Raw genomic sequence first — 55990 nt, forward strand, 5'->3', positions numbered from 1 at the left:
GTCTCCCTCCAGCAGCGCCTGCGGGCCGAACATCCGCGCTCGGCGGTGGTCGCCTGGCTCGGGTACGACACTCCCGGCACGGTGAGCACCACCGTCCTGAGCGCCGACCGGGCCGACGATGCCGCCGCCGAACTGGCCCCCTTCCTGGACCGGTTGCGCGACATATCGGGGCCCGGTGCCCGGATCTCCCTGCTGTGCCACTCCTACGGGTCCGTGGTCTGCGCCCGGACCGCCACCGGGTCCGAGGTCGCTGACGTGGTGTTGTTCGGCAGCCCGGGCACGGGGGCCGGATCGGCCCGGGAGCTGCCGACCGCGGCCAGGGTCTGGGCCGGCCGGGGCAGCGCGGACTGGATCGGCGGCGTCCCGCACGTCCGGCTCGGCGGCATCGGTTTCGGCACCGACCCGGTCGACCCCGCCTTCGGGGCCCGGACCTTCGATGCCGGCGACGCCGGACACAGCGACTACCTCAAGCCCGGCACCGAATCCCTCGCCGGCCTGGCCGCGATCGTCCTGGGCGGCACCCTCGCATCGGAGGCCGACCATGGTTGAGTTCCGCGCCCGCTGGTCCACCCTCGCGGCGGGCATCGACGCGGCCACCCCGGCCGACCGTGACCGCGCGGTGGACGCGCTGCGGGCCTTCGCGATCCTCGGCGTGGTCCTCGGCCACTGGCTGGTCACCGCACTCACCGCACGCGACGGCGGCCTGAGCACCACCAGCCCGTTGGCGCACATGCCGTGGCTGGCCCCGGTGTCCTGGGTGTTCCAGACGCTGTCCGTCTTCTTCCTGGTCGGCGGCCATGTCGCGGCCCGCGGGTACGCGTCGGCGCGCGAACGTGGCCTCTCGTACGGCGCCTGGGCCGGGCGGCGGCTGGGCCGGCTGTTCCGTCCGGTCGCGGCGGTCCTGCTCCTCTGGGCGGTCGTGGCGGGCGGGATGCTGATCGGCGGGGCGGAGCTCGACACCGTCCGCTCGCTGGTCACGCTGGTGCTGTCGCCGCTGTGGTTCCTGCTCGTGTTCGCCGCGCTCACCGCAGCGACCCCGCTCGTGGCCCGGATCGGCCCGCTGTGGCCGCTGGTCGTCGTCGCCGCCGTCGACGTGTGGCGGTTCGGGCTGGAGGGCCCCGAGTGGATCGGCTGGATCAATGTGGCGGCGGGCTGGCTGGTCCCCTTCACCCTCGGCACCGCCTGGTCCCGCGGGGCCTTCGCCCGGCGTGGCCAGGCACTGCTCCTGCTCGGCGCGGGCGTCGTGGCCACGGCCGCGTCGATCCTCTGGGGCGGGTACCCGGCGTCGATGGTGGGTGTCCCCGGGGCCCCCATATCGAACCTGAACCCGCCGACACTGGCCGCGGTGACGTTCGGACTGGCCCAGTGCGGGCTCGCCCTGCTGGTGCGCGCGCCGCTGGCCCGGGCCATGGATCGGCCGAGGGCCTGGGCGAAGGTGGCTCTGGTGAACCTCTCCGCGATGACCGTCTTCCTGTGGCACCAGACCGCCATGATGGCCGTGACCGCGCTGGGGCTGCTGGTCTCGGCCGACCTGCCCGGGCTGCACACGGTGCCCGACTCGGTGGGCTGGGCAGCGGCGCGGCTGCTGTGGCTGCCGGTGTTCGCCGCCGCGCTGTCGCTCTGCTGGGCCGCGTTCCGTGTCCACGAGCAGGCCTCCCCCCGTCCGAAGCCGCCCCGTGCCATCCGTACCGGAGCGGTTCCCCGCCCCAGGGTGGACCCCACCAGGGAGATCACCCATGTCTAGGGCCCGCCTTAGCCTGGACGGCGTGAACCAGCAGACCGAGCCACCCGCCGAGGACGTCCGCATCCGCCTGCCGCGCGGCCTGGCACGGGAGTTGTTCACCGTGAAGTGGGATCCGCTGCCGAGGATGTCACGGCCGCGCTGGCTGGCCTGGCTGCCGCATGTGGTCCTCTGCTACGTGGCCATTCCCTGCGGCGTCCTCACGGGGATGCAGCTGAACGACCATTACAAGGTTTTCGGTTCGGCCGTGCTGGGGCTGTCGCTGCTGACCTCGGCGTCCGTCGTACTCAGCATGTTCCGGCCGATGGCCGCCTGGTGGCTCGCGCTCGTCACCGCCGGCCTGGTCGCCTGGGCCATCCACGACCACGTCGGACAAGGTCAGTCCTGGCCGTGGACGCCCGCCGGGCCGTTCACGCTCGCGCCCGTGCTCCTGATGGTCGCCCTGCGGGTGCCGGCCCGGGTGACCGTCTCGGTCATCGGTATCACGCTCACCCTCAACGGGCTGGCCGACATCGTCCTCAGGCCGCCGCAGAGCCAGACGATCATCGGCGGCGCGGCCCTCCTCTTCGCGTTCGTGGGGATCCTCGGATACGCGCTTCGGGCCACCCGCCTCGCCCGCGGCAAGCTCGTGGAGCAGGAGACCCTCACCGAGGAGGAGCGGGCCCGGCGCACCTTGCTGGAGGAGCGCAGCCGCATCGCCCGCGAGCTGCACGACGTCGTCGCCCACCACATGTCGGTGATCTCCATCCAGGCGCAGGTCGCCCCGCACCTGGTGGAGAACCCGTCGGAGGAGCTCAAGGAGAATCTGGCCGGCATCCGGGAGAACGCGCTGGAGGCGTTGACGGAGCTGCGGCGGGTGCTGGGCGTGCTGCGGTCGGAGCAGCCCGACGATCCCGCGAACCCCCATCATCCGCAGCCCACCCTCGACGAACTGGACAACCTCGTGGACAACGTGCGGGGCGCCGGGCTGGACGTCACGACCGAGATCGCGGGGATACGGCGGCCGCTGACCCCGGGCGTGGAGCTCACCGCCTACCGGATCGTGCAGGAGGCGCTGAGCAACGCGCTGCGCCACGCGCCCGGTTCGCGGGTGGAGGTCGGTATCGCGTACGGGCCGCGTGATCTGCACCTGTGCGTCGCGAACAGCGCCCCGACCCGGTCCGCGCCGCCCTCGCCCGGAGCGGGGCACGGGCTGCTGGGCATGCGGGAGCGGGCAGGCATGCTGGGGGGCGAACTGGCCGCCGGCCCGCGCCCCGACGGGGGGTACGAGGTGAGCGCCGTACTCCCGATGGATCCGCAGGACCTGCCGGCGGTCCCCGCCCCCGAGACGAAGAAGGCCCCATGAGCACCCCGATCAAGGTGATGATCGCCGACGACCAGATGATGGTCCGGCAGGGCTTCACCGTGCTTCTCAACGCGCAGCCCGACATAGAGGTCGTGGGGCAGGCGGTGGACGGGGCGGACGCGGTGGCGAAGGTCGCCGAGCTGGCTCCGGACGTGGTGCTGATGGACATCCGCATGCCGGGGATGGGCGGGATCGAGGCCACGTCGATCATCACGGCGGTTCCGGACGCCGCGGTGAAGGTGCTGGTGCTGACCACCTTCGATCTCGACGAGTACGTGTACGAGGCGCTGCGCGCGGGGGCCTCGGGGTTCCTGCTCAAGGACGCCTCGGCGGACCAGCTCGCCGAGGCGGTGCGGGTGGTGGCGGCCGGGGAGGCGCTGCTCTCGCCGAACATCACGAAGCGGCTGATCACGGAGTTCTCCCGGCTGGGGGCGCCGCGTGCGCCGTCGCGGTCCCGGATCGAGGCGCTGACCGAACGGGAGACGGAGGTGCTGTCGCTGATCGCCCAGGGCCTGTCGAACGCCGAGATCTCGGAGCACCTGGTGCTGGCCGAGCAGACGGTGAAGACGCATGTGAGCCGGATCCTGGTGAAGCTGGGGCTGCGGGACCGTACCCAGGCCGCGGTGTTCGCGTACGAGACGGGTCTGATCCGTCCGACGGGCTACTGAACGCACCCGGGTAGTACTTGAGAGGGACCTCCGGAAATCCCCTTCAGCGGCGACGCGGACGAGGGTGGGACGGACCTACGGTGGTGTGCATGACCGAGACGACCACCGGGGGGACATCCCGGGCACCTGAGTTCCGACTGGCATCTGAGGTGATCGCGACCCTGCGCCGGGATCTCGTCACCGATGCCTTCGCCTACCGGCCGCTGCCGCCGGCGGACACCTCCGGGCGCTTCGTGCGCCGTCTTCCCGGGGTGCTGCGCCGGTACGCACCGTGGCGGCGGCACGCGGCGGTGGGGTTCCTGGCCTTCCTGGTCGGGACCATATCGCTCAACACGCAGTCGTCCGCGTGGGGTGATCTGGGGCCGATAGCGATGACGTTGCTGACGGTGACGCCGGTCCTGATGACGCTGGTGCGGCCGGTCGGCGCGTGGTGGGCGGCCATCGCGATGACGGTGGTGACGGCCGGCATCGGGGACGGCTTCAACTGGCCGTGGACCGATGGCAGCTTCTGCGCGTACATCGTGGTCATGTTCCTCGTCACGCTGCGGACCGGGCCCCGGGTGGCGGCCTGGATGTGGACGCTCACCCTCGTGCTGGGGACGGGGCTCTCCCTCGTGTTCAACGGCCGATGGGGCTCGAACATGCCGGAGATGGCTCTGACCTCGGCCTTCGCCCTGGTGATCGCCGGCAGCATCCAGATACGCCGGGACGCGAAGGCCGAGGTGAGCGCCCAGCAGGAGGTCACGGCCGTCGAGCGGGACAAGCGGACGCTGCTGGAGGAGCGGACCACGATCGCCCGGGAGCTGCACGATGTGGTGGCTCACCACATGTCGGTGGTGGCGATCCAGGCGGAGGCGGCGCCGTACCGCGTGAAGAACCCGCCGCCGGAGCTGGAGGCGGCGTTCGTCACCATCCGGGAGAACGCGGTGGCGGCCCTGACGGAGCTGCGGCGGGTGCTGGGTGTGGTGCGCTCCGCGGACTACGAGGCCCCGGACGCGCCGCAGCCGACGCTGGCCTCGCTGGAGGGGCTGCTGGCCAATGTGCGGGAGGCCGGCCTGAGCGTCGAGAAGACGATCACGGGCTCCGTGCGGGAACTGCCGCAGGGCGTGGAGCTGTCGGCGTACCGGATCATCCAGGAGGCCCTGAGCAACACGCTGCGGCACGCGCCGGGGGCGGCGGCCGAGGTGGAGGTCTCGTACGTGCTGGGTGGCCTGGGCCTACGGATCGTCAACGACCGGGGGACCGGGGACGCGCGGCCCTCGCCGGGGGCCGGGCACGGGATCACCGGCATGCGGGAGCGGGTGGCCATGCTGGAGGGCGAGATGACGGCCGGTCGGACGGCGGCGGGCGGGTACGAGGTGGCGGTGTACATACCGGTGCCCCACCGTGCCGAGCCGGCGCCGGAGTCGAAGGAGGGGACGGCATGACGATCAGAGTGTTGATCGTCGACGACCAGGTGATGGTGCGCGAGGGGTTCTCCGTCCTGCTGAACGCGATGGACGGCATCGAGGTGGTCGGGGAGGCGGTCGACGGCCAGGAGGCCATCGAGCAGGTGACGGCGCTGCGGCCGGACGTGGTGCTGATGGACATCCGGATGCCGCGGATGAACGGGCTGGAAGCCACACGGGAGATCGTGGCCGCCGACACGGACGCGAAGGTGCTGGTCCTGACGACCTTCGACCTCGATGAGTACGTGTACCAGGCGCTGCGGGCCGGGGCCTCCGGGTTCCTGCTCAAGGACGCCTCGGCCCGTCAGTTGGCGGACGGGGTACGGGTGGTGGCGGCCGGCGAGGCCCTGCTGGCGCCGTCGGTGACCAAGCGGCTGATCGTGGAGTTCTCGAAGATCTCCGAGGCCCGCAAGCTCGCCGACCCGACGGGTACGGGGACGTTGACGGAGCGGGAGACGGAGGTGCTGGTGCTGATCGCGCAGGGGCTGTCCAACGGGGAGATAGCCGACCGGCTGGTCGTCGCCGAGTCCACCATCAAGACCCATGTGAGCCGGATCCTGGTGAAGCTGGGCCTGCGGGACCGGACCCAGGCGGCGGTGTACGCGTACGAGACCCGTTTGGTGACACCCGCCTGATCGGGCTCGGCTGCCTTTAGGGTGCGGGGATGGGCTTTGATCCGTGGGATGCCGCGTTCGTCGCCGATCCGTATCCGGCGTACCGGGAGTTGCGGGAGCAGGGGCGGGCCCTGTGGTGGGAAGCCACCGGGCAGTGGCTGGTGCCGCACTACGCCGATGTGAGTGCGCTGCTGCGGGACCGGCGGCTGGGGCGGACCTACCTCCATCGTTTCTCGCACGAGGAGTTCGGCCGCCAGGCGCCGCCACCGGAGCACGAACCCTTCCACGTGCTCAACGGCAACGGCCTGCTGGACCTGGAGGATCCGGCGCACGCGCGGGTGCGCAGGCTGGTGGCCAAGGCCTTCACCCCGCGGACGGTGGAGCGGCTCGTGCCCGCCGTGCGGCGGCTGGCCGGGGAGCTGGTGGGGCGGCTGCGCGCGGACGGGGGCGGGGATCTGCTCACCGTCGTCGCCGAGCCGCTGCCGGTGGCGGTGATCGCGGAGCTGCTGGGTGTGCCCGAGGCGGACCGGGGGCTGCTGCGGCCCTGGTCGGCGGACATCTGCGGGATGTTCGAGCTCCGGCCGGACGAGGAGACGGCGCGGCGCGCGGTGCGGGCGAGCGTCGAGTTCAGCGCGTACCTCCGAGGGCTGATCGCCGAGCGGCGGAGCCGCCCCGGGGAGGATTTGATCTCCGGGCTGATCGCCGCCCACGATGACGAGGGGCGGCTCAGCGAGCAGGAGATGATCTCCACCTGTGTGCTCCTGCTGAACGCCGGGCACGAGGCCACCGTCAACACGACCGTCAACGGGTGGTGGGCGCTGTTCCGCAACCCCGCGCAGCTCGCCGCGCTCCGTGAGAGCCACGATCCCGAAAAGTTGTCCACAGCTGTGGATGAACTCATGCGGTACGACACTCCCCTGCAGATGTTCGAACGCTGGGTGCTCGACGACATCCGGATCGGTGACACCGTCATCCCCCGCGGGGCCGAGGTCGCGCTGCTCTTCGGGTCCGCGAATCGGGATCCCGCGCGCTTCGAGGATCCCGACACGCTCGACCTCGTACGGGCCGACAATCCGCACCTGACCTTCGGGGCCGGGATCCACTACTGCCTCGGAGCGCCCCTGGCGCGACGGGAGTTGGAGGCGTCGTTCGGTGCGTTGCTGGCGGACGGCGTCCCGCCGCTGCGGCTGGTCGAGGAGCCGCGGTGGCGGGACGGGTATGTCATCCGGGGGCTGGAGGAACTGCTGGTGGAGTTCTAGGGCCTGATCCGAATGACAGGCCCTGGATCCCGAAACGGCGCAGGCCGTCCGTCTACGCGATCATGTCGCGGCGGCGCAGGGCGGCGAGGCCCGCCGCCGTCAGGGCCACCGCCAAGGCGGTCAGGGCCAGGAGTGGGGCCGCGTCCGGGTCCTGTGCGCCCGGGAGCCGGGGCAGGTGGGCGAAGGGCGAGAGGTTCAGGACGGCCTGCGGAAGGTCGAGCGCCGGGCCGATCCAGCCCAGGGCGAGCGCGCCCCCGGCCACCACCCATGCGGCCGCCGCGTAGCGCGGGACCGCGCCGTGGAGCAGCGCTGCCAACGCCCCGATCAGCCACACCGCGGGAAGCTGGGCGAGGGTGGCGCCGATGGCCGCGCCCGGATCCCGGCCGTGCCCGATGCCGAGACCGAGGCCCGCGAGCAGCAGGATCAGCGCCGAGCCGCCGAAGGCCACGGCCAGGTGGCCGCCGGCCCAGCGCAGTCGGCCGACCGCGTTCGCGAGCAGCGGCTCCGCGCGCTGCCCCGACTCCTCACCGGCCAGGCGCAGCACCGACGAGACGGCGTACAGGGCGGCGACCATGCCGAACATGCCGGCCATGGTGGCGAGGAAGGCGTCGGTCAGTCCGCCCGATCCGCCCTGAGCACCCTGCCCGCCCATCCGTTCGATGATCTCGCGGGTCCGGTCGTTGTCGCCGACCAGGTCCGCGGCGCCGTCCGCCATCCCGCCGAAGACGACCCCGGCGATCACGAAGCCCGCGCTCCAGCCCAGGACGCTGCCGCGCTGCAGCCGCCAGGCCAGCGCGCCGGCCGTCCCCAGGCGCCCCTCGGCCGGCCCCGGCCGGGACGGCAGGAAGCTCATGCCCAGGTCGCGGCGCCCGGCCAGCGCGTACGCGACGCCCGCCTGCGCGGCGACGGCGGCGGCGAACAGGAGGAGCACCCACCAGCGTTCGGTGGCGAAGGCCCGTACGTTCTCCACCCAGCCGAGGGGCGAGGCCCAGGTCAGGGCCGAGCGCCCGCCGCCCGTACCGGCGTCGCCCGCCGCCTTCAGGACGAAGGCGGCGCCGAGCGCGGCGGCCGCGATGCCCTGGGCGGCGCGGGCGCTCTCGGTCAGCTGGGCGGCGATGGCGGCCGTGCAGGCGAAGAACGTCCCGGTGGCGGCGACGGCCAGCCCCAGGGCGACCGCACCGGGGGCGCCCTGCCCCGCGAGCCCGCCGGCCACGAGCAGGGCGACGCAGGCGTTGGCCACGAGGGCGGCGAGCAGGGCTGCTGTCAGCGGGGCCCTGCGCCCCACCATCGCGGCGGAGAGCAGTTCCTGACGGCCGCTCTCCTCCTCCTCGCGGGTGTGCCGGACGACGATGATCAGGCTCATGGCGGCCGCGAGGACGGCGCCGTGGACACCGGCCCGCCAGGCGGTCAGACCGCCGAGGGAATCTCCGAAGACCGGTCCGTACAGGGCGCGCATCGAGCTGTTGACGTTCATCGAGGCGGCGATCCGGGCGCGTTCGGCGGCGGTGGCGTACACGCTGCCCAGCGAGCCGGGCATGCTCACCAGCATGAGCGTGGCGGCCAGGACCCACACCGGCATCATGACGCGGTCGCGGCGCAGCGCGAGTCGCAGCAGCACCCCGGTGCCGGCCAGTTGGTTCTTCATCGGGACGCCTCTGCGGTGTAGTGGCGCAGGAAGAGCTCTTCGAGGGTGGGCGGGGTCGAGGTCAGCGAGCGCACCCCCGACCCGGTGAGGGAGCGCAGTACGGCGTCCAGCTTGTCGGTGTCGGCCTGGAGTCGGACCGTGTGCCCCTGCACCTGGACGTCGTACACGCCCGGCAGGTGGGCGAGGCCGTTCGGCGGGCCGGCCAGTTCGGCACTGATCGACGTGCGGGTGAGGTGGCGGAGTTCGGCGAGGGTGCCGGTCTCCACGGTGCGGCCCTTGCGGATGATGCTGACCCGGTCGCAGAGGGTCTCGACCTCGCTGAGGATGTGCGAGCTGAGCAGGACGGTGCGGCCGGCGGCGCGCGCCTCGGTGACGCAGCTCTGGAAGACCTCCTCCATCAGCGGGTCGAGGCCGGAGGTGGGTTCGTCGAGGACGAGCAGTTCGACGTCGGAGGCGAAGGCGGCGACGAGGGCGACCTTCTGCCGGTTGCCCTTGGAGTACGCGCGCCCCTTCTTGGTGGGGTCCAGCTCGAACCGTTCGAGGAGTTCGGCGCGCCGGGTCCGGTCGAGGCCGCCGCGCAGGCGCCCGTAGAGGTCTATGACCTCGCCGCCGGAGAGGTTGCGCCACAGGGTGACGTCGCCGGGGACGTAGGCGACACGGCGGTGGAGGGCCACGGCGTCGGCCCAGGGGTCGCCACCGAGGAGCTCGGCGGTGCCGGAGTCGGCGCGCAGCAGGCCCAGCAGGACCCGGATGGTGGTGGACTTGCCGGCGCCGTTGGGGCCGAGGAAGCCGTGGACCTCGCCGGTGGTGACCGAGAGGTCGAGTCCGTCCAGTGCGTGGGTGCGGCCGAACGCCTTGTGGAGGCCGGCAACGCTGATTGCCTTCGTCATGTTTCCGAACGTACGCTAGCTTCACAAGTTTGTGAAGATTGAGAATCTCAAGAATCGCGTAAAGTCAGGAAGGTGGCAGATGACATGGTGAACGTGGACGCCGGGACCGACACCCGGGACGGTGACGCCGTCTCCCGCTTCGTCGAGCGGTTCGCCGCGCAGCTGACCGAGGCCGGGATGCAGCGGATGGCCGCGCGGGTCTTCGCCCAGCTACTGGCCAGCGACGGCGGCGCGATGACCTCGGCGGAGCTGGGCGAGGCCCTGCGGATCAGCCCGGCCGCCGTATCGGGCGCCGTGTCCTACCTGACCCAGGTCAACATGGTCAGCCGCGAGCGCGAACCGGGCTCACGCCGCGACCGGTACGTCCTGCACAACGAGCTCTGGTACGAGACCTTCACGCGCCGCGACCAGGTCCTGACCCTGTGGGAGAAGACCCTGAGCGAAGGCGCCGCCACCCTCGGCACGGACTCGCCCGCCGGGGCGCGCGTCGCCGAGACCGCGGCCTTCTTCGCGTTCATGCAGGGCGAGATGCTGGGACTGATGGACCGCTGGCGGGTCCACAAGGCGACGATCGGCCTCGGCTGACCGCCCGACGCCGCCGGCCGCTCGCCCGTCGCTCGCCCGTCGCTCGCCCGTCGCTCGCTCGGCGCCCGCCCGGCGCCCGGTGATCGAATCCGGAAGCGCCGATACCCGCAGACGCGGCACCGCCCCCGTGCCATGCTGGAACGCATGAACCTGGAGGACCTGGTACGGCTGCGCCGCGCCCGGGACATGATGGACCGCGAGTACGCGGAGCCGCTGGACGTTCAGGCACTCGCGAACGTCGCCCTCATGTCGCCGGGTCACTTCTCCCGCAGCTTCCGCGCCGCCTTCGGGGAAACCCCGTACAGCTACCTCATGACCCGCCGCGTCGAACGCGCGAAGGCGCTGCTGCGCCGCGGCGACATGAGCGTGACGGACGTCTGCTTCGCCGTCGGATGTACCTCGCTGGGGTCCTTCAGCTCGCGCTTCACCGAGCTCGTCGGCGAGACCCCGAGCGCCTATCGGGCCCGTGACCACGACGACGGCGCGGCGATCCCGGCGTGCGTCGCCAAGATCCTCACGCGACCGGTCAGGATCGGAGAAGCGAAATCCGCGCCCTCCTCGTAGCGTCGACGGCATGGACATCAACCTCTCGCAGTGCTTCATCGCCGTCGACGACCACGACAAGGCGCTCGCCTTCTACCGCGACATCCTCGGCCTGGAGGTCCGCAACGACGTCGGGTTCGAGGGGATGCGCTGGGTGACCGTCGCCTCCCCCACGCAGCCGGACGTGGAGATCGTCCTCGAACCGCCGCTCGCCGACCCCGGCGCCTCGGCGGCCGACCGGCAGGCCATGGCGGAACTGCTGGCCAAGGGCCTGCTGCGTGGCGTGATCTTCTCCACCGACGACGTCGACGCCACCTTCGAACACATCCGGGCCGCCGGCGGGGAGGTGCTGCAGGAGCCGGTCGACCAGCCGTACGGCGTCCGCGACTGCGCCTTCCGCGACCCGGCCGGCAACATGCTCCGCTTCAACCAGCCCCGCAAGCACTGAGGACCGACTTGCCCCAGGAGTCCGCGCAGGAGTCCGAGCAGCCGGCCCGCCCGAGAGATGGAGACACGATGAGCAGGGCCACCGGGCCGGACTCCCGACCCACCGCACCTCAGGCACCACAGGCGCAGCACGCTGCCGACAGCCACGGTCTGATCCGCGTGCACGGCGCACGCGTGAACAACCTCAAGGACGTCAGCATCGAGATCCCCAAGCGCCGCCTGACGGTGTTCACCGGAGTCTCCGGTTCCGGCAAGAGCTCGCTGGTGTTCGACACGATCGCCGCCGAGTCCCAGCGGATGATCAACGAGACCTACAGCACCTTCGTCCAGGGCTTCATGCCCACGCTGGCCCGCCCCGAGGTCGACGTACTCGACGGACTCACCACCGCGATCACCGTCGACCAGCAGCGCATGGGCGGCGACCCCCGCTCCACGGTCGGCACCGCCACCGACGCCAACGCGATGCTGCGCATCCTCTTCAGCCGGCTCGGGAAGCCGCACATCGGCCCGCCCAGCGCCTACTCCTTCAACGTGGCCTCCGTCCGGGCCAGCGGCGGCATCACGGTCGAGCGCGGCGCCGCCAAGACCAAGACCGTGAAGGCGACCTTCTCCCGCACCGGCGGCATGTGTGTGCGCTGCGAGGGCCGCGGTTCGGTCTCCGACATCGACCTCACCCAGCTCTACGACGACTCCAAGTCGCTCGCCGAGGGCGCGTTCACCATCCCCGGCTGGAAGTCCGACAGCTTCTGGACCGTGCGCGTCTACGCCGAGTCGGGCTTCCTCGACCCGAACAAGCCGATCGCGAAGTTCACCAAGAAGGAGATGCAGGACTTCCTCTACCGGGAGCCCACCAAGGTCAAGGTCGAGGGCGTCAACCTCACCTACGAGGGCCTCATCCCCAAGATCCAGAAGTCCTTCCTGTCGAAGGACAAGGAAGCGATGCAGCCGCACATCCGGGCCTTCGTGGAACGCGCGGTCACCTTCACCGTCTGCCCCGAGTGCGAGGGCACCCGGCTCAGCGAGGGCGCCCGGTCCTCGAAGATCAAGAAGATCAGCATCGCCGACGCCTGCACCATGCAGATCAGCGACCTCGCGGAGTGGGTACGCGGCCTCGACGAGCCCTCCGTGGCCCCCTTGCTCACCGCCCTGCAGCTCACCCTCGACTCGTTCGTGGAGATCGGCCTCGGCTACCTCTCCCTCGACCGGGCCTCGGGCACCCTCTCCGGCGGCGAGGCGCAGCGCGTCAAGATGATCCGCCACCTCGGCTCCTCCCTCACCGACGTCACCTACGTCTTCGACGAGCCGACCATCGGCCTGCACCCGCACGACATCCAGCGCATGAACGACCTGCTCCTGCGGCTGCGCGACAAGGGCAACACGGTCCTGGTCGTGGAGCACAAGCCGGAGACGATCGCGATCGCCGACCACGTCGTCGACATCGGCCCCGGCGCGGGCACCGCCGGCGGCACCGTCTGCTACGAGGGCACCGTCGAGGGGCTCCGCTCCGGCGGCACCATCACCGGCCGCCACCTCGACGACCGGGCCGCGCTCAAGCCGTCGGTACGCAAGCCCACCGGCGCGCTGGAGATCCGGGGGGCCACCGCGAACAACCTGCGCGACGTCGACGTCGACATCCCGCTCGGGGTGCTCACGGTCGTCACCGGCGTCGCCGGGTCCGGCAAGAGCTCCCTGCTGCACAAGTCGCTCTCCCCGGACGCGGAGGTCGTCTCCATCGACCAGGGCGCGATCCGCGGGTCGCGCCGGAGCAACCCGGCGACGTACACGGGACTGCTCGACCCGATCCGCAAGGTGTTCGCCAAGGTCAACGGGGTGAAGCCCGCCCTGTTCAGCGCGAACTCCGAGGGCGCCTGCCCGAACTGCAACGGCGCCGGGGTCATCTACACCGACCTGGCGATGATGGCCGGCGTCTCGACCACCTGTGAGGAGTGCGAGGGGAAGCGGTTCGACGCGTCGGTTCTGGAGTACCACCTGGCCGGCCGCGACATCAGCGAGGTGCTCGCCATGTCCGTGACCGAGGCCGAGGAGTTCTTCGGCGCGGGCGAGGCGCACACGCCCGCCGCGCACCGCATCCTCACCCGCCTCGCCGACGTCGGACTGGGCTACCTCAGCCTCGGCCAGCCCCTCACCACACTGTCCGGCGGCGAGCGGCAGCGGCTGAAGCTCGCCACCCACATGGCGGAGAAGGGCGGGATCTACGTGCTCGACGAGCCGACCACCGGCCTGCACCTCGCCGACGTGGAGCAGCTGCTCGGTCTGCTCGACCGGCTGGTGGACTCGGGGAAGTCGGTCGTCGTCATCGAGCACCACCAGGCGGTCATGGCGCACGCCGACTGGATCATCGACCTCGGTCCCGGCGCCGGACACGACGGCGGCCTGATCGTCTTCGAGGGCACCCCCGCCGACCTGGTGGAAGACCGCTCCACCCTCACCGGCGAGCACCTCGCGGCGTACGTCGGCGCCTGATCGGCACCTGACCGGCACCGCCTCGGACCCCTGACCCCTGCCCCCTGACCGCTGCGGTGGCAGGGGGCAGGGGTCAGGGCGGCTGCCTAGCGTGGTCGGCGGACGTACGAGCCCCCGACCGAAGGTGCGACCTCCATGACAGACAAGCCCGCCATCGTCCTGGTCCACGGCTTCTGGGGCGGCGCCGCCCACTGGGCCAAGGTCATCCCCGAGCTCCACCGGCGCGGGATGCCGGGGAGAGCCCCGGGCAGATCAGCCAGGAGCTGCCACCCGCGGCCTTCGAGAACATCGCGCCCGACTCGGACGGCTACCTGTGGATCAAGCAGGACAAGTTCCACGAGAGCTTCGCGCAGGACCTCTCGCCGGAAGAGGCGCTGGTCATGGCCGTGACCCAGAAGGCTCCGCTCGGTTCGACCTTCGGTGACACCGTCACCGCTCCGGCCTGGCGGTCGAAGCCCTGCTGGTACCAGGTATCCGCCGCGGACCGCATGATCCACCCCGACGACGAGCGGCGGATGGCCGAGCGGATGAAGCCGCGCAAGGCGATCGAGCTCGACGCGGGCCACGCGTCGCCGGCCTCGCAGCCCGTGCCGGTCACCGACCTCATCGAGGAGGCCGCGCTCGCCCTGTCCGCGCCCTGACCGGACTCGGAGGACCCGGAAACGGAACCGGACCGGGACCCGCGCGGCGCGCGGGTCCCGGTCCGGTTCCGGTGCGTCGGGTGCGTCGGACGCGGTCCGTGCACCCGGTGTGGTCAACGGGGCACGGTGAGCGTCCATGCCCCCGGACGCAGGGTCCACGTTCGGCGACGGACCGGGCCCGTCAGCGCCGCGTCGGCGCGGTAGCGGAAGTCCGCGCCCGACACCGTCACCGTCTTCGCGCGGGCCGTGACCGTCGACTCGGCGGAGCTTCCGCCGCCCGTCCGGACCACGACCTCCGCCGCTCCGCCGTCGTCCCGGGTGCGAACCGAGACGTCCTCCACGGGCCGGTCCACATCCGCGAGCAGCACCCCGTCGGCCTCGACCCGCAGCCGGTGCCGGCTCGTGGCCGCACCGCCGGCCGCCGCCACCGGCCGGACCAGCGTCCGGACCAGCGAGCGGTACGCACTCCACACCGACGGCCCGGCGGGCCGCGGGACCCCGTGCACCGGCGGAATCCTCAGCGCGCCGAGCACGACCCCGTCACTGTCGTCGACCAGCAGGTCACAGCTCCGCACCGCCCCGTCGAGGACGGCCCGGGCCGCGGTGACGGCCGACAGCGGCACGCCGAGGGACCGGGCCAGCCCCAGCGACCCCACGGGGCCCACCGGGACCAGCGCCAGGGGTCCCTCGCCCAGCCCGCGCTCCCGGTGCAGCAGCCCTACGGCACGCACCAGGGCCCGGTCGTCACCGACGATCACCAGCCGTCGATGACCCCGGCGGGCAAGAGCCCGCGCAAATTCCTCCTGCGAATCCGGGAGGCAGATTTTCGCTGCCGCGCCCGCTGACAACACATCTTTCGCGATCCGCACGGACTCGCCGTCGAGACGGCGGGCGACCGGGTCGACGAGCACGAGCAGGCCGCCTACCGGCGCGCCCGCTTGGCTCATGGTGGGCTCTGGAGCCGACACCTCGGTCCTTCCTCGGGTAGCATCTTTGTGCAAGAGGCCCTTGCGCTATTGCGCCAGGGCCTTCGTCTATTCCGGGGTACCGGTCCGACGGCTCAGCCTGCGGTGTACATCGTCGTACGCCCCCTGACCTTGGACATGCCCCATCCGGAAGAGGTGTACGCCTGTGCCCGCTCTTGTGCTGCTCGGAGCTCAGTGGGGTGACGAGGGCAAGGGAAAGGCCACCGACCTGCTCGGTGGATCCGTTGACTATGTGGTGCGCTACCAGGGCGGCAACAATGCCGGCCACACGGTCGTCGTAGGCGACCAGAAGTACGCGCTGCACCTTCTCCCTTCCGGCATCCTCTCCCCCGGATGCACCCCGGTCATCGGTAACGGTGTCGTCGTCGACCCGGCCGTCCTGCTCTCCGAGCTGCGCGGCCTGAACGAGCGCGGCATCGACACCTCCAAGCTGCTCATCAGCGGCAACGCGCACCTGATCACGCCGTACAACGTCACTCTCGACAAGGTCGGCGAGCGCTTCCTCGGCAAGCGCAAGATCGGTACCACCGGTCGCGGCATCGGCCCGACCTACGCGGACAAGATCAACCGCATCGGTATCCGCGTCCAGGACCTCTACGACGAGTCGATCCTCATCCAGAAGGTCGAAGCGGCGCTGGAGGGCAAGAACCAGCTCCTCGCGAAGCTCTACAACCGCCGCGCCATCGAGGCCGGGGCGATCGTGGAGGAGATGCTCCAGTACGCGGAGCAGATCAAGCCGTACGTCGCCGACACCACGCTGATCCTCAACAACGCGCTGGACGAGGACAAGGTCGTGCTGTTCGAGGGCGGCCAGGGCACCCTGCTCGACGTCGACCACGGCACCTATCCCTTCGTCACCTCGTCCAACCCGACCGCCGGCGGCGCCTGCACCGGCACCGGCGTGGGCCCGACGAAGATCAGCCGCGTCATCGGCATCCTCAAGGCCTACACGACCCGAGTCGGCGCGGGCCCGTTCCCGACCGAGCTGTTCGACCAGGACGGCGAGGACCTGCGCCGCATCGGCGGCGAGCGCGGCGTGACCACCGGACGTGACCGCCGCTGCGGTTGGTTCGACGCGCCGATCGCACGTTACGCCACCCGCGTGAACGGCCTCACCGACTTCTTCCTGACGAAGCTGGACGTACTGACCGGCTGGGAGCAGATCCCGGTCTGCGTCGCGTACGAGATCGACGGCAAGCGCGTCGAGGAGCTGCCCTACTCGCAGACCGACTTCCACCACGCGAAGCCGATCTACGAATACCTCCCCGGCTGGTCCGAGGACATCACCAAGGCCAAGACCTTCGAGGAGCTCCCGGCGAACGCCCAGGCGTACGTCAAGGCCCTGGAAGAGATGTCGGGCGCCCCGATCTCCGCGATCGGCGTCGGCCCCGGCCGCACCGAGACGATCGAGATCAACTCGTTCCTCTAGGAGACCCGGTCCCCCCGGAGGGGCGGCAGGCGCACCCCGCGCCCGCCGCCCCTCCGGCGTTCCCGGGGCAGCGCGCGGCGGCGCGGGACGGCCTGTGCACGGCCCCCGGCACGCCCTCCGGCACCCCGAGAGGAAAAGATCCCCGCTCCCTGTCACATCCGTGCGCTCCCCTCCGTCAGCGCTGTGAAGCCACCGACCGAAGGAGAGCAGCAGCCATGACGAACACCTCCCTCTCGCGGATGCCGAACCCGGCCGAATTCGTCCCCGAGCTGAACGACATCAGCGCCGCCCTCTTCCGGGCCACGGGCAACCGCTCCGTGCCGCGGACCACGATGAGCCTGGTCCACCTGCGCGCCGGGCAGATCGTCGGCAACACCTACCTGACCGTCCTGAACACCGGCTTCCTGCGCAAGGCCGGGGAGTCCGAGGAGCGCATCACGGCCGTCTCCTCCTGGCAGGACGCCCCCTACTTCACGGCCGCCGAGCGCGCCGCCCTCGCCCTGGTGGAGGCCACCCTCCAGCCCGCCCCGCACGGCCGTGAGCGGGTCACCGACGAGCTCTACGCCGAGGTCGCCGCGCACTACGACGAGAAGGCCCTGGCCACCCTCACCCTCGCGATCGGGCAGATCAACTTCTTCATCGCCCTCGCCGTGATCGGCAAGCCGCAGCCGGTCGCCTCGCTGGCCGACGAGCAGTGGGGCTGAGGCCCCCGTAGGGCGGGAACGGCTCGGGCGGTCTCGGGGGGCGGGTTCCGGGTGGGCGGAAATATGATGTGCACGGGCTTTTCGCGCAGCGGAAGCAGGGACGAATGGATGCACCTCGGAGCGTTCCGTGACTCCTCGCCGTGCCCCGCGGGCGGCCAGCGCCGACCTGCTCAGCACGCTCGGACGGCTCGCCGACCAGGCCCGTCGCGGGGTGGAGCTGCAGCAGGCCCGGGTGGACCTGGCCGAGGCGCTGCAGAGCGAGATGCTGCCCGCCTCGCTGCCCGCCCTACCGGGCCTGCGGACCGCCGCCCGGTACGCGCCCGCCCGGCACGGCCTGGACATCGGCGGTGACTGGTACGACGGCTTCCGGCTGCCCGAGGGGGCGCTCGCCTTCTGCATCGGTGACGTCCAGGGGCACGACGTGGAGGCGGCCGCCTTCATGGGGCAGGTACGGATCTGCCTGCGCGCCGTGGCGGCCGTGGTCGTCGATCCGGGCGAGGTGCTGAGCCGTGCCAACGAGGTCCTGCTCTCCATGGACCGCGACCTCTTCGCGACCTGCACGCTGCTGCGCTTCGATCCGGAGACCCGGGAGCTGGAGACCGCCCGCGCCGGCCACGTCCCGGCGGTCTGGGCCACCGTCGACGGCGAGTACGGCATCACGAACGACGACGGCGGCCTGCCGCTGAACCTGGCCCCCGACGCGGGGTACGCGGTGACCCGCCGCCGGCTGACGAAGGCGGGGTCGATCGTGCTGCTCACCGACGGTGTGGTCGAGGGGCCGAAGTTCCCGATCGAGGTGGGTCTGGAGCGGGTGGCCGACGTGGTGCGGGAGGCCGCGGGCACCGATCCGGGCGAGCTGGCCGCCGAGGTGATGAAGGTGGCCGACTCCACCGGTCACGCGGACGACGCCGCCGTGCTCGTGCTCACCCACGACGCACGACCCGACCCGCAGGACGCCCCGCAGGACACCTCTTAGAGCGTGTCACGGCCTGCGGGGGCGGCGGGCTGTTGTCTGATGATGTGGTGCGCACCGAGGGATGGCGACGTCTGCCCGCAGCTCTGCTGCCGATCCTCGCCGTCGCCGTCACCTATTACGTGGGTGGCCTGATCGGCCTGTATCAGCGTGTGGTCGTCGACGGCGCCGAGGTGACACCCCTGTGGCTGCCGACCGGCATCGCGGTGGCCTCCCTGCTGTGGTTGGGCCTGCGGGTGTGGCCCGGGATCGCGCTCGGTACGTACCTCACCATCGAGCGGATCACCGATTTCGACCTGCCCGGCCTGATCATCGTCACGGGGAACGTGCTCGCCCCCGTGTGCGCGTACCTGATGCTCCGCCGGGCGGGTTTCCGTATCGAGCTGGACCGGCTGCGGGACGCCTTGGCGCTGGTGTTCCTGGGCGGCCTGTGGCCCATGCTGATCAGCGCCACGATCGGGACCTGGACGCTGGTGCTCACCGGTGACCTGCCGCTGTCGCAGTTCTGGCCCGTCTGGTCGGCCTGGTGGGCCGGGGACGCGATGGGCGTGCTCGTGCTGACCCCTCTGCTCCTCGTCCTGCGCAGGGCCGTGGGGGCCCGGCGGCGGCCCCTGGACGGCTACCGCGCGGCCGAGGCGGCGGTCCTGGCGGTCACCGCGGTGGTCGTCACCCTGGTGGCCACCCGGAGCACCCTCTCGCTGCTCTTCCTCGTCTTCCCCGTGATCATCTGGGCGGCCGTACGCTTCCAGCTCGCCGGGAGCGCTCCGGTCACCCTGCTGGTGTCGGTCCTGACGATCGCGGCGGCGACCGGCCACGCCGGGCCGTTCGCCGACCACACCCTCCTGGAAGTCATGATCAATCTCCAGGCGCTCAACGGCGCGGCGGCCCTGACCGGGCTGCTGCTGGCAGCCCTGGTCACCGAGCAGAACAACGTCCGCCTGAAGATCGAGCAGGTCTGCGAGGACCTGGCGGAGCTGGTGGAACACCTGGCCCCGGGCAAGCCGGACCGCTAGCCACCGGCTGTCGGAGCCCGACTGTCCGAGCTGGACCCAGCCGCCCGGCCGGCCCGTACGCCCACCGCTACGACCGCTGAACACCGGCCCGGTGGCCGCCGGGGCCATGCCGCCGGGGGTTACCAGGCCAGCTGCGAGATCTCCTCGGCGACCACCGCGCACGCGTCCGCCGCCGGGTCGATCAGCGGGAAGTGCCCGACGGCGTCGAGGAGGGTCAGTCCGACCATCTCCCCCGCCTTCGCGGCCGCCGCCACGTACGCCTCGGCCACCTGTGGCGGGACCACGATGTCGTCCCGGCCCTGGACCACCGCCGTGGCGATCCCGGTCGGCAGCAGGGCCGCCGGATCGGCGTACGGCAGCCGCTCGTCCCAGTGGTCCGCCCCGCCCAGCAGCTGCGCGCTCGCGCCGCCGCACACGCCCAGTTCCTCCGCCACCGCGAAGTCGGCGATCGGGGCCAGCGCCACCACGCCCCGCAGCATCGGCGCGGCGGGCAGCCGCCACGGGGAGCCGGCCGGCAGGACGTGCCGGGCCGCGGCCCACAGCGCGAGGTGGCCGCCCGCCGAGTGACCGGTGACGACCGTGCGGCGGACATCGGCCTGCGGGAGGGCTTCGGCCGCCAGCCCCGGCAGGGCGTCCATCGCGGCGGCGACATCGTCGAAGGTCTCCGGCCAACGCCCGGCGACCGGCCCCTCGGCGTTCTGGTGCGGCAGCGAACTACCGCGCCGGTACTCGACGTTGGCGACGGCGAAACCCCGACGGGCCAGGAAGTCCGCGAGGGGTGTGACGTGTTGCCGGTCGTAAGGGGCCCGCCAGGCGCCGCCGTGGAGCAGCACCACGAGCGGTGCCGGGCCCAGGTCCTGGCCCCGCGGGGCGTAGAAGTCGACGACGTGGTCGGGGTGTTCCCCGTACGTGGCGGTCGCGTCCGGCGCCACGGCCGGGTGGGCGAAGGCCGAGGCGGCCTCCGCGGCATCCCGTTCCACTGCGGCGGGGTCCGTCATCGGCTCAACCTCTCGGTAACGCGTGGGACAGCGGGGACAGATGTTCCGGTGTTCCGGCAGAGCGGGACCGTATCAGTCCGGAACGGGCACTTTCGTGCGGGGCCCGGAATATGACCGGGCGGACGGAGCCGTAGCCCCGCCCGCCCGGTGATGTGACGTTTCGCTACCGAGTCACCCGAAAATGTGACCCAGTGTCCGCGCCGCGCGCTCGGCGTCGGCGAAACCGACGTAGAGCGGGGTGAAGCCGAAGCGCAGGACGTCGGGTGCGCGGAAGTCGCCGATGACGCCCCGGGAGATGAGCTCCCCCATGACCTCACGGGCGTTCTCGGTCCGCAGCGAGATCTGGCTCCCGCGGCGGTCGTGCTCCACCGGGGTGACCGACTCGACCCGGCCCTGCGGGACGTACGCCGCCACGCAGGCGAGGAAGAAGTCGGTCAGGGCGAGGGACTTGGCCCGTACGTCTTCGACGGACACCCCGTCCCAGGCGTCGAGCGCCGACTCCAGGGCCAGCATGGACAGGATGTCCGGCGTGCCGACGCGCCCGCGGGTCACGCCCTCGGCCGGCGCGAAGGCCGGGGTCATCGCGAACGGATCCGCGTGACCGTTCCAGCCCGGGAGCGGGGAGTCGAAGTCGGCCTGGTGGCGGGCGGCGATGTACAGGTAGGCGGGCGCGCCGGGGCCGCCGTTGAGGTACTTGTACGTGCAGCCCACCGCGAGGTCGACGGCGTGCGCGTCGAGGTCGACGGGGAGGGCCCCGGCGGAGTGGCACAGGTCCCAGACCGTGATCGCCCCGGCGGCGTGGGCCGCCGTGGTGAGGGCGGGGAGGTCGTGGAGCCGGCCGCTGCGGTAGTCGACGTGGTTGAGGAGGACCACGGCGGTGTCCGCGTCCATCGCCTCGGCCGCGTGCGAGGGATCCACCGGGACGACGGTCAGGCCCGTCATCCGGGCCGCCGACCGCGCGATGTAGCCGTCGGTGGGGAAGGTGGCCGCGTCGACCAGCAGCTTCGTCCGCCCGGGAGCCGCGAGCCGGGCGGCGCCGACCAGCGCCTTGAAGAGGTTGACGCTGGTGGAGTCACCGACGACCACCTGGCCGGGGGCCGCGCCGACGAGCGGGGCGAGCTTGTCGCCGATCCGCTCGGGCGCGGTCCACCAGCCGCTCTCGTCCCAGGACCGGATGAGGAGCTCGCCCCACTGCCGGGCGATGACGTCCGCGGTGGTGTCCGCGACACCGGCCGGGAGCGCGCCGAGGGAGTTGCCGTCCAGGTAGACGACCCCGTCGGGCAGGGTGAAGCGCTCGCGGAGCTTGGCGAGCCCGTCGGCGGCGTCCAGCGCGGCCGCCCGGTCGCGCAGGTCGGCCGAGGACTCCGCCGCTATGTTCGTGGAGTCGTCAGACATAGCTGCGGGCCGTCCAGAGCTCCGGGAAGACGTTCTTCGTCGCCCGCTTCTCCAGCCAGGTCACGCCGGCCGAGCCGCCCGTGCCCGTCTTCGCGCCCATCGCGCGGCGGGTGGCGACCAGGTGGTCGTTGCGCCAGCGCCAGACGAGCTCGGCGACGTCCGTGAGGACCTCGCCGAGGCGGTGCAGGTCCACGGTCTCGTTGTCGTCCGGGGCGGCGTACAGGCCCGTCCAGACGGCCTCGACCTCGGGGGAGGGCTCGTAGCGCAGCGACAGGTCGCGGTTCAGGACGGCTTCCGGGACCGGCAGGCCGCGGCGGGCGAGCAGGCGCAGCACCTCGTCGTAGAGGCTGGGCTCGTGCAGGGCCTTCTCCAGCTCCGCGTGGACGCGCGGGGCGCCCCGGTGCGGGACCAGCATGGAGGAGGACTTCTCGCCGAGCAGGAACTCCATCCGGCGGTACATCGCCGACTGGAAACCGGAACCCTCGCCGAGGGCGGCGCGGTAGGCGTTGAACTGTCCCGGGGTGAGCTGGGCGAGCGGGCGCCAGGAGGCGTTGAGTGCTTCCAGCTCGCGGAGGGAACGTTTCAGCGCATCCATCGCGACCGGGATGTGGTCCTCGCGCAGGGCCTTCGCGGCGGTCTCCCACTCGTGGACGATGACCGTGAACCACAGCTCCATGACCTGGGTCGTCACCAGGAAGACCATCTCGCCCGGGTCGTCCGAGCGGAGGTGCTGGAGGTGGGTGAGGACGTCCGCCTGGACGTAGTCCTCGTACGGGGTCGTGCCGTCGAAGTCGAGGTTCGGGGTTTCCGACCCGCCGACTCCGGAGGCATCAAGGGTTTTCGACATCGCTGTCTCCTCGACACGTGCTTCCGGGTAGCGGTCCGCCCCTTCCGTGAGGTGAGTGGAGCCCCGGTCCCCTGCCCGCAGCATAGGACACCGTCGCGCCGGCGCTCCAGCGGAGAGTGACACAGACCACACAATTTCGGTGCGTGTCACTCCCCGCCGTACGAACTCAGGCGCTCAGCGTGTCCGCCGCCGTCGGGGACGAGTCCCGCAGGAAGGTCGAGCAGCGCTCGTACTCCTCCTTCTCGCCGATCGCCTCGGCCGCGCGGGCCAGGGCGTGCAGGGCGCGCAGGAAGCCACGGTTCGGCTCGTGCTCCCACGGGACCGGGCCGTGGCCCTTCCACCCGGCGCGGCGCAGCGCGTCCAGGCCACGGTGGTAGCCCGTACGGGCGTAGGCGTACGACTCGACGGTGCTGCCGGCCGCGAAGGCCTGGTCGGCGAGGATCGCCCAGGCGAGGGACGACGTGGGGTGCGCGGCCGCCACCTCGACGGCGGGGGTGCCGGCGGCGATCGCCTCGCGGCCCGGCTCGTCGGGCAGGTGGGTGGGGGCGGGGCCCCCGAGCAGGTTCTGGTGAATGGACATGCCCCCAGTCTGCCGGGCCGCCGCGGCCGGGCGAGCGGTGGTCCGCCGGATCCCCGGCGCGGGGCGCGGCGTTGTCGGGCGGGCACGGCGGCGCGAGGGCCGACACGGCAGCGCCCCGGGCCGCCGGAGGCGGATCCGCGCCCCGGCGGTACGGATCAGCGGACGCCGGCCGGGACCGGCGCGGAGGGGCTCGAACAGTCGCATCCGAGGGCCTCGGCCGGGCCGTGCAACACCCGCGCGCCGCGCCCGGCCGCGGTGTCGAGTCGGGCCGCGACGGCGGGGACCACCAGGCTCGGCAGCACGCTCGTGTAGAGCGCCGAGATCTCCCGGTCCAGGTCGAGCCCGAGGGTCTGCGACATCACGTTGAGCCCGGCGAAGGCGCCGACCACCAGCCGTGAGGGCCCCGACGGGTCCACGTGCGGGAGCAGTTCGCCCTGCTCCTTCGCCCGCACCAACAAGGCGGTGTGCAGGTCGATCCATCCTTGGTACGGCGCCGCCCGGTCCAGTTCCCGGCCGTTCTGCTCCAGGGTGAGCCGAGCACTGCCGCGCATCAGCACGTCGTACCGCAGGCGGTGCGAGAAGACCATGCCGACGTCGACGAACTCCTGCGCCCGGAACTCCTGCGGGGTGACCGGCGCGTGCATGATGACCTGGGCGTCGATCACGGCCTGCGCCAGGTCCTCCTTCGAGTCGAAGTGGAAGTAGAGCGCGCCTTTGGTGACGTTGGCGAGCTCGACGATGTCCGTCAGTTTGGCCGCGCCGTAGCCCCGTTCCTCGAACACCACGGCGGCGGCTTCCAGGAACGCCCGGCGGGTGCGCACGGCTCGGTCCTGCATCGCCTGCGTTCGTTCGGCCCTCATCCGCGCATGCCCTCTCCCCCGCCCCGACCGATCGGTCCGGACATGCCCCGGACACGTACTCCGGGGGCAGTTCACACCATCGTGCGGTCACCGTCCACCGCCGCCGTCACTCCTGCCGGGGGACGCCGAAGGGCCCGGCCTCCGTCGTGGGACGGGGGCCGGGCCCTTCGGTTCGACTCGCTGCGGTCGACTACTTCAGCTTGGTACCGGTGGAGCGCAGGTTCGCGCACGCCTCGGCGACGCGCGCGGCCATGCCCGCCTCGGCGGCCTTGCCCCAGGTGCGGGGGTCGTACTTGGACTTCGTACCGACCTCGCCGTCGACCTTCAGCACACCGGCGTAGTTGCTGAACATGTGGTCCACGACCGGGCGGGTGAAGGCGTACTGGGTGTCGGTGTCGAGGTTCATCTTCACGACGCCGTTCTCCAGCGCGGTGGCGATCTCCTCGGCCGTGGAGCCCGAGCCGCCGTGGAAGACGAAGTCGAACGGCGAGGCCTTGCCGAACTTCTCGGCGACACCGGCCTGGAGGTCCTTGAGGAGCTCGGGGCGCAGGACGACGTTGCCCGGCTTGTAGACGCCGTGGACGTTGCCGAAGGACGCGGCCAGCAGGTAGCGACCCTTCTCGCCCAGGCCGAGGGCCTCGGCGGTACGGATCGCGTCGTCGACGGTGGTGTACAGCTCGTCGTTGATCTCGTGGCTGACGCCGTCCTCCTCGCCACCGGTCGGGGTGATCTCGACCTCAAGGATGATCTTGGCGGCGACGGCCTTGGCGAGCAGCTCCTGGCCGATGGCCAGGTTGTCGGCCAGGGTCTCGGCGGAACCGTCCCACATGTGCGACTGGAAGAGCGGGTTCAGACCGCGGGCCACGCGCTCGGCGGAGATGTCGAGCAGCGGACGTACGTAGCCGTCCAGCTTGTCCTTCGGGCAGTGGTCCGTGTGCAGGGCGACCGTGATGTCGTACTTGGCGGCCACGATGTGCGCGAACTCGGCCAGGGCGACCGCGCCGGTGACCATGTCCTTGTTGTGCTGGCCACCCAGGAACTCCGCACCACCGGTGGAGATCTGGATGATGCCGTCGCTCTCGGCCTCCGCGAAACCGCGCAGCGCAGCGTGCAGGGTCTGGGAGGAGGTCACGTTGATGGCCGGGTAGGCGAACTTGCCTGCCTTCGCCCGGTCGAGCATCTCGTTGTAGACCTCGGGGGTTGCGATGGGCATCTGCCGGCTCCTTGGATGTGCGGGAGTGTGCTTATTGCGGGCCCTGACCTGGGGGCGACGTCATCGTCGCGCCTATCTTTCCAGACTCAGCGCAGGGGTCCAGACTGCCGGTCTCACGTCGTGGGCGAACGGCCCGGGATGTTTCACGTGAAACACCCCGGGCGTCCGGGAAAGCGCAGGTCAGGCCGATCGGAGCGGCGTCCGAGATCCTTCTCCACCGCTTCTGCCGGTGGCCGGACAGAGCCGGACGCGGCCGGGACCGGGGCTGACCCGGGGGCCGCGGCGAGGCGGACACGCCCTAGGAGAGGCCGAGGTCCTGGAGCTGGTAGCCGGTGAGGTAGGGCAGGCCGGCCTCGGCGATCGCGTCGGCCGCACCGCGGTCGACGATCGTGGCGACGGCGACGACCTCGCCGCCGGCCTCGCGGACCGCCTCGACGGCGGTCAGCGGGGACCCGCCGGTGGTCGAGGTGTCCTCGACCACCAGGCAGCGCTTGCCCTTCACGTCGGTGCCCTCGATCCGGCGCTGCATGCCGTGGGCCTTCTGCGCCTTGCGGACGACGAAGGCGTCCAGGCGCTCACCGCGCGCCGCGGAGGCGTGCAGCATCGAGGTCGCGACGGGGTCGGCGCCCAGGGTCAGACCGCCGACGCAGTCGAACGCGAGATCGGCCGTGAGGTCGAGCATGACCTGGCCGACCAGCGGGGCCGACTCGCCGTCGAGGGTGACCCGACGGAGGTCGATGTAGTAGTCGGCCTCACGACCGGAGGAGAGGGTCACCTTGCCGTGCACGACGGCCTTGTCCTTGATCTGCTGCAGAAGCGCATCGCGTGTGCCTGACGGCATTACTTCGTTGACGTCACTCATGCCCCTGAGCTTAGAGGGGGCCGAGGAGGGGACCTAGCCGAGCCGACGCCACGTCCAGGTGGTGGAGACCTCCAGCGGATCCACCGGGGTGACCAGGCGCGGGAGGGTGTTCAGCCCGTTCGGCGGACCCGACTGGGGCTCCACGCAGACGGCCTCGGGCTCCTCGTCGTAGATGACCACCCACTCGGCCCGGCTGGTGACCCGCAGTTCGAGGGCGCCCGGCCAGGTGAGCGTGACGTCGACGCCGTGCGGCATGCCGAAGCAGTCGTCCCAGGGGCGGGGCTTCGGGTCGATGCGCTTGCCGGTGGGGATGTGGTCCTCGCCGCGCTCCTCCTGCCATCCGGGCTCGAAGGAGACCTCCGCGTCCGGGCCGCCTGCGCCGAGGTTGCGCAGGAACCAGGGGTGCCAGCCGACCTGGGCCGGGAAGGAGTCCCCGTACGTCTCGACGCCCATGGCGAGGGTCAGCGAGTCCTCGGCGAGCGTGACGACCTGCGTCACCCGGCCGGGGTACGGCCAGGGGTCGGCGAGGTCGTAGGAGAAGGCGGCCTCGGTGGCGGTGGCCCCGGCCGGGCGCCAGGGCGAGTCGCGGCCGAAGCCGTGGAGCGCGTGCGGCGGGTGGTTGAGCGGCATCTGATGGACGGTCGCGCCGTCGTGGAACCGGCCGTTCGCGACCCGGCCGCACCACGGGACCATCGGGAAGGCCCCGTACCTCGGCCCCTGGCGCAGCAGTTCCGTTCCGTCGATGCGCAGGCTGCTGATCCGGCAGCCGTTCTCCTGGTCGACCGTCACCTCGGCGCCGCCGGCGCTCAGTTGCGTACTCATGCGGTCGACCCTAATGCGGCAGGGCCCCCGGATCAGCGACGACGGCGCAGGGCACGGCCGATGACGACCGCCGAGGCCAACGCGAAGGCGGCGGCCGGGGCGATCCACCGCAGGCTGTCGCCGGCGCCTGCCGCGGCCGGTGCGGGGACCGGGGCGTACCGACCGCGCGGCGGCGCGTGGTCCACCTCCTCCGCACTGCGGCCGATCATGGTGCGGCGGGCGTGGGCGGCCTCGGCCGGGGGCCTCGGGGCTCCGTCGGAGCCCTCGAACCGACCGGCGAGGAAGGGGTCCAGGGACGGCGGCGGCACGTCGGTCTCGAAAACGGAGGCGGTGACCTCGGTGACGTCGTCCTCGACGTGTCCGGGGCCCGACCCGTCCGCTCCGCCCTCGCCGTCCTCCGCCTCCTCGGCCTCGGCCACCGGGTCGCTCACGATGTCGGGCGCGGCGGCGAGGGTCAGCGCTCCGGCGGCCCGGTCCAGCAGCCGGACCACGGCCGTGGCCGCGGCCTCGGGCGGGAAGGCCGCGGCGCGCCCGTCCGCGGTCGCCCCGGCGGTGAAGTCCAGCCGGGTCCCGTCCGGGATCGGGGTCAGCCGCAGGTCGAGGGAGAACGTCACCGTTCCGCTGCCCCGGACCTCCGTGCCCGCGCCGTCGAAGACGAAGTGCCCGGGGGCCCGCTCGGTGACGGTCAGGGCGCCCCGGTAGGTCACGGTGCTCCCGCCGACCCGGACCTTGAGCCGGCCCGAGACCGGTCCGGCGTCGGTGTCGGCGTCCTGCTGGAGTCCCGGCACGCACCGGGCCACCTGGGCGGGGTCGCGCAGCACGGCGCGGAGATCGTCTGCCGGTACCGGGACGAACACCTGATGCTCCATGTGGTCGAGCCTACCGACGAGACCCGCACCGGGTCACGAATACCGCGGGTGCGGCAGGGTCGACGGGGGGAGTCCGGGCACCCGCGTGCGTTCCGCGTCGCGGGCGGCGTCCTGCAGGGAGTGGGTCGAGAGCGAACGCAGCGCGGGCGTGTCGCGGTCCACGCGCAGCGGCGGGTCCTGGTCCCGGGCGGCCAGGACGAAGCCCCAGTCCTGCGGCGGTACGTCACTCACGCCGTGGGGGGTGCGGTCGGGCCCGGCGGCGAAGCCCGCGAGCCGGCCACCCGCGCTGTAGGGGGCGGTGCGCAGGCCGGCCGCGCGGAGGGTGGAGTCGACGGTCCAGTAGGCATGCGGGCGCGTGGTCATCGGTCCGGCGTGCACGGCGATGCGGCCCCCGGGGCGCAGGGCCCGCGCGGCCAGCCCGTAGAACTCCTGCGAGTACAGCTTCGTGCTGGGGGTGATGCCCGGGTCGGGGAGGTCGGAGACGATGACGTCGAAGCGGTCGTCGGAGGCCGGCCCCCGCAGCCAGCGGAAGGCGTCCTGCGTGACGACGGCCAGCCGCGGGTCCTCGTACACCCGGGCGTTGAGCGCGGAGAGCATCGGATCGGTGCGGGCGAGGCGGACCACGCCGGGGTCGAGTTCGACGACGGTGACGGAGGAGACGTCCCGGTAGCGGAGCACCTCGCGCGCGGCGAGTCCGTCGCCGCCGCCGAGGACCAGGACGCGGGTGTGCGGGCCGGTCATCGCGGGGTGGACCAAGGCCTCGTGATAGCGGTACTCGTCGTAGCCGCTGACCCGTAGCCGGCCGTCCAGGTACAGGTCGAGGGAGCGCGGGGAGCCGGTCGGCGGGCCGGTGAGCACCAGCTCCTGCACCTCGGTCCGGACGGCGACCCGCACCTCCCCGCCGTAGACGGCGCGCCGGGCGTTGCGCTCGAAGTCGTCGGCGAGGACGGTCGCGGAGGCGAGCACGGCCAGGACGGTCACGTTCGCGCCGATCAGCAGCCAGCGGCAGCGCCTGCTCAGGTCCCGGCGGAACAGCCACAGGACCAGCCCGCCGCCGACGATCACGTTGACGGTGCCGGTGACCATGGCGCCGGTGAGCTGGCCGAGCATCGGGAGCAGCAGGAAGGGGAAGGCGAGGCCGCCGACCAGGGCGCCCACGTAGTCGGCGGCGAAGAGGTCGGCGACGGCCCCGCCCGCGTCCTGTCTGCGGATCCGCTGGATGAGGACCATCAGCAGCGGGATCTCGGCGCCGATGAGCACCCCGATGGCGAAGGAGAAGCCGACGAGCGCGGGGCGGGACTCCCCCAGCCAGGCGAAGCTCGCGTACAGCGCTATGGCCGACAGCCCACCGAGCAGGGCCAGCCCGGCCTCGATGGCGCCGAAGCCGAAGGCGGGCCGGTGGCGGAAGCGCTTGGCGAGCAGGGAGCCGACCCCCATGGCGAAGACCATGACGGACAGCACGACCGACGCCTGGGTGACGGAGTCGCCGATGAGGTAGGTGCCGAGGGCGAGCAGCTCCAGCTCGTACACGAGCCCGCAGGCGGCGCAGATGAACACGGTGGCCAGGACGAGGAGTCGGCCGGTCCGGGGCCGTACGGGCAGGGCGGCCGGGACGGTCGCGGCGCCCCGCGGCTCCGGGGCCGGGAGTACCCGGCGCGGGACGGAACGGTCGATCATGCAGCGAACCGTACGTCACCGCCCACTCGCATCCGGTCACCCACATGGGTGCAAGTGACGTACTGATCCCGCCAGTTGGCGTAACCGTGGCGGGATAATCGCGCCCCGGCGCCCGCTACAGCAGCGCGGGCGATTCCAGGGCGGCCGCCGCGGGCGCCCCGATCCGCACGCCCACCCGCGTGCGGGTGGCCACCAGCTGCCCCTCCTGCGGGTACGCGTGCCAGGTCCGCCAGCGCACCTGCCCCTCGTAATGCTGCGCGAGCATGGCGGTGAAGGCGTGCGGACTCCCGGGAAAGGTCCCCGCTAGTCCGTTCGGGTGATCCGCCACCAGTGCGAGCAATTCCTGGGCCCGCCCGGCGAAGGAGCCGCGGGAGAGGGTCTCGACCCGCGCGGCGAACTCGTACTCCCAGTCGCCCACCCGCTTGGCCACGCCGAGCGGCAGCGGCGTACTGCTGCCGGGCATACAGGCGACGGTCTCCGAGCAGAGCACCTCCCCCTCCTCCAGGAGCACCTGGTGGGACGCGCCGAGCAGGCGCAACTCCACTTTCGCCCCCGAAAGTTCGAGGTTCAGTACGGCCAGAGCGGGCAACCGGTCCCGACCCAGGGCCCAGGCGAGATCGGCGGCACGCGTGTCGGTGTATGAGGTCTGGAGGGTCGTGAGCATGAGTCGGCTCCGCAAACGCGCGAGGGAGATGGGCCGGGGCCCGCCAGCGGTAGCAAGCACGGGTGGGGGGAAACCGGCACGGGTCCACAGGAAGTCCCGGGAGGTCCGAGGACTGGTCTACTCAACCGAGGGAATCATGAAAGGCACGGCACTCACAGCGTTTTTACCCAACTTGACGGGGTTTACATCCCCCCGGGGGCTCCGCAGTTCACGTGTTCAACAGGTTGCGTCCCGCGCGTCGTCATGCATCGGCGAACGAGAGGGCGCGGGACGGCAGTCGGACCGTCGAACGCCCTCGTCCACGCGGTGCCGCGCGGGTGCCGGGCACGCCGCTCGGCGAGTGCCGGGTGCGTGCCCGACGGTTCCCGATCCACGGTGCCCGGTGTCAGCTGGACCCGCCACCGCACCCGCCGCCACCACCGCCGCACGAGGAGGACGATCCCCCGCACGACGAGGAGGACCCGCAGCCGCCCCCCGAGTCACCACCGCCGTCACCCGCCCACCAGCTGCCGCTGCGGCGCCCGCCGCGGCGGGCCGAACCGCGCCTCATGGACGACCGGCCCAGCTTCGTAAGGAGGTACACCGCGATGATGAGCAGGAACACAACGAAGACGAACCCCATGTCCGCCACCTCTCTCACGCCCCGGTCTTCCCGGGGGAGCGGGATCCCCGCGTCCCGCGTGAAGGGGAAATGCCCCCGGGCCGCGCGACCCAAAGCACACTTGAGGAAGTCCAGAGGTTGCCCTCAGGATGACGACCATGAGCACTCCCGTGAGCAGCGACCGCCCCTTCCTGAACCGCCGTCTGGCGGCCTTCGGCACGACGATCTTCGCGGAGATGTCGGCGCTGGCCACGCGCACCGGTTCGATCAACCTCGGCCAAGGGTTCCCCGACACCGACGGCCCGGCGCAGATCGCCGAGGCGGCCTCCCGCGCGGTCCTCACGGGACTCGGCAACCAGTACCCGCCGGGGCCGGGCGTCCCCGAGCTGCGCACCGCGATCGCCGCGCACCAGCAGCGCTTCTACGGTCTCGCGCATGACCCCGACACCGAGGTCCTCGTCACGGCGGGCGCCACCGAGGCCATCGCCGCCTCCCTCCTCGCCCTCCTGGAGCCGGGCGACGAGGTCATCGCCCTGGAGCCGTACTACGACTCGTACGCGGCCTGCATCGCCATGGCCGGCGCGGTACGCGTACCCGTCACCCTGCGCCCGCACGCCGGGGCCTTCGCCCTCGACCTGGACGAACTGCGCGCCGCCGTCACCCCGCGCACCCGCCTGCTGCTCCTGAACACCCCGCACAACCCGACGGGCACCGTCCTGACGCCGGCCGAGCTCACGGCGATCGCCGAGCTGGCCGTCGAGCGCGACCTGCTGGTCGTCACGGACGAGGTGTACGAGCACCTGGTCTTCGAGGGCGCCCACACGCCCCTGGCGGGCCTGCCGGGCATGCGCGAGCGCACGGTCACCATCTCCTCGGCCGGGAAGACCTATTCGTTCACGGGCTGGAAGGTCGGCTGGATCACCGCCTCCCCGGAGCTGATCACGGCGGTCCGCTCGGTGAAGCAGTTCCTGACCTACGTCTCCTCAGGCCCCTTCCAGTACGCGATCGCCGAGGCCCTCGCCCTCCCCGACAGCTACTACGACACCCTCCGCGCCGACCTGGCCGCCAAGCGCGACATCCTCGCCGACGGCCTCGCGGCGGCCGGCTTCGAGGTCTTCCGCCCCCAGGGCACGTACTTCATCACCACCGACATCACCCCCCTCGGCGAGAAGGACGGCCTCGCCTTCTGCCGCGCCCTGCCGGAACGCTGCGGCGTGGTCGCCATCCCGAACCAGGTCTTCTACGACGACAAGAGCGCGGGCGCCACCCAGGTCCGCTGGGCGTTCTGCAAGCGCGAGGACGTCCTGCGCGAGGCCGCCGAACGGCTGCGCCGGCTCTGACCCGGGCCCCGGGGATCGCGGTCGGGCGGGCCGTTCCCTCGACGGACATCCCGCGTCCTTGCGGGGTTGTGGGGGCGGTGTGAAGCTGTGCGTCGTGCGAGTGCCCGAAGCCCTCACCGCCGGGTGAGCGGACCACCTGGAGCGGGAAAGTCGGGGGATCGATGGCAACGGGCAGAGCCGGCGTGTCCGCGTCGCCGCTGGAGATGCGCGCGGTCCGGGCCGTGCGCTCGGCCGCGCCGACCACGGTGATCGCGCTCGGGGTGTTCGCCGCCGTGCGCGGGGCCGGCGTGCTGGTGCTCGGCCTCGGGGCCTGGTGGGCCGGGCGGGATCCACTGAAGGTGCTCGGCAGGTCCTGGGACTCGGACTGGTACCTGCGGATCGCCGCCCACGGCTACGGGCGGACCCTGATGTGGCCCGAGATCGCCACCGGGACCGGGCCCGTGCAGAGCGACTACGCCTTCTTCCCGCTCTACCCCACCCTGATACGCCTCGTCTCCGCGATCCTGCCCGGCGGGACGGTCCCCGCCGCGCTCCTCGTCGCCTGGGTCTCCGCCGCCGCGGCCGCCCTCGGGATCTACCGGGTCGGGGAGCGGGTGATCGGCCCGCGGGCCGGGCTGCTGCTCGTGGGGCTGTGGGCGGCGCTGCCGCACGCGGTGGTCCTCACCCTCGCCTACACCGAGGCCCTGCTGGCCGCCTTCGCCGCCTGGGCGCTGTACGCCCTGCTGCGCGGCCGCTGGCTGTGGGCCGCCGGTCTCGCCGTCCTGGCCGGGCTGACCCGGCCCACCGGGCTGGCCGTCGCGGCCGCCGTCTCGGTCGTGGCCCTGCACGCCGTCCTCGTACGAAGATCCCGGGCACCCGAGGTGTGGCTGGCCGGGCTGGTGGCTCCGGCGGGCTGGACGGCGTACGTCCTGGCCGTCGGCGTGAAGGTGGGCGACCCCCTCGGCGGCTACTTCGCCGTGCAGCGCGGCTGGGGCTCCCGCTTCGATTTCGGCGTCGGGGCGCTGCGCTCCGCCGAGCGGGTGCTGACCGGCGGGCACGTGCCGCTCGCCACCACCGTGACGGTGGTCCTGCTGGCCGTGGCCGGGCTGCTGGCAATACCGCTGCTCCTGGACCGCACCCCGCTGCCGCTGCTCGCGTACACCGCGGTCCTGCTGGTCATCGGCTTCGGCGGGGCCGGCTTCTTCGAGTCCAAGCCGCGCTTCCTGCTGCCGGCCTTCCCGCTGCTCCTGCCGATGGCCGCCGTCATGGCGAGAGCCCGGCCCCGCACCGCGGTCATGGTGACCGCGGTGGTGGCCGGGCTCGGTTACGGCTACGGGCTGTATCTGCTGCTCATCGCCCGTGTACCGCTGTAACGGCTAGTTGTCGCTGTCGCCGTTGCTGTCGTCGTCGCCGTCGGTGGAGTCGATGTCCTGCTCCAGGCCGAGCTGCTCGACGAGCCACTTGTCGAACTCGATGGACGCGCGGACCCAGCTGACCGTGGAGGACACGAAGTGCTCCAGGTTGACGCCGGTGCCGATCAGCATCTGCGCCTCACCGATCAGACGGACCGAGCCGTCGTCGTGCGTGTGGCTGTAGACCTTCGGCCACAGGGTGCGGCGGTTCCAGTCGTCGATCGATTCGAGAAGCTGCGGCTTCTCGTCGATCTTGTGCGGACGGTCGTAGAAGGTCCGCACCGAGAAGACCTGCTGCTCGTCCTCGCCGCGGAACATGAAGTACGTGCGGAACTCCTCCCACGGCGCCGCGAGGTCACCCTCGTCGTCGACGACGTACTTGAGCTCCATCTGCTCCAGCAGCTGCTTGACCAGATCCTGGTCGGGGACGACGGGGCCCGCCGGTCCTGTGGCCTGCGGATCGGGCTGCTGCCCTCCGAAGTTCGGAATCGAGGCCGGGTCGATGCTCACCGTGTTTTCCCTTCGTGCGGATACCTGCATCCTCCCCCATCGCGCCCACCTTGTGTCCAGCCCCGGCGGCTACGATCCGCTCGCAGCGGACAGAGGATCCGCCTGGCGGAGGGGGCGGGCATGAACAGGCTTGCGAAGGTCGGCGTGGGGGCGGGCGTGGCGGCGGGGCTCCTCTTCGTCCCGGGATCACCCCTAGGGATCCTCGCCTTCTTCTTCGGGGACCCCTACGGCGACGAGAAGCACGCGTACGACTACGACGTGTCCGTCCCCGCCGACAGGTCGTCGCTGGCCGCGATGCGGTGCACCGACGCCCTGGCCTTCGCCCACGCGCGGCCGCCGGCGGCGGGCCTCGACGCGGACTGCCGCACCAGCCCCGTACCCGGGCACACCAGGATCGTCGCCACGTTCCGGATGGAACGCACCGCTGCCCGCGACTGGCTCAAGGCCACGTACCCGATGGCAGAGCCGGACAACGTGTGCGGGCTGTCCGACTGCGGCGAGGAGCGGTGGTCGGCGCAGGACTCCCCCACGACCGCGAGGTACGTGAGGTTCGGAGTCGTGCGGCTCGCGGACGGGACCGATCGGGTGGAGATCCTGGCCTCGGCGCCGACGCGTCAGTAGCGCGGCGGCGCCGGGGAGCCGGACCAGACCGGACCGGACCTTGACGACAGGGCCTCAGAGCGCCTTGCCGACCAGCAGGTCCTCGCCCGCCACGTCGACCCGTACGGTGTCTCCGTCCCGGACCTCGCCGGAGAGGATCTCCTTCGCCAGGCGGTCGCCGATCGCCGTCTGGATCAGGCGGCGCAGCGGCCGGGCGCCGTACGCCGGGTCGTTGCCCTTGTCGGCCAGCCAGGCCAGGGCCTCCGGCGTGACGTCCAGGGTCAGCCGGCGGTCGGCCAGGCGCCGGGCCAGGCGGCCGATCTGGAGCTCCGCGATGTGCGCGAGCTCGTCCTGGGTCAGCGCCGAGAAGACCACCAGGTCGTCCAGGCGGTTGAGGAACTCCGGCTTGAAGGAGGCCCGCACCACGTCCAGGACCTGCTGCTTCTTCTGCTCCGGCAGGGTCAGCGGATCCACCAGGAACTGGCTGCCCAGGTTCGAGGTCAGGATCAGGATGGCGTTGCGGAAGTCCACGGTCCGGCCTTGGCCGTCCGTGAGCCGGCCGTCGTCCAGGACCTGCAGCAGGACGTCGAAGACCTCGGGGTGGGCCTTCTCCACCTCGTCCAGGAGCACCACGCTGTACGGTCGCCGGCGCACGGCCTCGGTGAGCTGGCCGCCCTCCTCGTAGCCGACGTAGCCGGGCGGGGCGCCGACGAGCCGGGCCACGCTGTGCTTCTCGCCGTACTCCGACATGTCGATGCGGACCATGGCCCGCTCGTCGTCGAAGAGGAAGTCGGCGAGGGCCTTGGCCAGCTCCGTCTTGCCCACGCCCGTCGGGCCGAGGAAGAGGAAGGAGCCGGTGGGACGGTCCGGGTCGGCGATACCGGCCCGGGTGCGGCGTACGGCGTCCGAGACGGCCCGTACGGCTTCGCCCTGGCCGATCAGCCGGCGGCCCAGCTCGTCCTCCATCCGGAGCAGCTTCTGGGTCTCGCCCTCCAGCAGCCGGCCGGCCGGAATGCCGGTCCAGGCGCCCACCACGTCGGCGATGTCGTCGGGACCGACCTCGTCCTTGACCATGGAGTCCTTGGAGCTTCCGGTCTTGGAGGCCTCCGCCTCCTCCTCCGTGGCCTCGGCCAGCTCGCGCTCCAGGGTCGGGATCTCCCCGTAGAGCAGCTTGGACGCGGTGTCGAAGTCGCCGTCGCGCTGGGCACGCTCGGCCTGGCCGCGCAGGTCGTCCAGGCGCTCCTTGAGCTCACCGACCCGGTTGAGGGACTGCTTCTCCTTCTCCCAGCGGGCGGTCAGTCCGCGCAGCTCCTCCTCCCGGTCCGCGAGGTCCTTGCGGATCTTCTCCAGGCGCTCGATGGAGGCCGGGTCGGACTCGTTCTTCAGGGCCAGCTCCTCCATCCGCAGGCGGTCCACGGAGCGCTGGAGCTCGTCGATCTCCAGCGGGGAGGAGTCGATCTCCATGCGCAGCCGGGACGCGGCCTCGTCGACGAGGTCGATGGCCTTGTCGGGGAGGAAGCGGGAGGTGATGTACCGGTCGGAGAGGGTCGCGGCGGCCACCAGTGCGCTGTCGTTGATGACGACCTTGTGGTGGGCCTCGTAGCGGCCCTTGAGCCCGCGCAGGATCGCGATCGTGTCCTCGACGGACGGCTCGGCGACCAGCACCTGCTGGAAGCGCCGCTCCAGCGCCGGGTCCTTCTCGATCCGCTCGCGGTACTCGTCGAGGGTGGTCGCGCCGACCATCCGCAGCTCGCCGCGGGCCAGCATGGGCTTGAGCATGTTGCCCGCGTCCATGGCGGAGTCGCCGCCGGCGCCCGCGCCGACGACGGTGTGCAGCTCGTCGATGAAGGTGATGATCTGGCCGTCGCTGGACTTGATCTCCGCGAGAACGGTCTTCAGCCGCTCCTCGAACTCGCCGCGGTACTTGGCGCCGGCGACCATCGCGCCGAGGTCCAGGGAGACGAGCCGCTTGTTCTTCAGGGACTCGGGGACGTCGCCCTTGACGATGCGCTGGGCCAGGCCCTCGACGACGGCGGTCTTGCCGACGCCGGGCTCGCCGATGAGCACCGGGTTGTTCTTCGTACGGCGCGAGAGCACCTGCACGACGCGCCGGATCTCCTGGTCACGGCCGATGACCGGGTCGAGCTTGCCCTCACGCGCGGCTGCCGTGAAGTCGGTGCCGAACTTCTCCAGGGCCTTGTACTGGCCCTCGGGATCGGGGGTGGTCACCCGCCGTCCTCCTCGTGCGTTCTCGAAGGCGTCGAGCAGCTTCTTCGCCGTCGCGCCCTGGGTGGAAAGGACCTCGCCGGCCGCGCCGCCCTTGGCGGCGACGGCGATGAGGAGGTGTTCGGTGGAGAGGTAGTCGTCGCCGAGCTTGCCGGCCTCCGCGTCCGCCTCGGCGAGTACGGCGAGCAGTTCGCGGGTGGGCTGCGGGGGCGCGACCGTGGAGCCGGTGACGCTGGGCAGGGCGGCGAGCAGCCGCTCGGCTCCGGTCCGCACGGCGGCCTGGTCGGCGTCGGTGGCGACCAGCAGGTCGACGACGTTCTCGTTGTCCTCACCGGCGAGCAGGGCCAGCAGGAGGTGCGCGGGAGTCAGATCCGCGTGGCCGTCCTTGACGGCCCTGCTGGTGGCCGCGTTCAGCGCGTCCCGGCTCTTGTTGGTCAGCTCGGCGTCCACGGTGTCCTCTCCTCTCCCCAAGGGGTAGCTCCGACAACAACACTGACAATGTCAGCGTATGCAAAGTTGAGTCTATTCCACTCAAGGCAGATGAGGCCACGATCGGGCCGTACCCTTCGGGCCATGTCCCATGACGTACTCAACCCGACGCCCGAGTACCTCGCCTTCTGGCGGGAGCGGCACGTCTGCACCCTGACCACCCCGCGCCCCGACGGCACGCCCCACGTGGTGCCGGTGGGGGTGACGTACGACCCGGAGGCCGGCCTGGCCCGGGTGATCAGCAACCGGCACAGCAAGAAGGTGCGCAACATCCTGGCGGCGCAGGAAGCGCAGGCCGGGAAGCCGGGCGAGGTGGGCGCGCGGGTCGCGGTCTGCCAGATGGAGGGGCGCCGCTGGGCCACGCTGGAGGGCCGTGCGGTGATCCGCACGGACGAGGCGTCGGTCGCCGACGCGGTGGCGCGCTACGCGGAGCGCTACGGGCGCACGCCGTCACCCAATCCCGACCGGGTCGTCATGGAGATCACCTTGGACCGGGCCATGGGGCGCGCGTAAGCCGTTGATTCTTCATCTTGTCCGGTTCAGGCACTGGACGTGGACATCACAACGGCGCCATCGTGGTCAGGTCCACGATGGCGCCGTTGTGTGGGGGTAGCGCCTGAGCGATCTGGAACGACGGGGGAATCGCGTCAGGCACTGCGGGGGGTGGCGGTGGTGATATCGGGTTCGAAGAGCTGGTGGTCCCGCTGATCGAGATTGACGAAGACCATTCCGTAGCGCACCTCGCAGCGGACGGGCTGCGGCGCGCCCCGCGGGCGGCGCAGGCACCGGTAGGCACGTACGTCCTCGTCCTCCTCGCGCACGACGACGATCGGTTGGCCGAACAGGGTGACCATCAACGAGTCGCCCGGGTGGGGGATGGCCGTGGCGAGATCGATGAACTGCCAGCCCGACCGGTAGGCCGAGGCCATCTCGCGGCGGAAGCCGCGGTCGTCGGGGGTCACGCGGACACCGTCACAGGGGCGTCGGTCCAACCCGTATCGCCGTTCCCGCCCAGCTGGTGGCTGGTCCAGCCGGTGTCCGCGTACTTACCCGCGGGCGCCGTGGTCCAGCCCGTGTCGTCCGTGCTCGTCAGGCTCGTGCCCTGACCGTCCCTAGCGCTCCCCGCGTCACTTTCGACGGCGCTGACTGCCCCAAAAACCGCAACGGCGGAGAAAACTATGGCAAGCACCGAGCGAAGCATTCTCTTGTACATGGTCGGCTTCGTCCTCACTTGATGGAATCCTCTCCCCCGCGTGACAGACGATGGCTCATTCAGGCACGTCAATGCCACAGGGACGATGCATCATGTTCTTGCATGTTCAGGACCCTGGGGGGTGGAGATTTGACGCGAAACGAGACAATGGCGACACATCCCCACCCTGTGACGTCCATGTGTGCCGAGGGGACGCGGCTCTACGCGACCGCGTTGAGCACCGGCCGGATCGCCCGGGGCGAGATCCAGAACGCCCCCTGCCTGCTTGAATTCGCTCTTCTGCAGCCCGACCCGGATGACGCGAACCAGCTCCGTCCGGTTCCGCCGGCCGTCGCTTTGGCTCAACGGCTCCATCCGATTGAACGCGAGATCCAGGACCGCCGACGCAGCGCTGTAGATCTCACCGACACTTTCGAGCCTTTCCTCGCCATCAGCGCACAGAGCCCGGCCAACACGCACGCCATCACGGTGCTGGAGGGCTTCGAACAGATCAACGCCGCCCTGAACCTCGCGACGGCCGAATGTCACACCGAGGTGCTGACGGTCCAGCCCGGCGGCGCCCGGCCCTCCCTGGCCCTCACCCAGGCCCTGGAACGCGACCAGCCGCTGATCGACCGCGGGGTCAGCATACGGACCTTGTACCAACACACGGCGCGGCACAGCCAGGGCACGCTGGCCTACGTGGAGCGGATCTCGACGGGCAAGGTGGAGATCCGCACCCTCGAAGAGCTGATAGAGCGGCTGATCATCTTCGACCGCACGGTCGCCTTCATCCCGGTGAGCGACGACCGCCGGGTCGCCCTGGAACTGCGCCACCCGGGCCTGGTCGACTACCTCATCAAGGTCTTCGAGCAGCTGTGGCACCGGGCCGTGCCGCTCCAGGAGGAAGTGACGTACCGCAGCACCCCCGGCGGGATCTCCGGCGTGCAGCGGACCATCGCCCAGCTCCTGATCGAGGGCCACGTCGACGAGGCCATCGCGCGCCGCCTCGGCATGAACGTCCGCACCTGCCGGGCGCACATCGCCAAGCTCGCCACCACCCTCGGCAGCGGCAGCCGCGCCCAGCTCGGCTACCTCATCGCCCAGGCGGGCATCCTGGGCCGGCCCTCGGGCCCCGACCAGGACGCCGACGGACATCCGGACCACGAGCCGGACCCGGAAGGCCTCTGAGGGCCCTGAGGGCTTCCAGGACTCCGCGGGCGGCCCGAGGGGCGCGCGGTCCGCGAGGACTCCGAAAGCCCGCAGGCCCCGCCCTGGGAGGGGCGGGGCCTGCGGGTGTGCGGGACGGGACCGGGAAGCCGGTCAGTCCATCGGGCGCTTGGGGCTGGGCCGCCAGACGACCAGGGCACTGCCCGGCTGCGGGGGCTGGTACGGGACCAGGTCGCGCCGGTACGAGGCGTGCACCTGGGCCTCGCGGGCCTGCAGCGTGGCCGCAGCCCCGTCCACGGCCGCGGCGAGCTCGGCCACGCGCTGCTGGAGCGCGGCGACCTGGTTCTCCAGTTCGATGATGCGCTTGATGCCCGCCAGGTTGATGCCCTCGTCCTGCGACAACGCCTGCACCGTACGGAGCAGTTCGATGTCACGGGCCGAGTAGCGCCGGCCGCGGCCGGCCGTACGGTCCGGGGAGACCAGGCCGAGACGGTCGTACTGGCGGAGGGTCTGTGGATGCAGACCGGAGAGCTGGGCGGCCACCGAGATCACATAGACCGGGGTCTCGTCGGTGAGTTGGTAGGCACCACTTCCCAGACGGGAGGACTGTCGTCGGCGGCCGTCCATGTCATGCTCCCTTCGCGGACTCGAACAGCGCGGAGCGCGGGTCCTGCGACTCCGTCGCCTCGCGGTACATCTCCAGGGCCTCGCGGGCCTTGTCGGACAGCTCGGTCGGGACCGCGACCTCCACCGTGACCAGCAGGTCGCCGCGGGTGCCGTCCTTGCGGACCGCTCCCTTGCCGCGGGCCCGCATGGTGCGCCCGTTGGGGGTCCCCGGCGGCAGCTTCAGCGTCACCGAGGGGCCGTTCAACGTCGGGACCTTGATGTCGGCCCCCAGCGCCGCCTCCGCGAACGTCACGGGCACGGTCACCGTCAGGTTGTCGTCCTTGCGGCCGAACACCGGGTGGGAACCGACGTGCACGACCACGTAGAGGTCACCGCCGGGACCGCCGCGCTCGCCGGGAGCGCCCTTGCCGCGCAGCCGGATCCGCTGGCCGTCGGAGACGCCCGCCGGGATCCGGACCTGCATCGTGCGGGAGCTACGGGCACGCCCGCTGCCCTTGCAGACCTCGCAGGGGGTCTCCGCGATCAGGCCGCGGCCCTTGCAGTCCGCACACGGGTCGGTGAGCGAGAAGCCACCGCCGCTGCCCCGCGAGACCTGGCCGGTGCCGACACAGGTCGGGCACACCCGGGGGGTGCCGTTCTTGTCGCCGGTGCCCGAACAGGCCTTGCAGGGAGCCTGCGAGGACATCCGGAGCGGGACCGTGGCCCCGTCCACCGCCTCCGTGAAGGAGAGGGTGACCTCCGACTCGATGTCCTGGCCGCGGCGCGGCTGGGTACGGGTGCCCGTACCCGGGCCGGCGCCGCGGTTGAAGAGGCCGCCGAAGACGTCACCGAGGCCGCCGCCGAAGCCGCCGGCCTGGCCGGCGGCTTGCTGCTGACCCCCGAAGAGGTCGCCGAGGTCGAAGTTGAACGAGCCGCCGCCGCCCGGCCCGGGGCGGAAGCCACCGTTGCCGAACAGGGCGCGCGCCTCGTCGTACTCCTTGCGCTTCTTGGCGTCGCCGAGGATGTCGTTCGCCTCGGAGATCTCCTTGAAGCGCTCCTCGGCGGAGGCGTCGCCCTTGTTGGCGTCCGGGTGGTACTCGCGTGCGAGCTTCCGGTACGCCTTCTTGATCTCGGCCTCGGTGGCGTCCTTCGGGACACCGAGGACCTTGTAGTAGTCCTTCTCGACGAAGTCCTTCGTGCTCATCCCCGGTGTCCCTCCTCCCGTGCTTCTACGTGTGGTGCATCAGCCCTTGTCGGGGGCATCCGCGTCCAAGCCGTCCGGCGCTTCGCCCTCCGCGGACTCGGACTTGGTGGCCGCGCCCGGCTGGGGCTCGGCCACCGCGACCCGTGCGGGACGGATCGTACGCTCGCCGATGCGGTACCCCGGCTGAAGGATCGCCACGCAGGTGTCCTCCGTGATGTCCGGCGCGTACGAGTGCATCAGGGCCTCGTGGATCGTCGGGTCGAAGGGCTCACCCTCCTTGCCGAACTGCTGCAGGCCCATCTTCGCGGCGACGGTCTCCAGCGATTCGGCCACCGACTTGAAGCCGCCGACCAGCTCGCCATGCTCCCGCGCCCGGCCGATGTCGTCCAGGGTCGGGAGCAGTTCCGTCAGGAGGGACGCGACCGCGATCTCCTTGACGGTGATCCGGTCCCGCTCCACCCGGCGGCGGTAGTTCTGGTACTCGGCCTGGAGCCGCTGGAGGTCCGCGGTGCGCTCGGAGAGCGCGGTACGGGCCTGGTCCAGCTGCGCCAGCAGCGCCACGTCCTGGCTCGCGTCCCCGGCCGGGGCCGCCGCCTCCTCCTTGGCGGAGTCGGCGGCCTTCGGCTCGGCGTCGTTCTGACCGGCGTCGGGGACTTCGGGCTTCTCGTCGAAGCCCGGGGTCTCCTCCGACATCAGGCAGCGCCACCCTTCGGCTTCTCGTCGTCGACGATCTCGGCGTCGACCACGTCGTCGTCGGCCTTGGCCTGGCCCGCGTCACCGGCGCCACCGGCGGCCTGGGCGGCCTGCGCGTCGGCGTAGATGGCCTGGCCGAGCTTCTGGCTGACCGCGGCGAGCTTCTCCGTCGCGGTGCGGATCTCGGCCGTGTCCTCGCCCTTGAGCGATTCCTTCAGCTCGGCGACGGCGGACTCGACCTCGGTCTTGACGTCGGCCGGGACCTTGTCCTCGTTGTCCTTGACGAACTTCTCCGTCTGGTAGACGAGCTGCTCGCCCTGGTTGCGGGACTCGGCCGCCTCCTTGCGGCGCAGGTCCTCGTCCGCGTACTGCTCCGCCTCCTGGCGCATGCGGTCGACCTCGTCCTTGCCGAGCGAGGAGCCGCCGGTGACGGTCATCTTCTGCTCCTTGCCCGTGCCGAGGTCCTTGGCCGTGACGTGCATGATGCCGTTCGCGTCGATGTCGAAGGAGACCTCGATCTGCGGGACGCCACGCGGGGCCGGGGGCAGGCCCGTCAGCTCGAACATGCCGAGCTTCTTGTTGTACGCCGCGATCTCGCGCTCGCCCTGGTAGACCTGGATCTGCACGGACGGCTGGTTGTCCTCGGCCGTCGTGAAGATCTCGGACCGCTTGGTCGGGATCGTGGTGTTGCGCTCGATGAGCTTGGTCATGATGCCGCCCTTGGTCTCGATACCGAGGGACAGCGGGGTCACGTCGAGGAGCAGGACGTCCTTGACCTCACCCTTGAGCACACCGGCCTGGAGGGTGGCGCCGATGGCGACGACCTCGTCCGGGTTGACGCCCTTGTTGGCGTCCTGACCGCCGGTGAGCTCCTTGACGAGCTCGGCGACGGCCGGCATGCGGGTGGAGCCGCCGACCAGGACCACGTGGTCGATCTCGGACAGCGCGATGCCGGCGTCCTTGATGACGTTGTGGAACGGGGTCTTGCAGCGGTCGAGCAGGTCCGCGGTCAGCTGCTGGAACTGGGCGCGCGTGAGCTTCTCGTCCAGGTGCAGCGGGCCCTCGGCGGAAGCCGTGATGTAGGGCAGGTTGATCGTGGTCTCCGTGGAGGAGGACAGCTCGATCTTCGCCTTCTCGGCGGCCTCGCGCAGACGCTGGAGCGCCATCTTGTCCTTGGAGAGGTCCACGCCGTGACCGTTGGCGAACTGCTTCACCAGGTAGTCGACGACGCGCTGGTCCCAGTCGTCACCACCGAGGTGGTTGTCACCGTTGGTGGCCTTCACCTCGACGACGCCGTCGCCGATCTCCAGGAGCGACACGTCGAAGGTGCCGCCACCGAGGTCGAAGACCAGAATGGTCTGGTCGTCCTTGTCGAGGCCGTAGGCCAGGGCGGCGGCCGTCGGCTCGTTGACAATACGCAGGACGTTCAGGCCCGCGATCTCGCCGGCCTCCTTCGTCGCCTGACGCTCGGAGTCGTTGAAGTAGGCCGGGACGGTGATGACCGCGTCCGTGACCTTCTCACCCAGGTACGCCTCGGCGTCGCGCTTCAGCTTCTGCAGGATGAAGGCGCTCATCTGCTGCGGGTTGAAGTCCTTGCCATCCAGGTTGATCTTCCAGTCAGTGCCCATGTGGCGCTTGACGGAGCGGATGGTCCGGTCCACGTTCGTGACCGCCTGGCGCTTGGCCACCTCGCCGACGAGGACCTCGCCGTTCTTGGCGAAGGCGACGACGGACGGCGTGGTCCTGGCGCCCTCGGCGTTGGTGATGACGGTGGGCTCGCCGCCTTCCAGAACGCTGACGACGGAGTTAGTGGTGCCCAGGTCGATGCCGACCGCACGTGCCATTTCAATTCCTCCAGCTGACTTGAGTGGAACAGACTCAACCATGCCGCATCGCGACGCTTGCGTCAACAGAGCTGAGTCGAGTCGGCTCAACCTTTAGGTCGCGCTTACGCGCAACCCTGGGGCCTTGGGCACGGCCCACCCCCGGGGACCCCGCCCCGATCCGGCAACGGAGGGGCGGCCGAACGGGTCACCGTGGCCGCGCGCCACCGCAACACCGCCGAAGGCATGCGGCAGCGTGCTGGCATGCCCCTCACACTCACCGCCCCGCGGGTACGGACCCCCGCCGTCCCACCGGCGAAGCGGGTGTTCGACCTGGTCGGGGCGGTGGTGCTGCTCGCAGCGCTCGGCCTGCCGCTCATGGCGATCACCGGGCTGCTGTACGTGACCCTGGGCGGCCGCCCGTTCGCGCGCGAGGTCGCGGCGGGCCTGGGCGGCAGGCCCTTCCGCACCTGGCGGCTGCGCACCGACGACGGCGCCGGCCGGATCGGCGCGGCACTGGACCGCTGCGCCCTCGACGGCCTCCCGCAACTGCTGAACGTGATCCGCGGCGAGATGTCGCTGGTCGGGCCGCGACCGCAGGCCCGTACCGACCGCCCCGAACGACTGCTCGTACGCCCCGGAATGACCGGATTGTGGCAGGTCAGCGCGCGTTCGGACCTCCCCTGGGAGGAGATGGACCTGCTCGACCGGCATTATGTGGAGAACCACTGGCTCGGGATGGACCTCGCGATCCTGGCGCAGAGCCCGCGTGCGGCGTACCGGCAAAGGGTCGCCTGAGCGACACAGATCACCGCACGCTCGGCTACATTGCGGCGTCGGGAATGGGTAACCTCAAGCCTTGACTTCATAAGTTACCGCTTAGTAAGTGCCGCCCGAGGAGCCCTTCCATGCAACTCGCCGCGATCATCGTGTCGCTGGTCCTGACCGTGGTCGGCGTCGCGCTGCTCGCACGAGCCGTGGCGCAGATCTACCGCTTCGTGAAGCTCGGCCAGCCCGTGCCGGCAGGCAGCCGCACGGATGACCCGAAGGCCCGAACGCTCACCCTCGTCCGTGAGTTCCTCGGCCACAGCCGGATGAACCGCTGGGGCATCGTCGGCTTCGCGCACTGGTTCGTCGCGATCGGCTTCCTGACGTTGCCGCCGACCCTGGCGCAGGCCTACGGCCAGCTCTTCGAGGCAGACTGGGTGCTGCCGATCGTCGGCGGCTTCCTGCCGTTCGAGCTCTACATCGAGTTCATCGGCCTGATGACGGTCCTCGGCATCGTGGTCCTGATGGCCATCCGACTGCTCAGCCTGCCCTCCCGGGCCGGCCGCAAGTCCCGCTTCACCGGCTCGAAGGCCTGGCAGGCGTACTTCGTCGAGTACATCATCCTGACCATCGGCCTCGCGATCCTGTGCCTGCGCGGTCTTGAGGGCGCCATCCACCACGTGGACAGCTACGAGCCGGCGTACTTCGTCTCGTACCCGCTGGTCCTGGCCTTCGAGGGGCTCTCGACCAGCGCGCTGCAGAACGCCATCTACTTCACCGCGATGATCAAGATCGGCACCTCGCTGATCTGGATGATCGTGGTCTCGCTCAACACCAACATGGGTGTCGCCTGGCACCGCTTCCTCGGCTTCCCGAACATCTGGTTCAAGCGGAACGCGGACGGCGCCACGGCGCTCGGCGCCCTGCAGCCGATGACCTCGGGCGGCAAGGAGATCGACTTCGAGGACCCGGGCGAGGACGACTCCTTCGGTGTCTCCCAGGTCGAGCAGTTCTCCTGGAAGGGCATCCTCGACTTCTCCACGTGTACGGAGTGCGGTCGCTGCCAGTCGCAGTGCCCGGCCTGGAACACGGGCAAGCCGCTGTCCCCGAAGCTGCTCATCATGTCGCTGCGCGACCACGCGCACGCCAAGGCCCCGTACCTGCTGGCCGGTGGCGGCAAGGACATGGAGGGCAACGAGAAGGCCACGGCGGAGCAGCTCGCCGGTGTCCCGGCCGCCGCTCTCGCGGAGGCCGAGCGCCCGCTGATCGGCACCGCCGAGGAGAACGGCGTCATCGACCCGGACGTGCTGTGGTCCTGCACCACCTGTGGTGCGTGCGTGGAGCAGTGCCCGGTCGACATCGAGCACATCGACCACATCGTCGACATGCGCCGCTACCAGGTGATGATCGAGAGCGCGTTCCCGTCGGAGGCGGGCACGATGCTCAAGAACCTGGAGAAGAAGGGCAACCCCTGGGGCCTGGCGAAGAAGCAGCGCGTCGAGTGGACCAAGGAGGTGGACTTCGAGGTCCCGATCATCGGGAAGGACGCGGAGGACCTCTCCGAGTTCGACTACCTCTACTGGGTCGGCTGCGCCGGCGCCCTGGAGGACCGGGCCAAGAAGACCACGAAGGCCTTCGCGGAGCTTCTGAACATCGCGGGCGTCAAGTTCGCGATCATGGGCGGCGACGAGAAGTGCACCGGTGACTCGCCGCGCCGCCTGGGCAACGAGCCGCTGTTCCAGCAGCTGGGCCAGGAGAACGTCGCCATGCTGAACATGGCGTTCGGCGAGGACGACGACGACCCGTCGACGAAGAAGCCGAAGTCGGCGAAGCGGATCGTCTCCACCTGCCCGCACTGCTTCAACACCATCGCGAACGAGTACCCGCAGCTGGGCGGCGAGTACGAGGTCATCCACCACACGCAGCTGCTGCAGCACCTGATCGACGAGGGCCGTCTCACGCCGGTCACGCCGGTCGACGGCCTGATCACGTACCACGACCCGTGCTACCTGGGTCGGCACAACAAGGTCTACACGCCGCCGCGCGAGATCATGTCGGCCGTCCCGGGCCTGCGCCAGCAGGAGATGCACCGCCACAAGGAGCGGGGCTTCTGCTGTGGCGCCGGTGGCGCGCGGATGTGGATGGAGGAGCGGATCGGCAAGCGCATCAACAACGAGCGCGTCGACGAGGCCCTGTCCCTGAACCCCGACATCGTCTCCACCGCCTGCCCCTTCTGCCTCGTGATGCTCACCGACTCGGTGAACGGCAAGAAGAACGACGGCCAGGCGAAGGAACACGTCCAGGTCGTCGACGTGGCGCAGCTGCTGCTCGACTCCGTGAAGGCCCCGGGTCCGACGGAGGAGGAGCTGGCCGCACTGGCGGCGGAGGCCGAGGCGGCAGCCGCGGCCGAGGCGGAGGCGGCTGCCGCGAAGGCGGCGGCGGAGGCGGCTGCCGCGAAGGCGGCGGCGGAGGCGGAAGCCAAGGCGAAGGCGGCGGCGGAAGCCGAGGCGAAGGCCAAGGCGGATGCGGAGGCCAAGGCGAAGGCCGAGGCCGAGGCCGAAGCAAAGGCGGAGGCCGAGGCGAAGGCTGCGGCAGAAACCGAGGCGGAAGCCGAGCCCCAGGCGGAGGCCAAGCCGGAAGCGGCGGCCGAGGTCGAGGCGGAGGCAGCGGCCAAGCCGGAAGCCGAGGCGGAGGCCAAGCCCGAAGCCCAGGCGAAGCCCGAGCCCGACGTTGAGGTCAAGCCGGAGGCCGAGCCGGAGACCAAGCCCGAGGCCGAGACCAAGTAAGAAGTAGGCCGCAGGACGCAGGACGGAGCACGCAGGACACCCGCAGTACCGGAACGGCCGGTCCCCCACCCGGGGGACCGGCCGTTCCGTCGTACGGGCGGGGAGCCGAGGGAAGGGCCTCAGCCCTGGTGGCTCAGCGCGGTGAAGCCCAGCCCGGCCGCGCCGCCCGCCGCCGTGCCGCCGCCCGAGGCGACCAGCACCGGACGGCCGACCCCCGTCGGGTCCACCGTGTACTTCTCGATCAGCTTGCCGTCGAAGTCGTAGACCCAGCTGTTCCCGCCGCCCTTGCCGTCGATGACGACGAACTTCACGTGCTTGCCGTCGCGGACGAGCTTGTACGTCCAGCCGTCGTGCTGAACGCTCGGACGTCGCAGGTCGATCGTGGCGAGGGAGTGGCCCTTCGACGTGGAGAGCTCGACGCGCTTGCCGTTCGGGCCGTCCACGAGCTTGGCGATCCGCCCGTCGGTCATGGTGATCCGCACGGAGCTCTCCTTCCTGATCTCCTTCTCGGAGGCGGGCTTCGGCTGCGGCTTCGGCTTCGACGCGCCGTCCATCCAGGAGGTGACCGTGCCGTTCGGCCGGAGCACGACGTGCAGGCCGTCGTTCTGCCCGTACGACGCCGCCTCACCCTTGCTGACCAGCCTGTCCAGCTTCGTGGAGCCGGCGAAGAGGTCCGCCTCGAAGTGGCTGTCGCCGATCTTGTAGACCTTGGCGACGGACCCGTCCGCCAGCTTCACGGTGGTGACGTACGCGCGGACGCTCGCGGCCGGCCCGGTCGACGACGCGGCCGACGGGGCGGCCGGCGAGTGCGCGAAGGCGGAGCCGACGGGGACGGCCAGGGCGGTGGCGACCGCGCCGGCTACGACGGCGGCGCTGCGAAGGGTGGTTCGGCGAGTGATGCGCATGTGAGGGCTCTTCTCGTGTCTCGTGCTCGTACTCGTGCTCGTACTCGTTCGTGCTCGTTCGTGTGCGTTCGTCCTGCCTGGCAGCGACGAGTACGAAGCTACGGACCCGATATGTGGGCAACCCATCGAGAATGTAACGAAGAGCCGCAGAACACACCACAAGCCCGTAAATCGGGCGTGCAGCGGGGTCGCACACAGGGTGAGGACAGCCCCTCCGGGATCCCCTAAGGGATGTCACAGGTCAGCCGCAAAGGGTGGCTGTTCCGGCTGCCCGTCCACCGATGCTCGCCGGACCAGGTACGTTCGATCACGTGGCTGGATTCAGGATCGGACGCGGCAGGGACAACAACCGCTCTCCGCAACAACCCCCGCAGCAGCAGCAGTCGTACGGTCAGCAGCAACCGCCGCCGTACGGCCGCCCGCCCTACCCTCCCGTCGGCGGCCCGCCACCGCAGCAGCAGTGGCCGCAGCCGGGCCCGGGAGGTCACGGTGAGCCGGAGTACTTCGACCCGTACGGGCAGCAGCAGCCGCACGCGCAGCAGCCCCCGTACGGCCACGGAGGCCAGGGAGGCCACGGGGGTGGCGGGGGCTACAACGACAACCCGGGGCACACCCAGGTCTTCGCCGTCGGCGAGGACCCGTACGGCCAGGGCGCGACCTACCAGGCGGGTGCGGCCGCGGCGGCGCCGTCCGGACCGCGACTGCCGTGGAAGGAACTGCTCCGCGGCATCGTGACGCGGCCCGGGCAGACCTTCCTCCAGATGCGCGACTACGCGGTCTGGGGTCCGGCGCTGATCGTGACCTTCCTCTACGGGCTGCTCGCGGTCTTCGGGCTCGACGACGCCCGCGAGGACGTCATCAAGGCGACCGTGCCGAAGGCCATCCCGATCGTCCTGTCCGCCGGTGTGGCCTTCGTCATCTGCGGCCTGATCCTGGGCGCGGTCACGCACACGCTGGCCCGCCAGCTGGGCGGCGACGGCTCGTGGCAGCCGACGGTGGGCCTGTCGATGCTGGTCATGTCCATCACGGACGCGCCGCGCCTGCTGTTCGCCGTGTTCCTCGGCGGCGACAACATGGTCGTCCAGGTGCTCGGCTGGGCCACCTGGGTGGCGGCCGGTGCCCTGTTCACCTCGCTGGTGAGCAAGTCGCACGACCTGCCGTGGCCGAAGGCCCTGGGCGCGTCCGCGATCCAGCTGGTCGCCCTGCTGTCGATCATCAAGCTGGGCACGATCTAGCCCACCCCCGCACCTGGCACCTCGCAGACGAAAGGGCCCGCCGCGCACGGTGCGCGGCGGGCCCTCTGCGTGGTGCTGTCGTCCGCCCGTCAGGCGTCGAGGACCTGGCCCTCACGCTTGACGACGGGCGGCTCGACCGACCACGGGAAGTTGATCCACTCGTCGGTCTTCTTCCACACGTACTCGCACTTCACGAGGGAGTGGGACTTCTCGTAGATGACGGCGGAGCGCACCTCGGCGACATGGCCCAGGCAGAAGTCGTGGACGAGCTTCAGCGTCTTGCCGGTGTCGGCCACGTCATCGGCGATGAGGACCTTCTTGTCGGTGAAGTCGATCGCCTCGGGCACGGGTGCCAGCATGACCGGCATCTCCAGCGTGGTCCCGACGCCGGTGTAGAACTCCACGTTCACCAGGTGGATGTTCTTGCAGTCGAGCGCGTACGCCAGGCCGCCGGCGACGAACACCCCGCCGCGGGCGATGCTCAGGATGATGTCGGGCTCGTAGCCGTCGTCGGCGATCGTCTGCGCCAGCTCGCGGACGGCGCGCCCGAAGCCGTCGTAGGTCAGGTTCTCGCGTACGTCGCTCATGCCTCGTGCCTCACCTGGGTGCGGTGGAAGTTCTGGAAGGAGCGCGAGGCGGTCGGCCCGCGCTGCCCCTGGTACCTGGACCCGTAGCGCTCACTGCCGTACGGGAACTCGGCGGGCGAGCTGAGCCGGAACATGCACAACTGCCCGATCTTCATGCCCGGCCAGAGCTTGATCGGCAGGGTGGCGAGGTTCGACAGCTCCAGGGTCACGTGCCCCGAGAACCCGGGGTCGATGAACCCGGCGGTCGAATGCGTCACCAGGCCGAGGCGGCCCAGGCTGGACTTCCCCTCCAGTCTGGAGGCGATGTCGTCGGGGAGCGAGATGACCTCGTACGTCGAGGCGAGCACGAACTCACCGGGGTGGAGGATGAACGCCTCGTCACCCTCCGGCTCGACCATGCGCGTCAGGTCCGGCTGCTCGATCGCCGGATCGATGTGGGCGTAGCGGTGGTTCTCGAACACCCGGAAAAACCGGTCGAGACGTACATCGATGCTGGAGGGCTGCACCATCGATTCCTCGAACGGGTCGATGCGAACCCGTCCGCTGTCGATCTCGGCCCGGATGTCTTTGTCAGAGAGAAGCACGTCCCGAGGATACGCAGAGCGCGCGGGCCACCCCCAATCGGAGCGGCGCCCCGCGCGCCCGCCCGGCGACTACCGCTTCACGCCGCCCACGGGCACCGCCTGCCGCAACCGCGCGCACCGCGGACACCGCAGCAGCCGCCCGGGCCCGATCCGGCCGGCACCGAGGTGCTGCAGCGGGAAGGAGGCGGTACTGAAAACGTGCCCTTCGGCACAACGGACGACGGTGTGCTCCATCGAGTCCCTTTCCCCAACGAGCCGTACTGCGACGAATCGCCACATTAGGGGATGATCGGCACCCACTCCAGCCGCCGCTCCGCACCACACGTTACGCCCCAACTCCCGCACCCACACGTCCCGGTGTACGCCACACACGGCAACGACCCCGCGGTGAATTCACCGGGGGTCGATCATGAGGTAGAGTGAGCAAAGCCAGGGATCCAGGCAACTGGCCCGCTGTGCGGATGTAGTTTAATGGTAGAACATGAGCTTCCCAAGCTTATAGCGCGGGTTCGATTCCCGTCATCCGCTCTTGAACGAAGGCCCAGGTCACCGACCTGGGCCTTCGTCGTTGTCTAGACCTCTCACCCCTCGCCGTGCCCTCCACGTGCCCCAACTGGCGGAAATCCCCTGCTCGGAGGGGCAGCCGCGCACCACTTGCACCACACGGGCCCCGCCGATCTCGGATCGCGAGACGCATTCTCGATGACCGCGTCACATGACTGCACCCGCCGCGTGAATTCGCTTCCCCAAAGAGGCGGTTGGCCGAAAGGGCCAGGCGGCGGACCCGCGACGGGACTACCTAGTACCGCGTCAGGCAACGTTCGCCCCCTTGACGAGGGTGGACTGCTACCGCACGCAGGAGCCGTCCGGCGTCATGTCCGGGGAACCCATCCCGAAGGAGTACAGGAGGGTCAGCACACAGGCCGCCACGAACAGGGCCACCCATTTGATCTCGGGTTCGGTCTGATCCGGTAGCACCGCCACCAAGATGGTCTGGAAAAGCCCGAGCAGTAGGGTCATGCCGATCCAGGCGAACGGCATGATCATCACAAATCCCGTACGGGTCGGCGCGTCCATGCCGTGCGCACAGCCCGCCCACCTTTGCGATGCCAGAGCGGTTCCCATCACAGTGCCCGCCACGGCGAGCAGCGGCCCCGTCACGAACCACCCCAAGCCGGGCTCCTTGCCCTCCCTCGATGCAGTCATCTGTGCCTGGCCTCTCCCTTTCGATCTCACGTACCGGAGCACACACGCCCCCGAACCCCTGCCCGGTTCCCGCGCCGAGAGCGCCATCCCGCTGCCCTTGGCCGCATTTCAGGCCGTCTCAACGAACATGTCGAACTGCATCGCTGAGCACACCGGAGCTAGTGCCGCATCAGACAACCTCCGCCCCGTGCGTCGTACCGATGAGGCGGGGTGGAAGATGGCCCCGTGAGCTTCGATCTTGCGGTTCTGGCGATGGACGAATCAGCCGACGCTGCGGCGGCGCGTGCGATGTTCGATCGGCACCTCCGACCACCACGACGAGGGTGAGTTGGATGAGCGAGTGGTCGGGTTCTATGAGCAGCTGCGCTCGCTGTTCCCAGACCGCCCCCCCTTCGCCGCAGAGTCGCCGTGGATGTCGACGCCGCTGACGATCGGTATCGACCCCGTGATCATGAATCTGAGCTTCTCGTCGCGGAGCGACGCGGCAATCAAGGCGATCGAGGAGCTTGTCAGCGGAGTTCCGCCTGGTCATCTGGGATCCGCAGTCCCAGGACGCACATCTGCTGGGGCCTGATTGACGAGGCGCTCTGCTCGATTCAGGCGATGTTCGCCCTGCTGACGACGCTGCGGAGGCGCTCATCCTGGGCGTGCTTGTTCCGCCAGATGATGTAGCGGCGGATCATGCTGCCCTGCTCCCTGTGGCTGGCGTGGTCGGTGCCGTCGAGGGCGAAGTAGCGCAGGGCGGTGAACTGGGCCTCGATCCGGTTAAGCCAGGAGCTGTTGGTCGGGGTGTAGGCGATCTCGACGTTGTTCGCCTCGGCCCAGGTCCCGACCCGTTGGCACCGCTTGGTGGTCAGGTGGGGCGAGTAGTTGTCGCAGACGATCGCGATGCGCAAGTCCATCGGGTGCAGCGAGCGCAGGTAGCGGCAGAACTCCAGGAACTTCGAGCGGTTCTTCGTCTTCTTGATGTGCCCGTAGAGCTGGTCCTTGGCCAGGTCGTAGGCGGAGAACAGGTTCCGGACGCCGTGCGGGCGGTTGTAGGTCGCTCGCCTGCGGGGGCGGTGTCGCGGTCGGGGTCCTTGTGCCGGCCGCCGCGTTCGGCCCACTGCCGTCCGGGGTGGGGCTGGAGGTTGAGGGGGCCGAACTCGTCCATGCAGAAGATGACTCCGGGCCCGCCTTCGTCGGGTATGACCTCGCCGTCGGCGATCGCGTAGAGGTGCTGGACCCGGGCCTTCTTGGCCGCGTGGTCGGGGTCGCGGGAGGTCTTCCAGGTCTTCAGGCGTTGAAAGGAGACGCCTTCCTCGCGGAGCAGGATGCGCAGGCCCTCGTGGCTGATGTCGTCGACCACCCCCTCGGCGACCAGGAAGTCGGCCAGTTTCGCCAGGCTCCAGGTCGAGAACGGCAGGCCGTGCTCGACCGGCTTGGACTTGGCGGTCTTCTTGATCTCACGGCGCTCGGGAAGGGTGAACGTCCTGGGCCGACCGCCTTTGTACTTCGGATGGAGCGACTCGAAGCTGTCGGCGTTGAAGTTGTGGATCACATCGCGGACCCGGTCCACGCTGGTGAACGTCACCTCAGCGATCTTCGCCACCGGCATCCCCTGCGCTGACAGCAGCACCATCTGGGCGTCTGGCGCCGCCCGGCGTAGCAACCGGGCGACATGTCAGGACGGGGCGAACGTTGCTTGATCCGGCACTAGTCCTCTTTCCCCGCCAACACGCGATCGGCGGCGTAGTGCGGGCAGGAAGGGACATGCCACGTCACCGTCACCCGGCGCCGGTCGGCGGCGATGGTGCGAGCCTGCCCAGTGGCCGGGCAGGCTGAACAGTGCGGGCACCGGACGGTTTCGAACTTCAACTCAGCCATCACCTGCGCCACCTTCCCCACCAATGGTGCTCGCGACGAGAGTGCCACGCCTCGCAGCGGGACAGTCTCGGAGAAAGCTGCACACCGGAGCTCGGGGGCGGCTCATGGTCCGGCCGTGCCAGTGAGATGGCCACTGGGATCACGATGCGGCTGACCATTTCGCCAGGAGGTTCCCGCAGGTGCCGGTGCATGAAGACAGTGACCCTGCGCAGGGCACTCCGGCAGAGCAGCCGGGCACGGATGACCCTGCCGTTCACGTGCGGACCACGGCCGGCCCATCATTCCTTACCGCTGAGGCGGCCGCCTCCGTCGAGGCCATCGTGCGGGCTGTACACGATGGCGATGATGTTCGCATCCGGATCCTTTTGGCAGCCTTGGTCAACGTCGCCGACACCGAGGTTCTCCTCCACCTGCGAGAGCGGCTTCGCGAACGACCGCAGTGATGGTCGGGCGCTGCGGAACAGACGTGCAGCGGTGCGGGGCCGGGTCGCTGCCGCCTTGCCGTGGGCACCCCCGAGACCGTCATGGAGTACCTGCGAGCTGCGGATCCCTTCGGGAGGGCGCTGCGGACCCACCCCGCAGGCTCACGTTTCCTGGACTGCACGTCGCGGCTGACGGACGCCCTTGCTCACGAAACGCTGCACTCGGGGGAATCAATATCTATCCCCGCGGTCAGAGAGTTTAATGGACCTCGCAGGGAGAGTTTTTCCGCACCGCACACGATGGAGATATTCAACGCCCACAAGCCGCTTCAGCATGCTACTGTCGATCTCGGTTGCAGTTGTGGTACCCAAAAAACTTCAAGCACTCCAGTCGGCCTCCGGGCCACATTCGAGTGCTTCATATTTCCGGGTCATTTTCCGGCGGGGCATCATCGCGGCGACACGGTGTCCGTCCAGTGCGGATGCTGGTGTACTGCCCCAAAGGAGATATGACATGGCATCTGGCACCGTGAAGTGGTTCAACGCAGCCAAGGGTTTCGGCTTTATCGGGCAGGACGGTGGCGGCGACGACGTCTTCGCCCACTTCTCGAACATCGCCTCCTCCGGCTTCCGCGAGCTGGTGGAAGGACAGAAGGTCAACTTCGACATCGCGCAGGGCCAGAAGGGCCCGACGGCCGAGAACATCGTTCCCGCCTGACGCTGACGCGCATTTCGTAGCTGGGGCCCGCATCCCTCGGGGTGCGGGCCCCAGCTGCAAGCATCTCCCGCAGTGGGTTCACCTGCGTGACGAGGTATTCAGGGTTAAAGCCCGCTCGGCGATTCACCCCCTCGATTTTTCTCGGTTTCGCGTCCACATGACGCCTCCCCTTACCGGCACCTGCGACCGTGCAGAATCCCTGTAGGCCAGAGTCGCTTTCGCATTTCATTCGGCCCGTTCTTGTGATTCCCTGCGCTGCTTTTCCACTGCGGGAATTCCTTGATACGTGCCGTATCAAGGAAGGTTCTGCATGAACCGCACTACGAATGACCGTTCCTCTCGTACCCGTAGCCGCACCGGTGGCCCCGCTTTCGGCGCTGCCACCGGTTCGGAGCGGGGGAACCGCTTCGGCTCGTCGGCCCCGAGCCGTTCCGGAGGGCCGAGCCGCTCCGGCGGCTACAGCCGTCGGCCCGCCGCGATCCAAGGCGAGTTCGCCCTGCCGAAGACGATCACTCCGGCGCTGCCCGCTGTCGAGGCCTTCGCCGACCTCGCCATGCCAGCCGAGCTGTTGGCCGCTCTCGGCGCGCAGGGCGTGACCGTGCCCTTCCCGATCCAGGGTGCGACCCTCCCGAACTCCCTGGCGGGCCGCGATGTGCTCGGCCGCGGGCGGACCGGCTCCGGCAAGACCCTGGCCTTCGGGCTGGCCCTGCTGGCCCGCACGGCCGGTCAGCGCGCCGAGCCCCGTCAGCCGCTCGCACTGGTCCTCGTACCGACCCGCGAGCTGGCCCAGCAGGTCACCGACGCCCTCACCCCGTACGCCCGCTCGGTCAAGCTCCGGCTGGCCACGGTCGTCGGCGGCATGTCGA

Annotated in this window: 52 protein-coding genes, 1 tRNA gene and 2 pseudogenes (2 of these 55 cut by a window edge); 28 read left to right on the forward strand and 27 right to left on the reverse strand. The window is 70.7% G+C overall.

From position 1 onward, the window contains the following. The 7 genes from ACWG52_RS17695 to ACWG52_RS17725 form a co-directional block, all read left to right on the forward strand. Positions 1-549: the 3' portion of an alpha/beta hydrolase gene (locus ACWG52_RS17695; protein WP_389803792.1), read on the forward strand. 399 nt of this gene lie to the left of the window's left edge; only the last 549 of its 948 coding nucleotides appear in the window; its start codon lies off the left edge, out of view; its stop codon occupies positions 547-549. Continuing rightward, entirely contained in the window at positions 542-1744 is a 1203-nt protein-coding gene (locus ACWG52_RS17700; RefSeq protein WP_453128989.1) for an acyltransferase family protein, read from the forward strand. Before ACWG52_RS17695 ends, ACWG52_RS17700 begins: the two co-directional genes overlap by 8 nt. Positions 1745-1766: 22 nt before the next feature. Next, entirely contained in the window at positions 1767-3086 is a 1320-nt protein-coding gene (locus ACWG52_RS17705) for a sensor histidine kinase (RefSeq protein WP_390166526.1), read from the forward strand. Then, entirely contained in the window at positions 3083-3754 is a 672-nt protein-coding gene (locus tag ACWG52_RS17710) for a response regulator (RefSeq protein ID WP_389803800.1), read from the forward strand. The genes ACWG52_RS17705 and ACWG52_RS17710 overlap by 4 nt, the downstream gene beginning before the upstream one ends. Positions 3755-3843: 89 nt before the next feature. Further along, positions 3844-5181, forward strand: coding sequence for a sensor histidine kinase (locus tag ACWG52_RS17715; protein WP_389803802.1), 1338 nt, complete (start codon positions 3844-3846; stop codon positions 5179-5181). Beyond that, positions 5178-5837 carry a response regulator gene (locus ACWG52_RS17720; RefSeq protein WP_033214508.1) on the forward strand — a complete coding sequence of 220 codons (660 nt, stop codon included), beginning with the start codon at positions 5178-5180 and terminating at the stop codon, positions 5835-5837. The genes ACWG52_RS17715 and ACWG52_RS17720 overlap by 4 nt, the downstream gene beginning before the upstream one ends. Positions 5838-5866: 29 nt before the next feature. Continuing rightward, entirely contained in the window at positions 5867-7075 is a 1209-nt protein-coding gene (locus tag ACWG52_RS17725; protein WP_389803805.1) for a cytochrome P450, read from the forward strand. A 52-nt stretch (positions 7076-7127) separates the two neighbouring features. Here ACWG52_RS17725 and ACWG52_RS17730 read toward each other — a convergent pair whose 3' ends face one another. Together ACWG52_RS17730 and ACWG52_RS17735 are read right to left on the reverse strand one after the other, a co-directional pair. Next, a complete protein-coding gene (locus tag ACWG52_RS17730) occupies positions 7128-8720 on the reverse strand; it encodes an ABC transporter permease (protein ID WP_453128990.1) in 1593 nt (530 codons plus the stop codon). Continuing rightward, the gene (locus ACWG52_RS17735) at positions 8717-9610 is read right to left on the reverse strand and encodes an ABC transporter ATP-binding protein (protein WP_390139517.1); all 894 of its coding nucleotides are present in this window, start codon (positions 9608-9610) and stop codon (positions 8717-8719) included. Before ACWG52_RS17735 ends, ACWG52_RS17730 begins: the two co-directional genes overlap by 4 nt. A gap of 84 nt (positions 9611-9694) precedes the next feature. Between ACWG52_RS17735 and ACWG52_RS17740 the strand changes: the two genes are divergently transcribed. The 5 genes from ACWG52_RS17740 to ACWG52_RS17760 all read left to right on the forward strand — a co-directional run bounded on the left by ACWG52_RS17740 (position 9695) and on the right by ACWG52_RS17760 (position 14310). Then, positions 9695-10195: a GbsR/MarR family transcriptional regulator gene (locus tag ACWG52_RS17740; RefSeq protein ID WP_266353417.1), complete on the forward strand. Its 501-nt coding sequence runs from the start codon at positions 9695-9697 to the stop codon at positions 10193-10195. A gap of 144 nt (positions 10196-10339) precedes the next feature. Then, positions 10340-10759, forward strand: coding sequence for a helix-turn-helix domain-containing protein (locus ACWG52_RS17745; protein WP_389803814.1), 420 nt, complete (start codon positions 10340-10342; stop codon positions 10757-10759). Between the two features lie 10 nt (positions 10760-10769). Continuing rightward, positions 10770-11186, forward strand: coding sequence for a VOC family protein (locus ACWG52_RS17750; protein ID WP_030726511.1), 417 nt, complete (start codon positions 10770-10772; stop codon positions 11184-11186). Positions 11187-11254: 68 nt separating this feature from the next. Then, positions 11255-13669 carry an ATP-binding cassette domain-containing protein gene (locus ACWG52_RS17755; RefSeq protein ID WP_389803817.1) on the forward strand — a complete coding sequence of 805 codons (2415 nt, stop codon included), beginning with the start codon at positions 11255-11257 and terminating at the stop codon, positions 13667-13669. Positions 13670-13725: 56 nt separating this feature from the next. Then, a complete protein-coding gene (locus ACWG52_RS17760) occupies positions 13726-14310 on the forward strand; it encodes an alpha/beta hydrolase (protein ID WP_453128991.1) in 585 nt (194 codons plus the stop codon). Between the two features lie 113 nt (positions 14311-14423). Here the strand turns inward: ACWG52_RS17760 and ACWG52_RS17765 are convergent, their stop codons facing one another. After that, positions 14424-15257, reverse strand: coding sequence for a diacylglycerol kinase catalytic domain-containing protein (locus ACWG52_RS17765; RefSeq protein WP_266384934.1), 834 nt, complete (start codon positions 15255-15257; stop codon positions 14424-14426). Positions 15258-15441: 184 nt separating this feature from the next. Here ACWG52_RS17765 and ACWG52_RS17770 point away from each other — a divergent pair, with 184 nt between their 5' ends. From ACWG52_RS17770 to ACWG52_RS17785, 4 genes are all read left to right on the forward strand, one after another. Then, the gene (locus tag ACWG52_RS17770; protein ID WP_389803822.1) at positions 15442-16725 is read left to right on the forward strand and encodes an adenylosuccinate synthase; all 1284 of its coding nucleotides are present in this window, start codon (positions 15442-15444) and stop codon (positions 16723-16725) included. A gap of 215 nt (positions 16726-16940) precedes the next feature. Continuing rightward, positions 16941-17429: a carboxymuconolactone decarboxylase family protein gene (locus tag ACWG52_RS17775; RefSeq protein WP_390166536.1), complete on the forward strand. Its 489-nt coding sequence runs from the start codon at positions 16941-16943 to the stop codon at positions 17427-17429. Between the two features lie 127 nt (positions 17430-17556). Then, positions 17557-18405, forward strand: a complete 849-nt coding sequence (locus ACWG52_RS17780; protein WP_389803828.1) for a PP2C family protein-serine/threonine phosphatase — start codon at positions 17557-17559, stop codon at positions 18403-18405. Between the two features lie 44 nt (positions 18406-18449). Continuing rightward, positions 18450-19415, forward strand: coding sequence for an MASE1 domain-containing protein (locus ACWG52_RS17785; RefSeq protein WP_389804907.1), 966 nt, complete (start codon positions 18450-18452; stop codon positions 19413-19415). A 119-nt stretch (positions 19416-19534) separates the two neighbouring features. On the opposite strand, the gene ACWG52_RS17790 is transcribed toward ACWG52_RS17785, so the two are convergent. The 11 genes from ACWG52_RS17790 to ACWG52_RS17840 all read right to left on the reverse strand — a co-directional run bounded on the left by ACWG52_RS17790 (position 19535) and on the right by ACWG52_RS17840 (position 30202). Further along, positions 19535-20413 (reverse strand): alpha/beta hydrolase, encoded by an 879-nt coding sequence (locus tag ACWG52_RS17790; protein WP_389803830.1) that lies wholly within the window; start codon positions 20411-20413, stop codon positions 19535-19537. Positions 20414-20584: 171 nt separating this feature from the next. Beyond that, on the reverse strand, positions 20585-21808 hold the full coding sequence (gene kynU / locus ACWG52_RS17795; RefSeq protein ID WP_453128992.1) for a kynureninase: 1224 nt from the start codon (positions 21806-21808) through the stop codon (positions 20585-20587). Continuing rightward, positions 21801-22655, reverse strand: a complete 855-nt coding sequence (locus tag ACWG52_RS17800; protein WP_030726538.1) for a tryptophan 2,3-dioxygenase family protein — start codon at positions 22653-22655, stop codon at positions 21801-21803. The genes kynU and ACWG52_RS17800 overlap by 8 nt, the downstream gene beginning before the upstream one ends. 166 nt (positions 22656-22821) lie before the next feature. Next, the gene (locus ACWG52_RS17805) at positions 22822-23235 is read right to left on the reverse strand and encodes a DUF3151 domain-containing protein (RefSeq protein ID WP_389803836.1); all 414 of its coding nucleotides are present in this window, start codon (positions 23233-23235) and stop codon (positions 22822-22824) included. Positions 23236-23390: 155 nt separating this feature from the next. Continuing rightward, complete coding sequence (locus ACWG52_RS17810; protein ID WP_453128993.1) at positions 23391-24095, reverse strand: ScbR family autoregulator-binding transcription factor; 705 nt, start codon at positions 24093-24095, stop codon at positions 23391-23393. A 190-nt stretch (positions 24096-24285) separates the two neighbouring features. Continuing rightward, the gene (gene fbaA / locus ACWG52_RS17815; RefSeq protein WP_033214531.1) at positions 24286-25308 is read right to left on the reverse strand and encodes a class II fructose-bisphosphate aldolase; all 1023 of its coding nucleotides are present in this window, start codon (positions 25306-25308) and stop codon (positions 24286-24288) included. 298 nt (positions 25309-25606) lie between these two features. Further along, positions 25607-26170 (reverse strand): orotate phosphoribosyltransferase, encoded by a 564-nt coding sequence (pyrE, locus tag ACWG52_RS17820; RefSeq protein WP_389803842.1) that lies wholly within the window; start codon positions 26168-26170, stop codon positions 25607-25609. Between the two features lie 33 nt (positions 26171-26203). Beyond that, positions 26204-26992, reverse strand: a complete 789-nt coding sequence (locus ACWG52_RS17825; protein WP_161294579.1) for an aldose epimerase family protein — start codon at positions 26990-26992, stop codon at positions 26204-26206. Positions 26993-27024: 32 nt separating this feature from the next. Next, on the reverse strand, positions 27025-27861 hold the full coding sequence (locus ACWG52_RS17830; protein ID WP_390139528.1) for an SRPBCC family protein: 837 nt from the start codon (positions 27859-27861) through the stop codon (positions 27025-27027). Between the two features lie 33 nt (positions 27862-27894). Then, positions 27895-29538, reverse strand: a complete 1644-nt coding sequence (locus ACWG52_RS17835; RefSeq protein ID WP_389803849.1) for a polyamine aminopropyltransferase — start codon at positions 29536-29538, stop codon at positions 27895-27897. Between the two features lie 115 nt (positions 29539-29653). Further along, on the reverse strand, positions 29654-30202 hold the full coding sequence (locus tag ACWG52_RS17840; protein ID WP_389803852.1) for a DUF2617 family protein: 549 nt from the start codon (positions 30200-30202) through the stop codon (positions 29654-29656). Between the two features lie 750 nt (positions 30203-30952). Between ACWG52_RS17840 and ACWG52_RS17845 the strand changes: the two genes are divergently transcribed. Next, positions 30953-32143 carry a pyridoxal phosphate-dependent aminotransferase gene (locus tag ACWG52_RS17845; protein ID WP_390166544.1) on the forward strand — a complete coding sequence of 397 codons (1191 nt, stop codon included), beginning with the start codon at positions 30953-30955 and terminating at the stop codon, positions 32141-32143. A 161-nt stretch (positions 32144-32304) separates the two neighbouring features. Beyond that, a complete protein-coding gene (locus ACWG52_RS17850; RefSeq protein WP_389803857.1) occupies positions 32305-33495 on the forward strand; it encodes a hypothetical protein in 1191 nt (396 codons plus the stop codon). A gap of 3 nt (positions 33496-33498) precedes the next feature. On the opposite strand, the gene ACWG52_RS17855 is transcribed toward ACWG52_RS17850, so the two are convergent. After that, positions 33499-34044: a type III secretion system chaperone family protein gene (locus ACWG52_RS17855; protein ID WP_389803860.1), complete on the reverse strand. Its 546-nt coding sequence runs from the start codon at positions 34042-34044 to the stop codon at positions 33499-33501. A gap of 120 nt (positions 34045-34164) precedes the next feature. Here ACWG52_RS17855 and ACWG52_RS17860 point away from each other — a divergent pair, with 120 nt between their 5' ends. After that, positions 34165-34665, forward strand: a complete 501-nt coding sequence (locus ACWG52_RS17860) for a hypothetical protein (protein ID WP_389803863.1) — start codon at positions 34165-34167, stop codon at positions 34663-34665. Positions 34666-34719: 54 nt separating this feature from the next. Here the strand turns inward: ACWG52_RS17860 and clpB are convergent, their stop codons facing one another. Continuing rightward, on the reverse strand, positions 34720-37320 hold the full coding sequence (clpB, locus tag ACWG52_RS17865) for an ATP-dependent chaperone ClpB (RefSeq protein ID WP_390139534.1): 2601 nt from the start codon (positions 37318-37320) through the stop codon (positions 34720-34722). A 123-nt stretch (positions 37321-37443) separates the two neighbouring features. Between clpB and ACWG52_RS17870 the strand changes: the two genes are divergently transcribed. Then, positions 37444-37872, forward strand: coding sequence for a pyridoxamine 5'-phosphate oxidase family protein (locus ACWG52_RS17870; RefSeq protein ID WP_389803869.1), 429 nt, complete (start codon positions 37444-37446; stop codon positions 37870-37872). 134 nt (positions 37873-38006) lie between these two features. On the opposite strand, the gene ACWG52_RS17875 is transcribed toward ACWG52_RS17870, so the two are convergent. Next, positions 38007-38288 (reverse strand): Rieske (2Fe-2S) protein, encoded by a 282-nt coding sequence (locus ACWG52_RS17875; protein WP_051762453.1) that lies wholly within the window; start codon positions 38286-38288, stop codon positions 38007-38009. Positions 38289-38674: 386 nt separating this feature from the next. Between ACWG52_RS17875 and ACWG52_RS17880 the strand changes: the two genes are divergently transcribed. Next, complete coding sequence (locus ACWG52_RS17880) at positions 38675-39742, forward strand: hypothetical protein (protein WP_051762316.1); 1068 nt, start codon at positions 38675-38677, stop codon at positions 39740-39742. Positions 39743-39874: 132 nt separating this feature from the next. Here ACWG52_RS17880 and ACWG52_RS17885 read toward each other — a convergent pair whose 3' ends face one another. From ACWG52_RS17885 to dnaK, 4 genes are read right to left on the reverse strand one after another with little or no spacing between them, the layout of a single operon-like run. Beyond that, positions 39875-40348 (reverse strand): heat shock protein transcriptional repressor HspR, encoded by a 474-nt coding sequence (locus tag ACWG52_RS17885; RefSeq protein WP_030755701.1) that lies wholly within the window; start codon positions 40346-40348, stop codon positions 39875-39877. 1 nt (position 40349) lies between these two features. Continuing rightward, positions 40350-41531, reverse strand: a complete 1182-nt coding sequence (gene dnaJ, locus ACWG52_RS17890; RefSeq protein WP_453128994.1) for a molecular chaperone DnaJ — start codon at positions 41529-41531, stop codon at positions 40350-40352. A 39-nt stretch (positions 41532-41570) separates the two neighbouring features. Further along, entirely contained in the window at positions 41571-42224 is a 654-nt protein-coding gene (gene grpE, locus ACWG52_RS17895) for a nucleotide exchange factor GrpE (protein WP_389803874.1), read from the reverse strand. Next, positions 42224-44068 (reverse strand): molecular chaperone DnaK, encoded by a 1845-nt coding sequence (gene dnaK, locus ACWG52_RS17900; RefSeq protein WP_030726592.1) that lies wholly within the window; start codon positions 44066-44068, stop codon positions 42224-42226. The genes grpE and dnaK overlap by 1 nt, the downstream gene beginning before the upstream one ends. Before the next feature lie 243 nt (positions 44069-44311). Between dnaK and ACWG52_RS17905 the strand changes: the two genes are divergently transcribed. Both ACWG52_RS17905 and ACWG52_RS17910 read left to right on the forward strand, forming a co-directional pair. After that, positions 44312-44845: a sugar transferase gene (locus tag ACWG52_RS17905; protein WP_389803878.1), complete on the forward strand. Its 534-nt coding sequence runs from the start codon at positions 44312-44314 to the stop codon at positions 44843-44845. 110 nt (positions 44846-44955) lie between these two features. Beyond that, a pseudogene (locus tag ACWG52_RS17910) lies at positions 44956-47217 on the forward strand (heterodisulfide reductase-related iron-sulfur binding cluster); the annotation flags it as partial. 503 nt (positions 47218-47720) lie between these two features. Here the strand turns inward: ACWG52_RS17910 and ACWG52_RS17915 are convergent. Then, positions 47721-48506 (reverse strand): hypothetical protein, encoded by a 786-nt coding sequence (locus ACWG52_RS17915; protein WP_389803884.1) that lies wholly within the window; start codon positions 48504-48506, stop codon positions 47721-47723. A gap of 311 nt (positions 48507-48817) precedes the next feature. On the opposite strand from ACWG52_RS17915, the gene ACWG52_RS17920 reads away from it, so the two are divergent. Continuing rightward, positions 48818-49741: a Yip1 family protein gene (locus ACWG52_RS17920; protein WP_389803887.1), complete on the forward strand. Its 924-nt coding sequence runs from the start codon at positions 48818-48820 to the stop codon at positions 49739-49741. 89 nt (positions 49742-49830) lie between these two features. Here the strand turns inward: ACWG52_RS17920 and ACWG52_RS17925 are convergent, their stop codons facing one another. Both ACWG52_RS17925 and dcd read right to left on the reverse strand, forming a co-directional pair. Then, positions 49831-50328, reverse strand: a complete 498-nt coding sequence (locus tag ACWG52_RS17925; protein ID WP_030726602.1) for a phosphoribosyltransferase — start codon at positions 50326-50328, stop codon at positions 49831-49833. Further along, positions 50325-50912, reverse strand: coding sequence for a dCTP deaminase (gene dcd / locus ACWG52_RS17930; protein WP_030726605.1), 588 nt, complete (start codon positions 50910-50912; stop codon positions 50325-50327). The genes ACWG52_RS17925 and dcd overlap by 4 nt, the downstream gene beginning before the upstream one ends. A 457-nt stretch (positions 50913-51369) precedes the next feature. On the opposite strand from dcd, the gene ACWG52_RS17935 reads away from it, so the two are divergent. Continuing rightward, a tRNA-Gly gene (locus tag ACWG52_RS17935) sits at positions 51370-51440 on the forward strand. Positions 51441-51758: 318 nt separating this feature from the next. On the opposite strand, the gene ACWG52_RS17940 is transcribed toward ACWG52_RS17935, so the two are convergent. Then, positions 51759-52085, reverse strand: a complete 327-nt coding sequence (locus tag ACWG52_RS17940; RefSeq protein WP_389803890.1) for a hypothetical protein — start codon at positions 52083-52085, stop codon at positions 51759-51761. Positions 52086-52356: 271 nt separating this feature from the next. Here ACWG52_RS17940 and ACWG52_RS17945 point away from each other — a divergent pair, with 271 nt between their 5' ends. Then, positions 52357-52692, forward strand: a complete 336-nt coding sequence (locus ACWG52_RS17945; RefSeq protein ID WP_389803893.1) for a hypothetical protein — start codon at positions 52357-52359, stop codon at positions 52690-52692. A 22-nt stretch (positions 52693-52714) separates the two neighbouring features. Here ACWG52_RS17945 and ACWG52_RS17950 read toward each other — a convergent pair. After that, positions 52715-53745 (reverse strand): annotated as a pseudogene (locus ACWG52_RS17950) (IS630 family transposase); the annotation flags it as partial. A gap of 517 nt (positions 53746-54262) precedes the next feature. Then, positions 54263-54394 (reverse strand): hypothetical protein, encoded by a 132-nt coding sequence (locus ACWG52_RS17955; RefSeq protein WP_266594573.1) that lies wholly within the window; start codon positions 54392-54394, stop codon positions 54263-54265. Between the two features lie 526 nt (positions 54395-54920). Here ACWG52_RS17955 and ACWG52_RS17960 point away from each other — a divergent pair. After that, positions 54921-55124: a cold-shock protein gene (locus tag ACWG52_RS17960; protein WP_389803899.1), complete on the forward strand. Its 204-nt coding sequence runs from the start codon at positions 54921-54923 to the stop codon at positions 55122-55124. Between the two features lie 310 nt (positions 55125-55434). Next, positions 55435-55990 carry the start of a DEAD/DEAH box helicase gene (locus tag ACWG52_RS17965; protein WP_453128995.1) on the forward strand. Its footprint extends 956 nt past the window's final position, so the window shows 556 of its 1512 coding nt (coding positions 1-556); the start codon lies at positions 55435-55437; its stop codon lies beyond the right edge, outside the window.

This window comes from Streptomyces sp. CLCI03 (assembly GCF_053615355.1).

Coding starts and splice junctions, on each gene's coding strand:
- ACWG52_RS17700 (WP_453128989.1), top strand. CDS start 542: ATGGTTGAGTTCCGCGCCCGCTGGTCCACCCTCGCGGCGGGCATCGAC.
- fbaA (WP_033214531.1), bottom strand. CDS start 25,308: ATGCCCATCGCAACCCCCGAGGTCTACAACGAGATGCTCGACCGGGCG.
- ACWG52_RS17960 (WP_389803899.1), top strand. CDS start 54,921: ATGGCATCTGGCACCGTGAAGTGGTTCAACGCAGCCAAGGGTTTCGGC.
- ACWG52_RS17715 (WP_389803802.1), top strand. CDS start 3,844: ATGACCGAGACGACCACCGGGGGGACATCCCGGGCACCTGAGTTCCGA.
- ACWG52_RS17740 (WP_266353417.1), top strand. CDS start 9,695: ATGGTGAACGTGGACGCCGGGACCGACACCCGGGACGGTGACGCCGTC.
- grpE (WP_389803874.1), bottom strand. CDS start 42,224: ATGTCGGAGGAGACCCCGGGCTTCGACGAGAAGCCCGAAGTCCCCGAC.
- ACWG52_RS17710 (WP_389803800.1), top strand. CDS start 3,083: ATGAGCACCCCGATCAAGGTGATGATCGCCGACGACCAGATGATGGTC.
- ACWG52_RS17915 (WP_389803884.1), bottom strand. CDS start 48,506: ATGCGCATCACTCGCCGAACCACCCTTCGCAGCGCCGCCGTCGTAGCC.
- ACWG52_RS17735 (WP_390139517.1), bottom strand. CDS start 9,610: ATGACGAAGGCAATCAGCGTTGCCGGCCTCCACAAGGCGTTCGGCCGC.
- ACWG52_RS17765 (WP_266384934.1), bottom strand. CDS start 15,257: ATGAGCCAAGCGGGCGCGCCGGTAGGCGGCCTGCTCGTGCTCGTCGAC.
- ACWG52_RS17885 (WP_030755701.1), bottom strand. CDS start 40,348: ATGGACGGCCGCCGACGACAGTCCTCCCGTCTGGGAAGTGGTGCCTAC.
- dnaK (WP_030726592.1), bottom strand. CDS start 44,068: ATGGCACGTGCGGTCGGCATCGACCTGGGCACCACTAACTCCGTCGTC.
- kynU (WP_453128992.1), bottom strand. CDS start 21,808: ATGTCTGACGACTCCACGAACATAGCGGCGGAGTCCTCGGCCGACCTG.
- ACWG52_RS17775 (WP_390166536.1), top strand. CDS start 16,941: ATGACGAACACCTCCCTCTCGCGGATGCCGAACCCGGCCGAATTCGTC.
- ACWG52_RS17800 (WP_030726538.1), bottom strand. CDS start 22,655: ATGTCGAAAACCCTTGATGCCTCCGGAGTCGGCGGGTCGGAAACCCCG.
- ACWG52_RS17825 (WP_161294579.1), bottom strand. CDS start 26,992: ATGAGTACGCAACTGAGCGCCGGCGGCGCCGAGGTGACGGTCGACCAG.
- dnaJ (WP_453128994.1), bottom strand. CDS start 41,531: ATGAGCACGAAGGACTTCGTCGAGAAGGACTACTACAAGGTCCTCGGT.
- ACWG52_RS17745 (WP_389803814.1), top strand. CDS start 10,340: ATGAACCTGGAGGACCTGGTACGGCTGCGCCGCGCCCGGGACATGATG.
- ACWG52_RS17870 (WP_389803869.1), top strand. CDS start 37,444: ATGTCCCATGACGTACTCAACCCGACGCCCGAGTACCTCGCCTTCTGG.
- ACWG52_RS17725 (WP_389803805.1), top strand. CDS start 5,867: ATGGGCTTTGATCCGTGGGATGCCGCGTTCGTCGCCGATCCGTATCCG.
- ACWG52_RS17925 (WP_030726602.1), bottom strand. CDS start 50,328: ATGAGCGACGTACGCGAGAACCTGACCTACGACGGCTTCGGGCGCGCC.
- ACWG52_RS17730 (WP_453128990.1), bottom strand. CDS start 8,720: ATGAAGAACCAACTGGCCGGCACCGGGGTGCTGCTGCGACTCGCGCTG.
- ACWG52_RS17850 (WP_389803857.1), top strand. CDS start 32,305: ATGGCAACGGGCAGAGCCGGCGTGTCCGCGTCGCCGCTGGAGATGCGC.
- ACWG52_RS17875 (WP_051762453.1), bottom strand. CDS start 38,288: ATGGCCTCGGCCTACCGGTCGGGCTGGCAGTTCATCGATCTCGCCACG.
- ACWG52_RS17880 (WP_051762316.1), top strand. CDS start 38,675: ATGTTCAGGACCCTGGGGGGTGGAGATTTGACGCGAAACGAGACAATG.
- ACWG52_RS17720 (WP_033214508.1), top strand. CDS start 5,178: ATGACGATCAGAGTGTTGATCGTCGACGACCAGGTGATGGTGCGCGAG.
- pyrE (WP_389803842.1), bottom strand. CDS start 26,170: ATGAGTGACGTCAACGAAGTAATGCCGTCAGGCACACGCGATGCGCTT.
- ACWG52_RS17840 (WP_389803852.1), bottom strand. CDS start 30,202: ATGCTCACGACCCTCCAGACCTCATACACCGACACGCGTGCCGCCGAT.
- ACWG52_RS17905 (WP_389803878.1), top strand. CDS start 44,312: ATGCCCCTCACACTCACCGCCCCGCGGGTACGGACCCCCGCCGTCCCA.
- ACWG52_RS17830 (WP_390139528.1), bottom strand. CDS start 27,861: ATGGAGCATCAGGTGTTCGTCCCGGTACCGGCAGACGATCTCCGCGCC.
- ACWG52_RS17835 (WP_389803849.1), bottom strand. CDS start 29,538: ATGATCGACCGTTCCGTCCCGCGCCGGGTACTCCCGGCCCCGGAGCCG.
- ACWG52_RS17790 (WP_389803830.1), bottom strand. CDS start 20,413: ATGACGGACCCCGCCGCAGTGGAACGGGATGCCGCGGAGGCCGCCTCG.
- ACWG52_RS17845 (WP_390166544.1), top strand. CDS start 30,953: ATGACGACCATGAGCACTCCCGTGAGCAGCGACCGCCCCTTCCTGAAC.
- ACWG52_RS17805 (WP_389803836.1), bottom strand. CDS start 23,235: ATGTCCATTCACCAGAACCTGCTCGGGGGCCCCGCCCCCACCCACCTG.
- ACWG52_RS17810 (WP_453128993.1), bottom strand. CDS start 24,095: ATGAGGGCCGAACGAACGCAGGCGATGCAGGACCGAGCCGTGCGCACC.
- ACWG52_RS17750 (WP_030726511.1), top strand. CDS start 10,770: ATGGACATCAACCTCTCGCAGTGCTTCATCGCCGTCGACGACCACGAC.
- ACWG52_RS17860 (WP_389803863.1), top strand. CDS start 34,165: ATGAACAGGCTTGCGAAGGTCGGCGTGGGGGCGGGCGTGGCGGCGGGG.
- ACWG52_RS17755 (WP_389803817.1), top strand. CDS start 11,255: ATGAGCAGGGCCACCGGGCCGGACTCCCGACCCACCGCACCTCAGGCA.